We start from the raw sequence: 44861 nt of genomic DNA, 5'->3' as shown, positions 1-44861 counted from the left end.
CGAGACGCCGCCGAACGCACGATAGAGGCAACATGGCGCAGGATCGGTAAGCTGCTCGACCGCTTCACCCCGCAGGAATGTGCGAATTACCTTGTCAACTCAGGATACGCTTCAACCTGATCTCATCTTGCTCTAGCGGTGGCGCTGTCTTGAGCGAATGGCTAGGGCTGCGTTTCAAAAATGTCGGATGGTCAGAGGTCCCGGATCAAGTCCGGGACTGCGGATGGTTAGAACGATGCACCAAGTTCACAAATGTTTGTTTTGAAGACCTCGCCCGGTGGGCACCACCGGGCCGCGCCGACCCGCCCCCGTCACGCCGCAGGCGTGCTTCCAGCACGACGGCGGGCGCTTCACGCCCACCCGCGGACGGTCGCTGCCCTCAGCTTTTTGTGCTAAATAATATCGAAGCTCAGTTCCCGCTGCCCGTAAAACGCGCTGCATCTTCGGCGGCTTTGCGGATGGCCTGGGATTTGTCGACGGTTTCCTGCCACTCGGCTTCGGGGTCGCTGTCATAGACGATGCCGCCGCCTGCCTGGATGTAAAGCTTGTCGTCCTTGACCACAGCGGTGCGCAGGGCGATGCACATGTCCATGTCGCCATTGGCCGCGAAATAGCCGCAGCCGCCGCCGTAGACGCCTCGCTTTTCAGGCTCAAGCTCATCAATGATTTCCATCGCGCGGACCTTGGGCGCGCCGGAGACGGTTCCTGCGGGCAGACCGGCCAGCAGGGCTGACAGGGCATCGTGGTCGTCAGACAGTTCGCCCACCACATTCGACACGATGTGCATCACGTGGCTGTAGCGTTCGACGATGAATTCCTCGGTCGGGTGGACGGTGCCGATTTTCGACACGCGGCCGGTGTCATTGCGGCCCAGATCCAGCAGCATCAGGTGTTCGGCCAGCTCTTTTTGATCGGCCAGCAGATCGGCCTCGAGCATTTTGTCTTCTTCGGGCGTTTTGCCCCGGCGGCGGGTGCCCGCGATGGGGCGGATCGTGACCTGATTGCCAAAGACGCGCACCAGGATTTCGGGGCTGGCGCCGATGACCTGAAAGCCGCCGAAGTTGAAAAAGAACATGAAGGGCGACGGGTTGGTGCGCCGCAGGGACCGGTAGAGCGCGAAAGGCGGTTCGCGGTATTCCTGCGTCCAGCGTTGGGCGGGCACGACCTGAAAGATGTCGCCGGCGCGGATGTAATCCTTGGCCTTTTCGACCGCGGCCTTGTAGCCGTCTTTGGTGAAATTCGACACCGGTTCGGACGGGGCCTGTGTGTCGCGCATTTCCCGTGACACCGACGGCATCGCGCGTTCCAGATCGCGCAGGGCGTCCGAGACACGTTCGGCCGCCTGGGCATAGGCCGCTTTGGCGGACAGACCAGATGACACCCAGGCGGGGGACACCAATATGACCTCGCCCTTGACGCCATCCAGCACCGCAACAACGGAGGGGCGCATCAGCACGGCGTCGGGCAGGCCAAGGGGGTCGGGGTTGATATCGGGCAGGCGTTCGACCAGCCGGATCATGTCATAGCCCAGATACCCGAACAGCCCCGCGGCGGCGGCGGGCAGATCATCGGGCATGTCGATCTGTGTTTCCGCGATCAGGGCGCGCAGGGCGTCCAGGGGCGGGGCATCCTGCGGCTCAAACGCATCCGTGTCATAGCGGGCCTGACGGTTGATGTGCGAGGTCGTGCCGTGGCATTGCCAGATGACGTCGGGCTTCATGCCGACGATCGAGTAGCGACCGCGGACCTCGCCGCCCGTTACGCTTTCCAGGATAAAGCTGTCTTTGGCGGCACCGGCCAGTTTCAGCATCAACGACACGGGCGTGTCCAGATCGGCGGCCAGACGGGTGTAGACCAGCTGATTGCGACCGGCGTCGAACCCCGCCTGGAAATCACTGAAAGAGGGTGTCAGGGCCACTTTGCCGCCTTACTGGAAATTCGCGTGGATGCTGGTGATGGTGGTTGGGTTGATCGTGGGCTGCAGGTCGTCCTGAACCTGGCGGGTGAAGGCCAGAAACAGGTCCTGCTGCAGGCTTTGCAGGCCCGCGCTTTCGATCACGCCGCGCAGGGCTGCGATATCGGGGTTGTCTTCGTCGGGCACCAGGATTTCGTCCAGCTCGACCACGACGATCTGGCCGTCACTTTCGATCTTGCGGCGTTCGTCGCGGGTCATTTCAAAGACCTGCAGGACGGTGTCGACGGGCGCGTTAGGCAGGCTGAAATCACGGGTGATATCCTGTTCGACGTTCACGGGGAAGCCAAGGTCGCTGATGTTTTCGCCCGCCTCAAGCCGGGTCATCAGATCGTCGGCCAGCGCGTCAAGGCGTGACAGGGTTTCGGCCGACTGCCAGCTGCGGATCGCGTCGCCGCGCACATCGGCCAGGGGTTGGACGCGGGGGGCAATGATTTCTTCCAGGCGCATCGCAAAGATACCGCCGTCTTCCAGTTCGAGGATTTCAGGAAAGTCACCTTCGTCCAGTTGCAAAGCGGCCGCGCGGAAGGCGGTATAGGCGGCGATGTCATCGGTGATGCCGGGGTACCATTCGATGGTGCCCAGTTCCATGTCGCTTTCGCTGGCAAGCTCTTCCAGCGTGGCGCCGCTGGCCAGCAGTTCCTGCAGGGTCAGAAACTGATCGCTGATCTGGCGGCGGGCGGTGTCGGCGATGATTTCGGCGCCCAGATCATCGCGGACTTCCTCAAAACTGGTTTCCTGCGCCGACAGGATCGCGTTCATCCGGTAAAGCGCGGGCCCAAGGGGCGAGGGCAGGGGGTTTGTGACCTGTCCGGCCTCTTCCAGTGCGAAAATCGCCTCACCGGCGTCGCCCAGTTCGGCCTGTGTGCGGTCGCCCAGGTCGATGACGTCCAGTGTCAGGTCGCGTTCCTCGACCAGTTCGGGGAAGGTCAGTTCACCCGCATCCAGCCGGGCCTTGGCGGCCGCGGCTTCGTCTTCGGAACCAAAGACCAGACGTTCGACCAGGCGGCGTTCGGGCATGACAAATTCCGAGATACGGTCGTCATAAAGGCCGCGCAGCACCTCTTCATCCAGGTCGATGTCGTCCTGCAGCATGTCGGGGGTCAGCCAGGCGTAGGTGATCCGCTTGGTTTCGGGCAGGGTGAATTCATCGGGGTTGGCGTCGTAGTAGCTTTGCAGTGTGGCGTCGTCTGGCACACCGACAGGGGCGTCGAGGTTATCGGCCGTCAGGGCGATCCAGCTGAAATTCCGACGTTCGGCCAGGTAGTTGTAAAAGGTGTCGATGTAGCGGTCTGACACATCCAGGCCACCGACGACGGCCAGTTGCAGGATTTCGCGGGCAGCATCTTCGCGCAGGCTGGCTTCGAATTCGGCTTCGGTCTGACCACGGCGTTGCAGCAGAAGGCGATAGGTTTCGCGGTCGAAATTGCCGTTCTGGTCCAGAAAATCGCGGAAGGTCTGGACACGGTTTCGGACCTCATCATCGCCGATGGATAGGCCTAGGCGGTCAGTTTCATGGTCCAGCGCGCGGGTGGCAATCAGGCGTTGCAGGACGATCTGGTCGATCCCTTCGGCCAGCACGGTTTCAAAGGGCAGTGCCCGACCGGTCTGGCGGGCATAAGCGGTCATTTCATCCTGCAACGTGCGGGCATAGGTGTTGCCATCGACATCCTTGCTGCCGACGCTGGCCACACTGCCAAAGCGGTTGCCAAAGCCGCCGGTCGAAAACCCGGCCAAACCAAGGGCCAGCAGCCCGAACAGAATCCACACAAAAAGTTTCGAAATTTTACCTTTGCCCATGGTGTCCCCTTTTACGCTTGCGCTTTCTTATGCGAGCGTCTCGGGCGGGGCAAGATGCGCCAGACGATCAAACAACATCTTGATGCCTGCGCGGTCAATATTGGCGAAGGCGATGCGCAGTTCGCGGGCCGCGGTGGCGTCGCCCGCGGGTTTGAACATGGTGCCCGGCAACAGCAGGACCGAGGCCGCCTGCACCATATGCCGCGCCAGTTGATCAGAGGGCAGGTCAAAGGGGTGGCGGACATAGGCGAAATAGGCACCGCACCCCATCAGTTGCCAGCCGTGCTGGGCCAACTGGGGAAAGCTGTCGATGATGGCCTGACGCCGCGACAGAATTTCCGCGCGTTCGCCCGCCAGCCATTGCGACAGGTTCTGCATACCCCAAAGCGCGGCCCACTGGCCGATCTGATTGGGGCAGATGGTAACGGTGTCGAGGAACTTTTCGATCTGGGACAGTAGGGGGCGCGCGGTCAGAATGGCGCCAACGCGGTGACCGGTCAGGCGATAGGCCTTGGAAAAGCTGTAAAGCTGGATCAGGGTTTCGTGCCAGTCGGGGTCGGTCAGCAAATCATGCGGCGCGCCGGGGTGTTTATGAAAATCGCGATAGGTTTCATCGATGATCAGCTTGATGCGGTGGGACTGCGCCAGATCATAGAACGCCCGGATCAGGTCGGGCGGATATTCGACGCCGCCGGGATTGTTGGGCGACACCAGCACGATCGCACGGGTGCGGTCGGTGATCATCGCGGCGGCCTGATCGGGGTCCGGCAACAGGTTTGCGCCGGTGTCCAGCGGGCGGGTTTCGACGCCCGCCATATCCAGCCACATTTTATGGTTAAAGTACCATGGGGTCGGCAGGATGACCTGATCGCCTTCGGATGTCAGGGCCGCGATGGTTGCGGTGAACGCCTGATTACAGCCCGAGGTGATGGCGACCTGATCGGGCGTGACGGTGCCGCCATAGGCATCGGACCACTGCTGCGCGAGTTCGGCCCGTAATTCAGGCATACCCAGAACGGGTCCGTAAAGATGCACGGTCGGATCGCTGACCACCTTTTCGGCCATGGCCTGCAGCATCTGGGGCGGGGGCGGATCGATGGGCGCGGCCTGACTGACGTTCAGCAGGGGGCGATCTGCGGGAAACTCAATGCCGTTCAGCCAATTGCGCGCCTCCATCACCGGGGGGTCGAAGGTCGACGTGGTGCGCGACATGGTCAGTCCTTGCCGCGATAGGGTTCGACATATTGCAGGGCCATGTCCCAGGGGAAGAAAATCCATGTGTCCTGGCTGACGCCGGTGATAAAGGTATCGACCTGCGGCTCGCCTTGCGGTTTGGCGTAGACGGTGGCGAAATGGGCGTTGGGATAAAGGCTGCGCACCAGTTCCAACGTCTTGCCGCTGTCCACGAGATCATCGACGATCAGCACACCGGTACCGTCACCCATCATCTTGGCATTGGGGGATTTCAGCACCTCGGCCTCGCGTCGCTGGTCGGCCTTGCCGCCGCCCGAATGGTAGGACTTGACGCTGATCGTGTCGACGGTGCGGATATCGAGTTCGCGCGCGACGATCATTGCGGGCGCCATGCCGCCCCGGGTGATGGCAACCACGGCCCGCCACGCGCCATCGTCTGGTCCGCGCCCATCAAGCCGCCAGGCCAGCGCGCGGCTGTCACGATGCATCTGATCCCAACTGACGTGAAATCCTTTTTCGTGGGGCAGGCGATCAGACATGCTTTCTTTTCCTTTTAGCTTATCGCGATTTTCAGCCCGAACACGGCAATCAGCCCGCCGAACAGGCGGTCGATCCAGGTTTTGAACCGAACATAGGCCTGACGGGCGGTGTGGGTCGAAAACGCTTTGGCCACGACAATGTACCATATTGTCTCATTCGCAAAAATCATGCCCAGAAGGGCGGCCAGCATCCAGACCGAGCTGCCCTCGGGCACAAGGCCGATGAAGACGGCGCCGAAAAAGACGGCCGGTTTGGGGTTGGCCAGCTGTGTGATCACGCCAAGCCGGATGGCTGACAGGATGCCGCGCGGGGCGGCTGTGGCATCGGCAAAGGCGATGGGGTCTTTGGCGTGGCGCCACATCATGACGGCGATAAAGCATAAAAACAGCCCGCCGATGATTTTCAGCGCCGTCAGAAGGCCCGGCAGGATTTCGAACAGTATCGCAAGGCCCATCAGCGCGGTGGCGGCCCATATGGCAGCCCCCAGGCCAAAGCCCACCGCCAGGGCGGCGGCGACGCGAAATCCTTCGGCAGCGGCGGTTTTGACCGACACGACAAAGGATGGACCGGGGCTGATGGCCGCGGCCAGATGGATCAGCAGGATCGAGGCAAAGGCCGCCCAGGTCATGATTTGCTGATATCCGGGGCGTCGACGGCCTTCATGCCGACGACATGATAGCCTGCATCGACGTGCAGGACCTCGCCTGTCGTGCCAGAGCCCAGGTCAGACAGAAGATAAAGTGCTGAATTCCCAACGTCTTCGATATTCACTGTGCGGCGTAGCGGCGCGTTATATTCGTTCCATTTCATGATGTAACGGAAATCGCCGATGCCGCTGGCGGCCAGTGTTTTGATCGGCCCGGCGCTGATGGCGTTGACGCGGATGCCGTCTTTGCCCAGATCCTCGGCCAGATAACGCACGCTGGCCTCAAGGGCGGCTTTAGCCACACCCATGACGTTGTAATGCGGCATCACCTTTTCGGCGCCATAGTAGGTCAGTGTCAGGCAGCTGCCGCCGTCGGTCATCAGTTTTTCGGCGCGCTGAACGACGGCAGTGAAGGAATAGACCGAGATATCCATCGACATCTGGAAATTGCCACGGGTGGTGTCAACATAGCGGCCGCGCAGTTCGTTTTTGTCGGAAAAGCCGATGGCGTGGACGATGAAATCCAGTTTACCCCAACGCTTCTTCAATTCATCAAACAGCGCGTCGATCGATGCCTCGTCGCCCACATCGCAAGGGATGACAATGTCAGAGCCCAGTTGTTCGGCCAGCGGATTGACCCGTTTCAACAGCGCTTCGCCCTGATAAGAAAAGGCCAGTTCAGCCCCCGCATCGGCGCAGGCTTTTGCTATCCCCCACGCGATCGACTTATCATTGGCCAGCCCCATGATCAGGCCGCGTTTTCCCGCCATCAGTTCCGTTGACATTTCTTCGTCCCTGCCCATTTCGATATATGTGCGTTTGGTTTAGGCTATTGCTTCCTGCGCGGCAAGACAGCGCTAAGGGTCGGCAATACTTGAAAACATTTTTGGTGTGATATAGCGCCACCCGTAGGATTGAAGGAGTGACGGCATCCATGGACAGATCGGGTATATTTGCGGGTGATGATCCATTTCAGATCGTGCGTGCCTGGATGTCTGAGGCTGAAAAGACCGAACCCAACGATCCCAATGCGATTGCCTTGTCGACCGTTGACGAAACGGGCCTGCCCAATGCGCGGATGGTGCTGTTGAAAGATGTCGAGGATGACGCCTTTGTCTTTTACACGAACTATAACAGCCAGAAAGCGGCCGAGATCACACAGGCTGGCAAGGCGGCGTTTGTGATGCATTGGAAATCGCTTCGGCGACAGATTCGCGTGCGCGGCGTGGTCGAGCTTGAGGAGGGCAAAAAGGCGGACGACTATTTTACGTCACGTTCTTTGAAAAGTCGTCTGGGGGCCTGGGCATCGCAGCAGTCAAAGCCGCTGTCGTCGCGCGCCGCCCTCGTGGCCGAAGTCGCGAAAGTCACCGCACGTCACGGTACAAACCCGAAACGGCCGCCATTTTGGGGGGGATTCCGCATCAAACCGCTTGAAATCGAATTCTGGGCCGACGGAGATTATCGGCTGCATGACCGTTTTCAGTGGAAGCGTGAAAAACTTGATCACGAATGGGAAACAGTACGGCTTAACCCGTAATATTTGACTTTAGGTAAGTTCAATTGATGCCAAGCACTTGCAATTATTGTAAAGCACATAGACATAGGTAAGGACATAAGACTAATTAAGGGACGTCGCTCGGCCTCCTGCACGGACAATTAATAATGACAAAAGACGAAACAGAAATTCACGAAACCGTGACTGGGCACGTTAAATGGTTTGATCCGACAAAGGGATTTGGTTTTGTTGTTTCAGATGAAGGCGGGCCGGACATCCTGCTGCATGCAAATGTCCTACGGAATTTTGGACAAAGTTCTATTGCCGATTCTGCAAGCATAAAAGTCACAGTTCAAAAGACGACACGCGGTATGCAGGCTGTGGAAGTTTTGGAAATCGCTCCGCCCGAGGGCATTTTTGCCTCAAATCTGGCTGATTTGATCGGCATTGACAGCGAAACGATTGCGCTTACACCTTTGGAACCAGCTCGTGTGAAATGGTTTGACAAGGGCAAAGGGTTTGGGTTCGCAAATGTCTTCGGCCGGGATGAAGATGTATTCATTCATATTGAAGTTCTTCGTAGTTCCGGATTTGCCGATCTGCAACCAGGAGAAGCGGTTTGTTTGCGTGTGATCGACGGGCAACGCGGACGCATGGCGACATTTGTCGCGTCATGGGAAGCAGCTTTAAAAAGCTGAAGGTTTTTTCAGTCAGCGTGATCTGGCTTTGCGCATGGGCTTTTGTGGCCAATGCGGCGTGTTCGGCTGAGCATGCACAGATACGGGGTGCCTGGGGCGAAGCGCGTTTCAGTGTTGAAATCGCAGATGACCCGGCCGAGCGTGGCCGTGGATTGATGAATCGCGAAACGCTTCCGCAGTTTTCCGGCATGCTGTTTGTCTATGATCGTCCGCAGCCGCTGTCGTTCTGGATGGAAAATACGCTGATCCCGCTGGATATTCTATTTATTCGGGATGACGGTACAGTGCATCGCATACATTATAACGCGACCCCCATGGATCGGACCCCGTTGCCCAGTGATGGCCCGGTTCAGTTTGTTCTGGAAATCAACGGCGGGATGGCACAGCAGATGGGGATAGGCCTGGGATCGGAATTGCGCCATCCGGCGATTGATCAAACAATTGCAGTTTGGCCCTGTTAGGGGCTTTTCATTTTAATCGGGACGTATTAAACGACTGCTTCGTCGGGGCGTAGCGCAGCCTGGTAGCGCACCTGTTTTGGGTACAGGGGGTCGCAAGTTCGAATCTTGCCGTCCCGACCACTTTTCACTCTTTTTCAAGCGATGCCAATATCGGGCAGTCGGGTCTGTGATCGCCGGCGCAGGCGGTGATCAGGTCGGACAGGGTTGCGCGCATGGATTGCAGGTCTTGGATTTTATGATCGATATGCGCCAGATGGTCCTGGGCCAGGGCGCGGACATCGGCGCTGGCGCGCTGGTCGTCTTCCCACAGCGCCAGCAGGGTGCGGCAGTCGTCGATCGAAAACCCAAGCGCGCGCGCCCGGCTGAGGAAAATCAGCTTGTGCACATCCTTGTCACGGAAGGCACGGTATCCATTCCGGTCACGCAGGGGGCGGATCAGGTCGATATCTTCGTAATATCGGATCGTTTTGCGGGGCAGCCCGCTTTTTTCGGATGCTTCACCAATGTTCATCGGACCCTTCCCGGATGGATGCATTACAGCGCCAGCTTACGCAATCGCAGCGCATTGCCCACGACAAATACACTGGACAGCGCCATGGCCCCGGCCGCAAAGGCCGGCGACAGAAGCAGGCCAAACAGCGGAAACAGCAGCCCGGCTGCGACCGGGATCAGCAAGGTATTGTACCCAAAGGCCCAAAACAGGTTCTGATGAATGTTACGCAGGCTCGCACGGCTGATGTCGATCGCATGTTTCACAGTATTCAGGTTTTCTGACATCGTGACCAGATCGGCGGTTTCGATGGCGATATCGGTCCCGGTGCCTATGGCGATGCCGACGTCGGCGGCGGCCAGGGCAGGGGCGTCGTTTATGCCGTCGCCGACAAAGGCCACCGGGCCATCCTTTTGCAGGTCGCGAATGGCGGCAACCTTGCCTGCAGGTAGGACCCCGGCCACGACATGATCGATGCCCAACTGGTTTGCGACATGCTTTGCGGTGCTTTCGGCATCGCCCGTGACCATCGCGGTCATTAGGCCTTGTGCCTTGAGCAGCTCGATCAGATCGCGGGCCTCGGGGCGGATTGTGTCCGAAATCAGAAACACGGCCACATGCTGCCTGTCGACGGCCATGTGAATCTGTGTCGCGCCCGGCGTTTTCGATGTCAGGGGCTGCACCTCGATATTAAGCTCTTTCAAAAACCGAAGCGAGCCGATGGCGATGTCTTTGTCCTCGACAGTTGCGGTGATACCTTGGCCGATGACCGCGTGAAAATGATTGGCTTTGGATCGCGAAATATCTCTGGTGTCAGCGGCCTGTACGATCGCCTTGGCCAGGGGATGTTCGGATAGCATTTCAGCGGCGGCTGCAAGACGCAGGGCCTCTTCATCACTGATGTCACCAACGATTTCTATTCGGTCCAGCGCGGGCGTACCAACCGTCAGTGTGCCTGTTTTGTCAAAGACGATCGTTTTGACATCGCGCAGCTTTTGCAAGGCATCGCCGTTGCGAAACAGCACGCCTTTTTCCGCAGCCCGGCCCATACCCACCATGATCGAGGTCGGAACAGCCAGCCCCATGGCGCAGGGGCACGCGACGATCAGCACCGATATACCTGCCACCAGCGCATATGACAGAACCGGATCAGGGCCGAAGATCAGCCATGTGACGATGGTCAGCACCGCAACGGTTAGAACGGCGGGGACGAACCAGCCGGTAATGCGATTGACAAGATCCTGTACGGGCAATCGGGTGGCCTGGGCCTTTTGCACCATCTCGACGATCTGGCTAAGGCGTGTCTGCGCCCCCACGGCTGTGGCCCGGAACCTCAGCGCGCCCGCGGTGTTGATGGTGCCACTGGTCACGGTATCGCCACTGGATTTCGCAACGGGCACGGGTTCGCCTGTGATCATGCTTTCATCGACATAGCTTTCGCCGCCGGTCACGATGCCATCCACCGCCAGTCGCTCGCCCGGGCGGACGTGGATGATATCGTCCAGTTGCAGGTCGCCGACCGGGACATCCCGCAGGTCCCCGTTCGTTTCGACGCGGGCCGTTTTGGGGGACAGATCGATCAGCTTTCGGATGGCGTCACCTGTTCTGGCCTTGGCTTTGGCCTCAAGCCAGCGGCCCAGAAGGATCAGGGTTATGATCACGGCGGCGGCTTCGAAGTAGACGGCGCGCGTGCCGTCGGGGAGAAGGGTGGGTGCGAAAAGAGCGATGACCGAAAAGGCATAAGCCGCGCTGGTGCCAAGGGCGACCAGCGAATTCATATCGGGGGCCCCTTTGAATAGGGCGGGAAATCCGGTTGTGAAAAAGCCCCGCCCCGGCAGGATCAGGATAAGAGAGGTCAGCGCGAACTGGATGAACCAACTGACCTCAATCCCGATGGTTCGGGCGATCAGGTGGTGCAGGCCGGGTATCAGGTGGCTGCCCATCTCAAGCACGAAAACGGGTGCGGTCAGAGCGGCGGCCAGGATCAGGTTTTGTTTTAATTGCGTGCTATGATCCGGGGTGGTGGTGCCCGGACCATCGGCCAAACGCGCGGTCTTGCCGGTCTGGGCCACGGCGTCGATCAGTGCCCCCGTGTCGGTGCTTAGCATGTTGACCCGTGCGGTTTCAGCCATCAGATCGACCTTTACGTCGATGACAAATGGCAGGTTTTGCAGGGATTTTTCGATCTGGGCGACGCAAGACGCACAGGACATGCCGCTGATGTTCAGCGTTATCTGTTCGATCTGGGCGGGTTTTCCGATATCTGACAAGTGTCCGATGACATCACGTGCCGCAACGCTGCCGTCGGTCTGAACAGTCGCACGATGGTTGGCAAGGTTAACGGCGACATCGGTGATCCCACGCACGGTACGCAGCTTATCCTCGACGCGGGCGACGCAGGATGCGCAATGCATCTGGGTGATGTCAAAAGACAGTTGTTGTTTCATCTAACGCACCCATTCATCTTTATTAACATAAATGGGGCTTCCAGTGGTGGGAAGGTCAAGACCCCGCCCTTGATTTTTTCAGGCCATTTTTCGGTTCAGAAACTGTTCATGTTACTGACAGGTCGGGATCATCTTCCTGAAAAGAAACAAGGCATTGGCCGGGCTATCTTGACAGTCAAGAACAATAGCCAGGACGTATGACCATGTTTGATCTTTCGACACTGCAAACTGATTTGGCGCAAGCAAAATGGGCGTTTACGACGCGGCGCGTTGTGCGTTCCGATATCAGTGGTCTGACCAACGCCATTGATATGGCCCGGTCTGGCGATCTGCTGCTGGCTGAGACACAGCAGATCGGCCAGCACCGGCGCATTCAACTGACCACAGGGCGGTATACCGAAAACTACCCCGGTGCGCATGTGGTTTTGACGGTAGGAAGCCGTTATGCCCCCGATCAGTTTGAAGGTGTGGCCGAACTTGATCCCGATGGCAGTGATCTGATGGCCAGCGGCGGGGTTCTGGGCAGGGTGATTACGGCAAACCACCGGATGAAATCGCCCACAAAGCTGCGTCCGATTGGATTGCTGACCAATCGGCAGGGCGATGTGGTAAATCTGAAAGACTATGCATTGCCGCATCAGACTGTCCCTGACGATGTGACTATCATTGCGGTGTTCGGTACGTCGATGAATTCTGGCAAAACGACAACAGCTGTCAGTCTGGCGCAGGGCTTGAAGCGGGCAGGCTATAATGTGGCAGGCATCAAGGCCACGGGGACGGGCGCTTTTGGGGATTATAATGCCTTTGAAGACGTTGGTGTTCCTGTGTTGGATTTCGTGGATGCGGGGGCGAACTCGACTTATCTGATGTCGATGGATCAGGTCTATAAATCTTTCGAAACACTGGTGGGTGCGGCCGCAGCGAATGGTGCGCAGATCGTCGTCGTTGAATTCGCGGACGGTGTTTTCCAGCGTGAAACATCGGCTGTGCTCGCTCAGCCGCGCTTTTGCGACCGGTTCGACGGCGTTCTGTTCGCGGCCCCTGATGCGCTGTCGGCGGTCGGTGGTGTATCGGTCCTGCGCAATCACGGGATTGAGCCGCTGGCGGTCTCGGGTCCGATCACGGTATCGCCACTGGCTGTGGCTGAAGCCAAAGCAGTAATTGGTGTTTCAGCTGTTTCGCGTGATGAGTTACGGATGCCGCAAAACGCTGACGCTTTGGTTGCCCATTGTCTGCGGCCCAAGGCACGGTATCGTCATGCGGCATAATCGTATTACTTTCAAGCCAGTGGCCCCACTGGGCCATTGGTTTATCTGGAATGATCTGACCGATGTCTCAGTTCGCAACTAGGCAACGACGCAAGGATGTAAAATGCGTGTACTGACAAAATTGAGGCTGTTGGTCGCGCTGCTGGTGCTGGCTTTGATGGGCAGCACGGGCCTTGCCATCTGGGCAATTCATAATGCGAATTATAACACTCAGCGCATGGATCTGGCCCATAAGGTCTATCAAGATTATCTGTCGCTGAACGCCAATACTTATGAATTGTTCAAGCAGTATGGCGATGCTTTTCTGATCGAGGGTGAAAATCTTGCGATCGAGACGCAGATTGAGGTGATCCAAAATGACATCGCCAATATCCGGCAGGCGATCGGGCGTGAAATCGATATGGTCGGTTCGGAAGAAATCGAAGAGCTGACCGCGCTGAATGCGATCGAAGCCAAGCTGAACCGCCTGATCTATACCCTTGGCGAGATGTCCGAAGATGCTGCCGCCGAAGGGTGGTCGCAGCTTTCAAGCATCCTGAACACTGAGATTGACCGCAATTTCCAGGCAATGATCGACGATGCGCTTGAGGAAGAGCTGACTGAACTGGCCGAGATGCGATCAGAACTGGCCGATGAATTGGTCTTGTATCGTTTGATGGCGGCCTCCTTCACGGCCATAGCCATCATCAGCACAATTGCGACTGTGACGCTGCTGTCGCAATCCCTGTCGCGGCCTTTGAAAACCTTGATGGCAGGTGCCCGGCGGATCGGTGACGGCGACTATGCCCATCGGATTGAATTCAGTAAGCAGGACGAAATGACTGAACTTGCGGACAGTATCAATGGCTTGGCCGCGCGCGTGCAACAGACAACGTCAGATTTGTCACGTCAGAACGAAGAACTGGAAGGCGCGGTTCAGCAACGTACCGTGCAGCTTGAGCAACTGTTGAAAGAAGCGCAGCAAGCCGATGGCCGCCGCCGCCGGATGATCAGTGATGTCAGCCATGAACTTAGAACGCCCCTGACGATCATTCAGGGCGAGGCCGAAGTTGCATTGCGGGGCGGTGAAAAAACGCCCGAAGAATACCGCGAGGCACTGGAACGTGCGCGGGACGCGGCCGCACACACCGCGCGGATCGTAGACGATCTGCTCTTCATTGCTCGGACCGAGGCAGGGCAGCCGCGGCTAAAGATCAGCCAGTCCAATCTGAACGACACCATCATCGAAACGCTCTCGACCTTCGGCCCCAGGGTCAGTTTCGAGGCCACCGTTCAGGATGGTTTTATCGGGATGGACGCGCTTCGGATCAAGCAGTGTCTGATCGTTCTGATCCAGAATGCCATGAATTACGGTGGCGATCAGATCATCTGTCGGCTGGATTACGGCCCCAATGGCTATCTGCTGCTGACAATAGAAGATAACGGCCCTGGCATGAGTGACGCAGATAAAACTCAGGCCTTTGAGCGTTATTTCCGTGGCTCGAACGCCAGTCAAAGCTATTCCGAAGGCATGGGGCTGGGTCTGCCTTTGGCCAAATCCATCATCGAAGCTCACGGGGGGCGTATGGAATTGCTTGACCGGGATCAGGGTGGACTGATTGTTGCGATGACCTTGCCCGCCCGTCCGCAGCTTTCCGCCGTTTCTTGATTTGTTTTGCTGAAATTGTCGTTGCGTCAACCTATCTTTGGTCCAGTGATTTTGTCCGGTGTAGTGTTTCCCACAAATATTGCCGCATAGATGTCGGAGAATAGCATGAACGTATTACTTGTTGAGGATGAACGGGCAGTGGGTGACTTCATCCGCCGCGGATTGGGTGCCGAGGCATGGTCCGTGCAGCATGTTCTTGACGGTGAGTCAGCGATTGAGGTTCTAAAAAACGACAGCTTCGATGTGATGATCTTTGATGTGATGCTGCCGGGGATGTCCGGGGTCGATCTTTGTCGGGCCGTGCGCGGGCGGCGGATTGACACGCCGATCATGATGCTGACGGCCATGGATGATGTCGATGACTGTATCACCGGGCTGCGCGCGGGGGCTGATGACTACTTGACGAAACCCTTCGATTTTGGGGAACTGGTCGCCCGGCTTGAGGTCTTGTCACGCCGCCGCAATAAACTGTCTGACCCCCAGGACCACAGCTGTCTAAAGCAAGGCAAGATCGTCTTTGATAAGACATCGCATGTCGTTACTGTCGACAACCGCGAAGTCGAATTCACCGTGAAAGAACGGGAACTGCTGGTCTTCTTTCTGTCAAACCCTGATAAATTGGTGTCGCGCGAACGTATTCTGAACACGGTCTGGGGCAGTCAGGAAGACCCCTATACCAATATCGTGGATGTCTACGTTGCCCGCTTGCGTAAAAAAATTGGCGACGAAAGCAAACGACTTAAAACGGTTCGCGGCGTTGGATATCGCTTCAGTGTCGCGGATATCCATTAAGCGCCAGCCGTCAGGCCGCCGTACGATTTTCGCCCAGGAACGCGGCTATACGCTCATTTACTGCCAAAAGCTGATCGGCTGATCCGGTTTCGGCAAGGCCCCCTTGATCGACAAACCAAATCTCATCCGCCAGTATGGCGATTTTCGGGTTATGAGTGACCATCAGCGTGGTCGCGTCGACCTGAGCCAGCAGTTGCCCCACCAGTTTCGGGCCGTCGGTGTCCAGCGCGTCGTCAGGTTCGTCCAGCAACAACAGTTTGGGTTTGGACAGCGCGGCACGTGTCAGAAGCAATCGGCGCAATTCGCCTGCCGACATGTTCCGCCCGGCCTCGGCCACTTTGCCGTCCAGCCCGCCCAAACGCTCAACCATCTTGGTCAGGCCATAACGTTCGGCCATTTGCAACACTGTGTCGTCCGTTGGTCGATCCGCCGCCGCCATCACAAAGGCCCGCCTTAGTGATCCGGCTAAAACAGCCGAGCGTGTTCCGATCATGGTGATCAGGTTACGCCTTTCAAAGGCGGTCAGGCTTTGGGGTGGCCGTCCGTCAAGGGTAACCTGCCCCTTATGTGGTTGTTCCAGACCGGCCATCAGGCTTAGCAGTGTCGATTTCCCGACACCATTCGCGCCGACAATTGCTATGCTGCGCCCCGGTTCGACAGATGCGTTGATCTTTTTCAGCGGCCCGGCAGACAGATTTTTGATGTGTATGGCCGGTGGCGCATCCACCAGCCTTTTGTTGGTATTCGGCTTTGGGCGATCCAGTTTTGGCACATCCAGCAGCTTTTCGCATTTATCCCGTGCGACGACCCAGGCGCGGTGTCGGTCCCAGACACCAGCCAGATCGCGCATGGGCTGCAACATCAGACCAACGGCCGCCATAGCCGCCGCTGCATCAGCGCCACGTGCGCCGGTTTGCAAGGCCATCCAGAACACGGCTACGGCCGCCAGACCTGCAGTGGCATCTGGCACCGCGCGCAGAAAGGCTGCCCCGCGGGCGCGTTCCAGCGCCGAGTCGATCAGTTTTTCTGTTCTTTTATTCAGATGGTCCGTTTCCAGCTGAATACGCCCCAAAAGGCGCAATTCGGGGGCGTGGGGGATGCGTTCGCTCATGTCCGCGGCCAATTGTGCACGCCGCTGTCGCAGTTTTTTATGCGCAGGCCCCAAGCGGGGACCGGTTAGCAGCATAATGCAGACACCAATTGATAGTGGGACAATTGCTGCAGCACCCAGATCACGGTTTAGCCAGAACAGAACACCGGTAGCGATGGGCAGGACAATGATGGCCGATATCAATCGGGCCAGTCCCAGACTGACCCAACCCCGAACGGCTGCCAGATCACCCACAAAACGCATCGACATCGCACCGTTGCGTCGCTTGGCGATGTCGCGCGCAGACAACTGCGTCAGGTGGCGGAACAGCTTCAGCCGTAACGCCGCGGCATAGTCCTGCCCCACGCGTTCGGCCATGATCCGTTCGACGTAACGAAAGCCTGCGATCAATATGCCGGCCGCGCCCAGCGCGATCAAAGCGAGTTGGGGCATCGACAGGGTCGGTTGCCGAAATGCTAGGAACACCTCGCGCGTGGCGACAGCGGCGATTGCGGCGGCGGCGGCCTGACCCAAGGCCAGTATTGCCAAAAGCGCCAGTAACAAGAACCTGCCATCAGAGGTGATCCTGGGCAGCCGTTTCATACCGCCACGTCTGCCGATGTATAATGGTAGGGTGTCTCTGCATGCGTCGATGCAATGCGGCGCCCCAATCGTCCTTTATTGAAACACTCCTCGAAGTCATGCCCGCAGCCTGACAGGGCTGAAAACCGGACATCCGCCTTTATGCCATATAACTTTGCTGCATTGCGTCGCAGAGCTTGGGCCCAACGGACCGCCCGTTCTGCGCGGTTTATACCTTGTTGGGCATTCACCTGCGGCGTGTTTCGGGTATTTTTGTCGACGACAGTATCATCGGCGCCCACATAGATATCGATCGGGATCTGCAGAAAACGCTTCAGGTTTTCCTCAGACACAAAGTTTTCGATACCATATGGAAACCGTGTCTGATCGGGAAAGGTGTACCAACCGGCTGAACTGACCATCAGCCTTTGCACCCGCTCAGGATGCATCATTGCGAACCGATGGGCGAACTGGGCGCCGCCGGAAAAACCGAACAACTCGAACGACGGACCAGACAGTAAACCATCGGATTGCAAGCTGTCGATCAATCGGATCAAAGCTTTGTCCGCGCGCCCTTTCTTTACTGCCAACTGATATCTGGGCCAGATTTCCGGGCTGAAACAAGGGGCGATTACGGTGCGGTCCGTCCCAATCGCAGTCTTGAAAAGCGAGGCCTGGGTCATCGCTTCGCGATTGATCCCGTGAACAGCAACCAGGGGCGGCGCCTTGGATGTGCCAGCGACCGGTGCTGCGATCCAACAGGGCAGATCACGCCGACCCTTGGCCGGACGGAACAGCAGATTATGCTGCTCCGCTGGTCTTATGATGGGGGCAAGCGCGTTCATTATGCCGCCTTGCCGAATACTTCTTCGGCGCGTTCAGCGGGCAGCATGTCGAAGATCATGTGAATGCGATCTTCGTCACCATCATTGTGCGCCTCGTGCATCTGGTCGTTGTCAAACCACCACAGCTCACCCTCTTTCATGCGGACCTCTTCATCACCGGCTTTCAGCCACGATCCCAGACTGGAACGTAGGACAAAGTGATAGCGGTTGCGGACGCGATAATAGTCGCCGCGATCGATATGGGGGTAAACGCGCTTGCCTGCGGGCAGACAAACGATCTTGGCCCGGCCCAGGATCGAGTTCTGGTCGGTTGCGAAATCTTCCAGAAACTTGCTGGCCAGCGGATATGCCGTGCTGCCTGTCGTCCAGCGGCTTTCATGCACGTCGCGGCGCTTGCGGTCGCCGATCGCCGATTTGCGCAGACCCCGCAATGGAATGGCCAAGGCTTCGCGCTGAACCTTGATTTTGTCCTGACGCCCTGTGGCCGTGGCCCATGCGTCATCTTTTGAAGCGATTTCGGTCAGAAAAGGTGTGACGTCCAGGTCTTTCTTGAGGCATTTGAAGTATTTCACGGCAGGCTCCTTTTTGCGATTGTGGTGTCAGTTCCAAAAGCGGGTTGAGGCCATGTCGTTTGCGCTGCAACCTTGGTCCAAAGGTATTGATGACGCAGCAAAAGAAAAGTAAGCTTTTGTTTTTTAACACTTAAATCATTGCGAGTTCACCGCGAACTTAGCGAGTTTTAATATCCGGTTCAGCAACTGTTCATAATTCACGCGACGCTGACGGAGTATGCGATATTTTCTTAACTGACCTCGGCCAGCAGGCTGGCATTTCCGCCAGCGGCGGTCGTGTCGATGCAGATGTGCCGTTCCAGCCGACAACGCTCGGCAAGATCAACCTCGGTCAGCAACGGAATGACCGGACCATCGCGTGATGCCAGGGCCAGCCTGATCTGCTGCAGATCATGTTCGGGGGCCTGGCTGATCACGGCATCAAACCCATGCAGGTCCTGCAGACGCTGGGGGTTTAGCCCGCCATAAATGCAAACCGGCTGACACCCGTTTTCCGCGGCAATCTGCGCCTGTTCAACGGCCGCGTCCTTGCCGGGGCCCAGACACAGAACCACACCGCGGCCATATTCGGAAAGCCGATTTGATTCACCGGTCGGACCGGGCAGGGTGAGCGTCCGCAAACAGGTCTGCCCGCTTTTCTGCTGATCGATCAGGGTTTGGATCGCCTTTGGGTCCACCGCATCGGACTGGTTTTCGATCACGGGCAGTGCAGGGGGCTTTGTGAAGCGCGGCACATAATTCGGGCCCCCTGCCTTGGGACCTGTTCCCGACAGGCCTTCACCGCCAAAAGGTTGCGACCCGACAATCGCACCGATCTGGTTGCGGTTGATATAGATATTGCCGACGTTCAGGGCTTGGGTCACCTGATCAATGCGGTCGTCAATTCGGGAATGCATCCCGAATGTCAGTCCAAATCCACTGGCGTTTATCGCGTCGACGACCTGCCCAAGGGCATCGGCCTGAAACGTGGCGATATGTAGTACGGGTCCGAAAACCTCACGCTCAAGTGCTTCGATGCCGTCAACGCGGATCACGGTTGGGGGCACAAAGAAGCCAGTTTGCGGCGCATCGATCTGTTTGATCACACGGCCCTGGGCGCGGGCGTCTGCGATGTAATCCTCAATCTGTTGCTTGGCGTCGCCGTTTATGATTGGGCCGACATCGGTGTTGAACTGCCAGGGGTCGCCCACCACAAGTTCATCCATGGCCCCGAACAGCATCTTCAGAAAGCTGTCGGCGATATCCTGTTGCAGGTAAAGGATGCGCAGGGCCGAGCATCTTTGCCCCGCCGATTGAAAGGCCGAAGCAATGATGTCTTTGACCGCCTGTTCAGGCAAGGCGGTGCTGTCAACGATCATGGCGTTCAGGCCCCCGGTTTCGGCAATCAGTGGGGCGTGCGGTGATAGATTTGCAGCCATCGCGCGGTTAATGGTCTGGGCGGTGGCGGTCGATCCTGTGAAACACACCCCGTCAATGCGCGTATTAGATGTCAGTCGGGCGCCCACGATGGACCCCCGTCCGGGCAATAGCTGCAAAACGTCTTCTGGCACGCCCGCCTGATGCAACAGTCTGGTGGCCAGTGCCGCCGTCAGCATCGTCGGTTCGGCCGGTTTGGCCAGCACACCGTTGCCCGCTGCCAAGGCTGCAGCAATCTGGCCCGTAAAAATCGCCAGCGGGAAGTTCCAGGGCGATATGCAGGCGAAGAGCCCGCGGGGCTGATGGTTCAGTGTCTTGGCCCGGGTCGCGTAATAGCGCAAGAAATCAACCGCTTCGCGTAGTTCGGCAATGGCGTCTTTGGGGGTTTTGCCCGCCTCTCGCGTCAAAAGGGCGAAGAATTCACCGAAATGCGCTTCGTAAAGCTCAGATGCCTGCGTCAAAATCCGCACGCGGTCTGTTGCGCTTGCCGTCCACGGGGTCGCCCTGCTGATGGCCGCATCGACGTCAGCTTCGGTGCATTCCGCAATCTGCCCGACCTGATCGGTGGGGTTTGCGGGGTTCATGACACGCTGAACATCGCCCGTGCCCAGGCCATCCGGCTGCCAGACATGGGATGCAAAGGGCGCGCGGGCCGCATCAATCTGATGCTCATCCACCGGATCATGCAGGTCCCAGCCACGGGAATTCACGCGCTCAGGCGCATAAATATCTGCAGGTTTGCGCACCCTTTGATGATCCAGTGGCCGTTTCGCAAAGGGATCAGCGGCCACAACATCAACCGGCACCGTTTCATCGACGATCTGATTGACGAAAGAGCTGTTGGCCCCATTTTCCAACAGCCGCCGTACCAGATAGGCCAGCAAGTCGCGATGCGCACCGACCGGCGCATATATCCGACACCGTGCCTGGTTCGAGGATAAAATGATATCATAAAGCGCCTCGCCCATGCCATGCAGGCGCTGAAATTCGAAGGTTTGCGGATCATCGGCCATCTCAAGGATCATCGCCGCGCTATGGGCATTATGCGTGGCAAACTGGGGGTAAATCCGGTCTGTCATCTGCAGCAATTTTTGCGCACAGCAAAGATAGGCCATATCGGTCGCGGCTTTGTGGGTGAAAACGGGGAACCCGCTGATGCCTTCGACCTGGGCGCGTTTGATTTCGGTATCCCAATAGGCGCCTTTGACCAGCCGTACCATGATGTTGCGGTCCAGTTCTGTCGCCAGTGCATAAAGCCAATCCAGAACATCTGGCGCGCGTTTGCCGTACGCCTGAACCACCACGCCAAACCCATCCCAACCGGCCAGATCCGGATGGCGCAGCACCGTTTCGATCACGTCCAGCGACAGATCAAGGCGATCGGCTTCCTCGGCATCGATGTTCAATCCCATCCCGGCTGCCTTGGCCCGCCGCGCAAGGTCTAGCGTGCGGTCGACCAACTCATCCATCACGCGGGTTTTCTGGCTGTATTCATAGCGTGGATGCAGGGCAGATAGTTTGATCGAGATGCCGGGGTTATTGCGGATATCATCGGCGGTGCACTCGGCCGTCAGGTGATCAATCGCATCCGAATAGGCCTTAAAATACGTCCCCGCGTCCCTTGCGGTCAGTGCGGCTTCGCCCAGCATGTCATAGGAATAGCTGTATCCGCGGGCCTGCTTCTGGCGGCCCCTCTCGACCGCCTCTTTGATGGTCTGGCCCAGCACAAATTGCGCGCCCAGTTCCTTCATCGCGCGGCTGACGGCGACGCGAATGACAGGTTCGCCTAAACGCTTGACGGCGTTTTTCAGAACAGCCGCCACGCCTTGACCATCTTGCAGGACCTTCCCCGTCAGCATCAGCGCCCAGGTTGAGGCATTGACCAACGGCGAACTGGACCGCCCCAGATGTTCACCCCAGGCCGATGGCGCGATCTTGTCTTCGATCAGGGCATCCATGGTTTCGGTGTCAGGCACCCGTAGCAGCGCCTCGGCCAGGCACATCAGCGCGACGCCCTCTTCGGTCGACAGACCGTATTCGGCCAGAAACACCTCCATCAGACCGGGTGAGTTGCTGTTGCGGATCGTCTCGATCAGGGATGTTGCCCGTGTGACGGCGCGGTGGCGCAGGTCTTCGTCGATCGCAGCTTGTTGGATCAGGTTGTCCAGAACCTGATCTTCGTCACTCAGATGACGTGATCTGATCCGTTCCCGCAACTCTGTCAAAGAGGTCATGGCGCACTCCTATAGATCCTATCCAAAGTTTAGCAAATTATGAAAAGTTATTTGGCCTGTAATGAGATAATTTTTGATGATAATCACTAATTTATCTCGACTTTATAGTTTAGAAGGCTGCTATAATGCTAGAAAGTGATGAATTAGACCGTTTTGATAAGGCGATCCTTGCGATCCTCAGGCAAGATGGCCGCCTATCGGTCACTGATTTGTCCAAACGCGTTGGTCTGTCAAAAACGCCTTGCCAGATCAGGCTGAAGCGTCTTCAGGCCAACGGCTTTATCACAGGATTTCGCGCTGTTGTGGACCCCGCGAAACTGGGCCAGGACCATGTCGCCTTTGTCGAGGTCAAGCTGACCGATACCACGGAAAAGGCATTAAGCGCCTTCAATGCCGCCGTGCGTCAGGTGCCTGAGATTGAGCAATGCCATATGATCGCCGGTGCCTTCGATTATCTGCTGAAAGTGCGGACCAAGGATATCAAAAGCTATCGTCAGGTGCTGGGCGAAACGATTTCTGCCCTGCCGAATGTCGGCAATACCTCGACCCACGTCTCGATGCAGGCCGTGAAAGACGAATTGACCTAGCCGCGGTCTTTCCAGCGCACCATCTGCCGCAAGACGCCGTGCAGCATCTGAACATCGGCGCGGGTCAGGGGCATCCGGCTCCATAAATTGCGCAGGTTCAGCTTCATGCCTTCGGCCTTTTCATCAGGGAAAAAGAAACCGGCCTGACCCAGGCGATCCTCATAGTGGTCCGCCAGTTTTTCGATCTCGATCTGCTCGGCCCATTCGGTGCGGGCCAGATCAGTGGTTTCGTGGGTGATATCAGCGGTTTGCCTGCGCCATTCATACGCGGTCAGCAAAACGCACTGGGCCAGGTTCAGCGATGGAAAATCCGGGTTCACGGGGACCGAGATGATGGCATTCGCACGGGCAATATCGTCGTTTTCCAGACCGGATCGTTCGGGGCCGAAAAGAACCGCAACCTTTTGACCAGCTTGTATTTTTTCAACCGCGTGCCGCATCGCGGCCTCGGGGCTGAACACCGGTTTTGTCAGCCCCCGTTGCCGCGCCGTTGTTGCAAAGACATAAGTACAATCTGACAAAGCCTCGGCCGTATCCCCGCACAACCGCGCCTCATCCAACAGACGACCGGCGCCGCTGGCCATGGCGACGGCTTTCTGATTGGGCCAGCCGTCGCGCGGCGCGACGATCCGCATCCGGTCCAGGCCAAAATTCCACATCGCTCGCGCCGCAGCGCCGATGTTTTCGCCCATCTGAGGGCGGACCAGAACGAAAAAGGGTTGTGGATCAGGTGTCATGGCGCCCCGTCTAGGCCCCCCTTGGCTTGGACGCAAGCCCGCGATATGACAGCAAAAAAGAAAGGTTGCCCCCATGTCCGAGGCCGATCAGCATCCGCAGGTCTATTTGATCACCCCGCCCGAGTTCGAACTGTCGGTTTTTCCAAATCAACTGGCGCAGGTGCTAGACCGCAATCAGGTCGCCTGTGTCCGGCTAACCATGGCGACAACCGATGAAGACAAGATCAGCCGCGCCGCCGATGCCTGCCGCGAAGTTTGCCATGCCCGCGATATTGCCCTGGTGCTGGACACGCACATCATGATGGTCGAACGGCTTGGGCTGGATGGCGTTCATCTGAACGACGGCGCGCGGTCGGTGCGAAAAGTGCGCAAGGATCTGGGCGACGACGCGATCGTCGGGGCCTATTGCAAGGCCTCGCGGCATGACGGGATGACCGCGGCCGAGGCGGGCGCGGACTATGTGTCCTTCGGCCCGGTTGGGGAAACACCCCTGGGCGACGGCACACGGGCCGAGGCCGATCTTTTCCAATGGTGGTCCGAAATGATCGAAACGCCCGTGGTTGCCGAAGGCGCCCTAAGCCTTGATGTCATTCGGCAAATGGCGCCCATCACCGATTTTTTTGCAATTGGGCAAGAGGTTTGGCAAACCGACGAACCAGCCGACATCTTGGCCCAGATGCAGGCCGCGATGCAGGTATGAGCTTTCTGAAAGGGCACTGGCAGCTTTTGTTGACGACCGCTGTCGTGTTTTTGTTGTGGAACACTCTGCTGGCTTTTCCGCTGAAGATGTTGGTGGTGTTTTTCCATGAAATCTCTCATGGGCTGGCGGCAATTCTGACTGGCGGGCAGATCATCGAAATCACACTATCCCCGCAGCAGGGCGGAGTTGCTACAACGGCGGGCGGCAGCCGTTTTGCCATCCTGTTTGCGGGCTATATCGGGTCGCTTCTGTGCGGGGTTGCCTTGTTCATGGCGGCTCTGCGCACGCAGGCGGATACCTGGTGGATGGCGAGTGTGGGTGTGGTTTTGATCATCATCACGATCCTATACATCCGTACGCCCTTCGCGCTGGCTTTCGGTCTGATCACCGGGGCCGCGATGCTGGCCATGGCGCGCTATCTTAGCCACCAGATCAATGATCTTGTGCTGCGGATCATCGGGCTGACCAGTATGATCTATGTGCCCTATGATATTTTCAGCGATACATTGGCGCGTCCCATCTGTCATCGGACGCTTTTATGATGGCGCAGACTTTTGGTGGTACGACGATGATGTGGGGGGTATTGTGGTTGATCATCAGCCTGATCGTGATCGGGCTTTGCCTGCGCAACAGCCTGCGCAGCCCCAGCAATATTTTCTAAGCCGTCCTGAAGTTAGGCAAAGCCCGCGAATTCATCCTGTGACAAGCCCGATAATCGACAGTTTTCCGAAGCTTATTTTCAGCTTTTCAAAAATGGTAAATGCTTGTCTCGCAACGATATTTAACACGGCGCCGTTTTTTTGGATTTTTCTGCCTGAAAAATCCGCAGCTTAGGGATAACCGCCCATAAGACGCTTGTTTTTCAACAATGTTTATTGTGTAAATTCTGGGCAGAAATAAGTTCTGGTTTGGCCCAGAGCCTTTCTAAGGTCAACGGCATAGCGGTCTGATGCGGTTGATCAAAAACAAAAAAGGCCGGAAACAGGGAAAAGGATTTCAGTTTATGAAAAACCCAAAACTGCGTACTCTTCTAACATCGGCGGCAGTCTGTGTGGGAATGACGGGTATGGCCCAGGCAGCTGATCTTGTGCTGGGTGTCCCGAACTGGCCAGCAGCCAATGCGACATCGAACATCCTGAAAATCGTGATCGAAGAAAACTTTGGTCTTGAGGTTGAACTGCAAAACGGCACCAACCCGATCATTTTTGAGGCGATGGATGCCGGGTCGATGCATCTGCACCCCGAAGTCTGGTTGCCCAATCAGGTTAATCTGCACAACAAATATGTGAACGAAGAACAGTCGGTCGTGATGAACGAAAACCCTGTTCAGGCGACGCAAGGCATGTGCGTGACGACTGCAACGGCAGAAAAATACGACATCCGTTCGATCGAAGATCTGACCGATCCCGAAAAGATGGCGATCTTTGACAAAGACGGTAACGGCACGCCCGAGGTCTGGATCGGTGCCCCCGGCTGGGCGTCAACGGCGATCGAGAAAATTCGCGCCAAGTCTTATGGCTATGACCAGACGGTCGAGCTTAAGGAATATGATGGCACCGTCGCCTGGGGTGAACTGGGCAGCGCAGTGACCGCGGATGAACCTTGGATAGGCTTCTGCTACGAGCCGCATTTCATCTTCGTGGCCTATGACCTGACCTATCTGGAAGAACCCGCCCATGATCCGGCGACCTGGACCATCATCCAGCCCACGGACGACCCGGCGTGGCTGGAAAAATCCCAGGCCTCGACCGCTTGGAAAGGCGCCACATTGCACTTGCATTACGCCGCCAGCATTCGCGAAAACTTTCCCGAAGTGGCCGCCATGCTGGACAACTACAGCATGCCGCCCGAGGTACTGAGCCAAGCGGGTTATGCGCTGTCGGTTGAAGATCAGGATGTCGAGGAGTTCGCCCGCGAATGGGTCGAGGCAAATGAAGAGATCGTTCTGAGCTGGCTGACCAACTGATCTGTCTCATCCTTTAAAAACAGGTCGCCGGGCTATAGGCGCGGCGGCCAATAATCAAGAAGAATAACAGGGTAGGGCGATCATGTCTGAATGCGTTGTTGAATTGTCCAACGTCTGGAAGGTTTTCGGGGCCCGCGCCGAAGAAACCATTGCTGCGGCACAGTCGTCCAACCTGACTAAGGCAGAGGCCCTGAACGAATATGGCACCGTCATCGGCGTGCGCGACGCTAGTTTTTCCGTCAACCGGGGCGAGATTTTCTGCATCATGGGTCTTTCTGGGTCGGGTAAATCGACCCTGGTGCGGCACGTCAACCGGTTGATTGAACCATCCGCCGGCACGATCCGGGTGCTGGGGCAGGATGTGGGCGCTTTGAGTCCGCAGGCCTTGCGCGAAATGCGCACGCGCCACATCGGAATGGTCTTTCAGCACATGGCGCTGATGCCACACCGATCCGTGCGGGAAAACGTGGCCTATCCACTTGAAATTCAAAAGATACCCAAATCACGCCGCTGGGCGATTTCGGATCATACCCTGGGTCTCGTCGACCTGACGGGATACGAAGATCGCCTGCCCAAAGAGTTGTCAGGCGGCATGCAACAGCGTGTTGGCATCGCCCGCGCGCTGGCCTCGGACCCTGAAATACTGCTGATGGATGAACCCTTTTCCGCGCTTGACCCGCTGATCCGGCTGCAATTGCAGGATCAGTTCAAGTCGCTGGTCGAAAATCTGAACAAATCGACATTGTTCATAACTCATGATCTGGATGAAGCGATCCGCATCGGGCATCGCATTGCGATCATGAAAGACGGCGTTATTGTACAGATCGGCACGCCCGAACAGATCGTGACGGAACCCGCCGATGACTATGTGCGTGAATTCGTTCAGGGTATTTCGCGGTTGAAACTGGTGCGCGCCCACACGATCATGGAGCCTTTGACCAACGGCCACGCCAACCCGCCAGACGCAGCGCATCGTATTGATGGGCAAAGCGACCTGGACGCGCTGATCGATTTGTCCGTTGAGTCCGATCATCCGATCGTGGTGACGGAAAACGGTCGGGATGTCGGTGTGATCTCGAAAAAAACGCTGCTGCGCGGCATTCAAGGGGGGCGCGAATGACTGCTTCAACAACTGACATTCCGATGCAACCCGATCCGGAAAACCCGATGACGACTGCGTCAGTTTCGGATGTCAAGATCGACCGAGAGGCATTGGATCGCTCGATTTCAGAATTTGCTGGCCCAAATGCTGATTACTATGCGCGGTCATTTCATAAGATACATGATTCAACCGGGATCATCCCGCGCGTCTTCAATTGGGCGGCTGCTGTGTTTGGGCCGTTCTGGGCCGCGGCGCGGGGCATATGGGGCGTGTTCTGGGCCTTTATCATCCTTGAAATCATTGCCTTTGTTCAAATCGGCCGCGGCAGTTGGGGACAGTTGGGCGCCGATCAGATGGCCCGCGCCCAGGCGCAAGAGGCCCGCGCGCAGGAATTCCTGAACCGCGCCACTGAGGCCACCGCCGCGGGTGAAGACGGATCGCGGTTTGAGACATTGGGCAATAACCTGATGCGCGCTGCCGAACGCAGCCGTGAAACAGCCGAAGCCGCCGCAGCCGATGCCACGATGATCCTGATTTCCGGTATAGTCATGCTGGTGTTCCTGCGGGTCGTACAAGGCCTGTGGGCCAATGTCGTCTACGAAAAACAATACAGTCGCTGGCGCGTTGATCCGGCCAGCGTGCCGTCGGGGATGAAACTGCAGAACATCTTGTTGGGTGCGGCGTTGGGCTTGGTGATCATTCCACTGACGGTCTATCGTTTTACCGTCGAAGGTGTCAGCGAATGGATCACGGATTTTCCCGCGAACCCGGATCACTATTCTGATACGGCGCGCTGGCTTGAGGCAGTGATTGATAACGCCGCGACCAGTGGGTCGGGCATGTTTGATGGTATCGTCCTGATGGTGCGTCAGGTGCTGGACGCAATTTCGGTCGCGCTGATCGGCACGCCCTGGCCCGTTGTTATGGCGGTCATTGTGGTGATTGCATGGCGGTCGGCCGGGCCACGTGTCGCGATCTTTACCGCGGCAGCTTTGGCCTATATCGCGTTTCTGGGGTACTGGGAAATCGCGATGGAAACCGTTGCATTGGTTGGTGCGGCGGTGGTCCTGTGCATTGTCATGGGCATCCCGCTGGGCATCTGGTTCGGCAAATCCAGGCGCGCCTACAGCTTTGCGGAACCGGTGCTGGACCTGATGCAGACCCTGCCGGCATTTGTTTATCTGATCCCGATCATTGCGTTTTTCGGCACGGGCAATCCGCCGGGCATTCTGGCCACGATCATCTTTGGTATGCCCCCTGTGATCCGGCTGACGGCGCTGGGTATGCGGGGCGTGCCCGAGAATATTAAGGAGGCCGCAACAGCCTTTGGTGCCACGCGCTGGCAGTTGTTGAAGGACGTGGAACTGCCCCTGGCCTTGCCGTCGATCATGGCGGGGGTGAACCAGACTATCCTGATGTGCCTGTCGATGGTCGTCATCATCTCGCTGATCGGTGGCGGGGGCCTGGGTCAGGTGATCCTGGAGGCGCTGCAGTTTGCGGCCAAAGGGCCGGGCCTGTTGGGCGGTTTTGCCATTCTGTTCGTCGCGATGGTCATCGACCGGATCGTACAGGGCGCCTTCCGCCGCGCTGATCAAAAATAGTGTCAGTCATAGGTCCCGGATCACGTCCGGGACCGCGCCGACCTAAAGCAAACCATCCGGCATCTTCTGTTCCGCGGCCAGATTGGCCCGCCGGAAATAAAATGTGACAAGGGTCGAGATAATCACGATGAATAGCGAATACAGCACCGGGATCGCCATGATCGCCTGTTCCTCGGTCCCCGAAAAGGTAAAGGCCACGATAGCAACGGCCAGCGGGCCGTTCTGGATACCTGTCTCAAGCCCCACCGTGCGCGCGTTCCGGGGATGCAGACGCAGGGCGCGGGCGAACTGATATCCGATGGTGATACCGATGATACCAATCGCGATCGACGCGAAATAGACCGCCCAACTGGTGTTCATCAGAAACGTCCAGTTCCGCGGGACCCAGGAAATCATCAGAAACGCGATAAAGATCACCGCCAGAAGCGACCCCAGAAATTCAGTCACCGCGCCGACATTCGCGTTCAGCTTGCGCATCACCATGCCAATCGCCACGGGCACCAGCAGCAGAACCAGCGTGGCAATGATGTTTTCGCGGGGGATGTCGACGTTCAGCGCGCCCGCGTAGATGATCAGAACCAATGGGATCAGCAGCACTCCAAAAACCGTCGATGTCACCGTCATCAGAACCGACAGCGCCAGATTGCCCTTTGAGAAATAGGTGAAAATGTTCGATGTCGTGCCGCCCGGCATACAGGCCATGATCAGGATGCCGATTTTTATGGGCTCGGGCACCGGCAGTGTCAGAGCCAGGACAAATCCGATCAGCGGCATGAAGCCGTACTGCGACACAACACCGATCATCAGCCCATAGGGCCGTTTCAGCGCCAGAACGAAATCGCGCGGTGTCAGTGACGCCCCCATCCCCAGCATGATCACGAAAATCATCAGCGCCAGAACGGCTTGTTCAAGTGGTCCGACCATATCGATCCTTGTCCCGCATTAGGCGCCCGTTTAGGCGGCGCCTTTGATTTCTGTTTCTTCCGCACGCAGATCCTTGCGCAGGATCTTCCCGACGTTGGATTTCGGCAGATCATCGCGGAATTCCACGGTTTTCGGCACCTTGTAATTTGTCAGATGTTCCTTGCAATAGGCGCGGATGTCATCCTGGGTCAGGGCCGTATCATGGGGTACGATGAAGGCCTTGATCGCCTCGCCCGAGGCACCGTCGGGCACGCCGATCACAGCCGCTTCACTGATACCGGGGTGGGCAGCCAGGCAATCTTCGATCTCGTTCGGATAGACGTTGAAGCCTGACACAAGGATCATGTCCTTCTTGCGGTCGACAATCCGGAAATAGCCGTCCTTGTCCATCGTGGCGATATCACCGGTCAGCAGCCAGCCGTCCTGCAGGGTCTTCGCGGTTTCTTCGGGCTTTTTCCAATAGCCCTTCATGATCTGCGGCCCCATAGCGGCCAATTCGCCCGGCTCGCCCAAGGGCACCGGGTTGCCGTTTTCATCGACACAGCGCACGACGGTTGAGGGCACGGGGATACCGATGGAATTGGGCCGCGTCTTGCCCAGGGGATTGAACGTCAGCACGGGCGAGGATTCGGTCAGCCCATATCCCTCAAGCACCGGTTTTCCGGTCACCTCTTCCCACCGTTCGGCCACCGAACTTTGCAGCGCCATCCCCCCGGCCGAGGCGAATTTCAGATGTTTTGGCGGGCTGTCCTGAAACCAGATTTCGTTGGTCAAACCATTAAACAGCGTATTCACACCACTGAGCCATGTGATCTTATAATTCTCAAACGCGCGTTTCAGGTTCGACAAAGGCCGGGGATTGGGGATCAGGATGTTGCGCGCGCCCAGCCAATAAAAGCCCAGCAAATTCACCGTGAAGGCAAAGATATGATACATCGGCAGGGCGGTCAGCGCGACCTCTTTGCCTTTTTCAACACCGCTGATCAGTTCCATGGTCTGTTCCATGTTCACGATCAGGTTTTCGTGGCTGAGCATCGCGCCTTTGGACACACCCGTCGTGCCGCCGGTATATTGCAGGCAGGCGATATCACTTGGGTCAATCTCGGTGCTGTATTCTTCGACCTCAATGCTTTGGCTTGTGCGTTTCGTGCGCCCCGCCGCAATCGCATCAGGCAGACGGATATGCGGCAAATCGATGGGCGGCAGCGTCTTATCCCAGTATTTCTGGACCAGCCGAACGATGCCACGTGGCATGGCGGGCAGAAATTCGGCCACTTGTGTCACGATAATATTCGGGATCGGATGACCCTTGATCGCGCCAGGCAGCTTGTCGGCAAACATATCGACGATGATCAGCGCGTTGGGTTCCGCATCGGCGAACTGCTTTTCCATCTCTTCAGCGGTATAAAGCGGATTGACGTTGACCAGAATGCAGCCGGCTTTCAACACGGCGAAAGCCGCCACCGGAAAAGACAGCCCATTGGGCACCTGCAACGCAACCCGGTCACCTTTGGCCAGTCCTGCGATTTCGCGCAGGTAAACGGCCAGTGCGTCTGACATTTCGTCAACCTGTTCGAATGTCAGCGTGCCGTTCATTCCGTTCGGCAAACAGGTCGTGAACGCTGGTTTTCGCCCGTGTAAATGGGCCGCGGCACTGACCAGATCGCCGATGGTTCTGTAATGCGGTGTCGTGATTTCCTTGCGCACGGACGGGCCATAAAAGGCCGTCCACGGACGGTCTTCTGCTGTCATGTTTCCTCCCAATCAGCTTATCGAATTAGCTGCGATTTTTGGGATTGCAAAGCAAAAACGGCCCCGTCCCGGCAATTCCGTTGCGCCGATGCAGTTCTACATCGCGCAGATTGGAATGATCCTGAGATTTTTTGGAGCGGGCGATGAGGTCAAAAAATCCTAATTTATTTAATAATATCAATAGCTTTGTGTCCCACAAGCGCACTATAATCGCTCTAATGAAATCAATAGGTTACGATGGAGCTGCCCCACGATAATCAGCTACATTTAGACACTTGAACCATCCGACAACCAAGCTCTAGGCCGACCCATGCCACATAATTTTCAATCATTGTGTCTTTATAACTGACACACTTTTTGCAGGTATAATTCAGGCGGAAATTCAGCTCATAGCTGACAAGCTCTTGGCAAGACTGATCTTATCAGAATATATTAACTGAGTTGGTTATTTGCAGAGGACTTATTTGATGAACACGCCTGAGGCTCTGACATAACCTTATCAGTTTAAGTTCCAAAAAAATTTCTGAGATATTTAACCAGTCCATGATCGACCACGATGGCATAAACTTCAACCAGTGGGATATGGCAACCGAGCCACAGACGACACCCGGCAGCCCCAGCCTGATCATCGAAACAATCTATGGCGTTGAACCGCTGGATGATCAGTTGGGGTTGATCCGAAGAAGACCGTATCTGACGCGCTCTTTAATTCCCTCTTCGGCCAGGGGACGCGTCCTTGGGCGCAAGCGGTGCCGACACCATCAATTGCCGGTGTTATGCACAGGTCAAGATCGACTATCTAGCCGAGGTTGGAGTGGAGGTTAAGAGACCAGATCATCAATCTGCAAATCAAGGGCATCGGCCAACTTTTTCAATGTGGCCACGGAACCGGTTTTGCCCCGGTCCTCGATATCGCCGATCTGAATGCGGTTGACGCCAGAGAGTTTGGCCAACTCATTCTGACTTAGCCCGCGATGTTCGCGCCAGAGTTTCAGGAGGCTTTCGCCATCCAACATCCGGTTCACAAATTCAGCGGGAACGAATTCTTCTTCACCGCGTGCCAGTTTGGTTTTGAATTCTTCAATCGCAACAATGTCTGCCGCATCTTCTGCGATTTCTACCAACCGATCATATTCGGCACGTGGCATCGTGATCATGTCGTTCATCTGGACATCCTTAGTATACGCTGCCAAGTGGGGCGATCTTGGAGATTTCTATGATCTCACCACGGTCATTCATAATCACACGCCAATCGCCGACACGCAGCCGGATTTCGTCTTGCCCTTTCAGAGCTTTCACATTGTTAGCCTGTGACGCTGGATCAGCAGCATAGGCTTCGGTCTTGGTACGGATCAAATGAGCCATATTTGCCGGCATTTTCGCCAAGGCTTTCACTGCAGCTTTAGAGTACGCGATCCGTTTCACATCAATTATGTAGCATATAGCTACATGGTAGTAAGGGGCTACAATGTCAAAAACCGTCACCGCGTAGTTGGATGACTTCGTGAGCGGGAAATCTACTTACGAAACGGCTTCAAACTCTTCAGACAAATCAAGCCACTTCTAAGACACGCGCTATGAAGACGCAAATCGCACGCGAACAAAACAAAAACAAAACATAAATGAGTAGAGCGTTGGTAGAGATTGTAGTTGACGAAAATCTAGCGTTTAATTAGACGCTAGATTTCACACCACAAAGGCGAGTTGGCGGAGTGGTGACGCAGCGGATTGCAAATCCGTGTACACCGGTTCGATTCCGGTACTCGCCTCCAATGATTTCAATGGGTTACAGTTTTTGTTGATCATAGGGTATCACCTTGGGTATCAGTTTCTTGTTCTGTGCTTGTTCTGTTCTAAAGCTTTTCCCATAACCTCCTTTTCTCTGCCGCGGATGTCGCACGCATGATTTGTCGTGCCAGATCGGCGTATTGAATGACCATTTCTTTTGTTGTGTGGCCGCTGTAACTCATGATCTCGTCATCGGTGCATCCAGCCCATGCTAACTCCATGACGCCACGATAACGCATTGCGTGTTGATCGTACGCCATCAGACCGAGGCGCTTGCGTTCACGCGTCATCACGCGCGCCATAGCGAAATAGTCCATAGGTGATCCATCAGACCGCGTTAGAATGTGCCGTGATGGATGCGGTTCAAACCCAAGACTGGCCCTATGACGATCAAGGGCAGCTTTGAGTTTTGGTGTGCACGGCAGTTTAAGATCAATCTTCGTTTTATTCTGGCGAAGTTGTAGGTTGTATCCGTCATAATCGCCCCATTGAAACTCTACCCAGTCACCGGGGCGTTGAACGCTGCCAACGCCGATCTCAAAAATCAGCAATGGCTCTTCTTCTCCTTCACTCCGAATTTTTGTCACGGCCCAATCGGTCCACGGAATATGCGGTTTCTTACGCTCTTCAGGAACTTTGAGAGGCTCAAGGCCAATGAACGGGTTGTCGTTGCGCCAACGCTTACGGATGGCCCGTTTCGACAACATGCTCAGCGCGGTTGGAATGTAGTTGGCAAATCGAACACGATGGCTATTGGCTTCCATTGCGTCATAGGCATCAGCGACCGTCAGATGACGAACATCTTTTTTTTCCGATCTTTGCTTCAAGATATTCGAAGACTGGCTCAAGATCGCGCCGATAGCGTGGTGATTTTCTTTCCCAGAATTCGGTTGCGCGCAGATCTTTGATCAGTTCGGACCATGAATGCTTTGCCTGGGCTTTCTTGCCGCTCACGATCTCCCAGTACTGGGTATCAAAGTCTTCCGTGCCTTCCTCGGCCGTGATTCTGCCAAGGTAGCTCATCTTTCCGTCGATCTGCTTGCGCACATACCAACGCCCTGACGAGTGCTGCCAGAGGAATTTCTTACGATGCTTTACCATTCGATAATCCCCGGTTCATTTGCCATGTTTCCACTTGCGATGGCACGCAATTGCTCCACATCCCAGCGATCCAAACCACCAATATTCACAGGTTTGGGGAGCACGCCCTCGTCAACCAAGGCAAGAAACTGCGAAGGCTTCATATCAAGAAGCTTTGCAGCGCTGCGCTCACTGGCCAGGATGATGGGGACGACGACAGGCATGTGTTAGTCTTCTTCACCCAGGACTTGGGCTTCTTCGGCCATGCCTTGGCGAACAACTTTTAGTATGTGTTCGAGATCGAAAGACATCGTTGCTGCGAGCGCCCGATTTCTTTCATTTCCAAAGTAAGGTGGCTCATCTTTGTTGCACGGCACACCGTCGTCATTGAACCCATTGATCGGAAAATCAACGCGCGAGCGATCTGTGGTCGTGGGAGCGCGTAGCGCTTGGATGATACCACCTGCATACATAGCAGCTGTTTTTTTCGTGAAGCCGCGATCGCCAAAAATATCCATTAAGTGACGATAAATCAAAAGCCCAGCAATATCGGCTTCATCAAAGACGCGAGAGACCCCAGAACGTGTTTTCGGTGCGTGTGGATAGTCACCCGAGGCAACATCTTCATTAAAGCGTTGCGGATCAATTCGCGCAATCCGGCACGCTGCTTTGGTACGAAACTTCATATTGAAAGATTCCTCGCTATTGGTAATTGCAATAATACAATTACAGGCCGGCAGTTGGAACTGTCAATAGGTTCTGTTTGTTCTTAAAGCGAAACAGTAAGGCGAAATTCTATACAGGTCTTACATTCGGAGGTTTTGTGAAGATTGAAACACTCAAACAGCAGGCCGTAATTTCAATTTGCCTGTCCGCCCCTTGACCAGATGATGCTCGGAGACTTCTTCAAATATGTCGGCTCAATAGGCGCATATCTTATGAAAATGGTAGGTTTCTCAGACCGGTCACTAGGGCAAAGCGCAGCCGACTCAACGAGAGAGCCTACGGCAGAAACTGAACAAGGCAGGTGTCTAGGAAACTAAGGGCACCTCAGTTGCTATATGTGTACTCAGCGTTGTGAACGCCGCACCTTCCAAAGCATCACGTGCCGTCGTTCAGAGTAAGATCCGGCCATTCGTTCAGGGTGTTTGTCAAAAGACGGATCAGCAGATTTGGGCGGTAATTTAACACCGCCTTTGACGAACGACAAATTTCGATATTCAGAACGTGTTTGATGTAGAGGTTAGTACGTATTCAGTCGAAGTTGACCCCCAATTGCGTCTCAAGCGTTTCCAAAATCCTGGTCGGATCGCTTTTCCACTCCCGCATCGTAACGGTCACAGCGCGCCACCCAAAAGCCTCAAGCAGAATGGCGCGTTCGGTCAGAACTTCTAAAGTGGCATGGCTGGCATAGGTCTCTTTGCTATCAATCAGGATCGCCAGTTTAAAGTCTGGGTCATCCGCGCGGCGCGCAGCTACGTCGATACAAAAGCGCGACATGCCGTGATTGACTACGGCAACAAATCCGCGCTGTTGCAAGGCGGCGGCAATCTGTTTTGCAGCTGCGTTCGCCAGCGTTTCGCTTTGATCTGCACCGCCCGATACTGCCTTACCTCAACGAAAATTTGTTCGGCAACCTCGCGGAGGCACGCCGGATCATCGAAACATGGAGGATCTACTACAACATCAACAGACCACACACGTCTTTGGCGGGACAGACACCAACCGAGTTCGCCCAAAGGCTACGTTCCACTCGACCGGCTTCGCTTGAGCTCCGCAATGGCTCCACTCAGCCGGTCTTGACCGCAACCCAATCAACAGAAAGAAACGGCAACAGTTCCTACACCTGAGCGGCCCTGATCAGGGGGCTGGGTCAAGTGGAAGTTCGTCAGCGTGTGTCTGAGACGGCGATTGCGGCTAAGTAGGCCCCCGCCACCTGGCAAGGGCCGAACAAGGGCTGCGCCTCTGTTTATTGTGGGCTGCGCGCCCTCCAACCCAAGACAGGCAATGCATAGTAGCTATGTAAACACAAATTGCTCCAAGTCTTCTGACAGCATGTCCGTTGCTAACCGATATGCACCAGAATTCAGGTCATGCTCATCTACTAGATCATTTTGATCCAGGATGGCGGATGGTGATATGAATTCAAGTTCAAATTCATCCCCATCTGGCCCAGCAACTGGAGTGTCAAAAATGAACTCATCAACTTGCAAAGCCAACGGCAAGTCATTCGGTACTGATCTGTTTTGTTGTGGTGCAGCACCGCCTGTTAAAGATATTCCCAGATACTCTGGCGCACTCATGTCAAAGTCCCAAATTGAGATTGTATTCAACCCTCCATCAGGGGTTTCGATTGCAACGATGCAGAGCGTTGTAGACCGCGTCATTCCAAAGGGGTCAATGTAGCTGGTTTCTGCGACGCAATAAAACTCAGAGTTTGGCCCTTGGAAGTACATGAAATCATCTGGGCTCAAACCAGCTCCAGGGAGAGACAGACGCGGCGCGTTGGCTGGTGAAATTGCTGTACCGCCTGTTAATGTGATGCCCTCAAAGATGACTTCGCCGTCGCCAAATGATTGGCCTTCAGGTGCGAATTCGACGTCATAAATCTGATCTCCCCGAACGGCATGATATGTATCGAAGCCGGCACCACCATAAAGGATATCGACGGTATCAGCGGCATAGTCCGCTTCTGTCGGTGTCATCTCACGGAAATCGATACCACCAATCATAACATCGTCACCCTCATCGCCGGACAAAAGATCGAACCCATCCAAGCCGATGATCGTGTCGTTTCCGCCAAAACCTTCGATCGTGTTTTGATCAGCTGACCCCTGTATCGTATCGGTCCCATTTGTGGCTCGAAGATTTGCAAACCCACTGATATCGACGCGTTGTCCGTTGATCTCAAAAAAACCAGTGTTTGGGTTTTCAGCCGTTTCATCTTCCAGGATAAAGGTGCCACCAAGTCCTGCAGGTTGGGCTGAGACATCGATGTCATTGGTATATAGATAGTCACCCATACCAAGACCATCGATTGTAAGACCCGGCGTTGTCGGCATTTGTGACAGACTGACAAAATCAAGACCATCAGACAACGAGATCAGCTCTGTGTTGCTGACGATGTATCCGAACCCGTCACTGACAAACGCATCCTGAATAACAAAAAGGTCTGTACCGCCATTATCCAGACCCAGCATGAACAAGCCCTGCGTCGGTATCTCGAAGGATATACTATCGATGTCTTCGCCATTTGTATCAGTACTGCCATCAAATATAATAATCCCAGCTTGCTGCACGGTGACAATATCACTACCGCCCAACCCCAGGATCTCACTGCGCTGGCCGCCAACAAGAAACGTGTCGTCATTGTTTGTGCCAATCGCGTTTTCAATATTAACTATTGTCAGAATTTCCCTTTGAGATGCACCAGCCCTGATACTGCCTCCCGAAACAGTATTTGGTATTAAGTCCACAGTGACTTGATTTGCAGCCAATCCCGAGAGGTCAATCGTGTCACCCACAATTGCATTTGCATCAGTGGGTTGCTCACCGCCAATTGCGACAAATGAGCCATCCAAATGCTGCGGCAGCTCACCACTAGCGTTTAGATCACCACCAAGAACAAACGTGTCATCAAAACTACTGCCAACGACAATTGGAGTATCCATAATTGTATCTACGGAACCGAGGCCATCATCTACAAGATAAGCCTGTCGCCCCCAAATCTCTTGAAGTTGTTCAGTGTTAGTATCAGTCCAGATCACCGTGATACCCTGCTGTCGTCCAATATTTCCTTCTGCTGTTAGACTGTAGCTGGCTTCGTCGCGTCCGCTGCAGCCATTCAAAACATCGGCGCCTCGACCACCAACCAGCACGTCAATTCCGATGTCTCCATAGATGCGGTCATTGCCGTTTCCGCCGATCAGAGCATCATTTCCACTAAAGCCCATGATCACGTCACTGCCACTAGTCCCGGTAATCTCATCATTTGATGCGTCTCCTGCAATCATCTGACCTGCACCTTGTATCGAAACATCGTAAGGGCTGGGTGGGCCACTAGGTCCTGGCAAGGCAGCGCCAAATCCGGCGAATTGTAGCTCTGTCAGATACTCTCCGTAACCTTTGACATAGTCGACAAAATTAGCATCTAATCCAGCGTCAATCAAAAACTGCCGCGGTTCATCTATGACTATCAAAGGATCCGTAAATGGCGGATTTTCAAGACCATCAAGATATTCCTGAATGAATTCAATTCGGCGTGCAGCGATTTCTAAATATGTTTCCCCAGGACCGGCGCCCACGAGCGCGTCCCATGCAGATTGGCGTTCACTAGCTGTTGAAAAGCTCTGGAGATAATAATTCGGCGTCCAAGCGTTTGCTGATACACCAGATACACTTCCAAAAACCAGTTCGTGATAGCGCTGGATATCATCTATGCTTGCATTACCATTATTTGACTGCCTAACTGCATTGTCAGCTTGCATTAGCTGAAGTCCAATCAGTGCCAACTGATTATTAGATATGCTTCCAACTTCATCTTCCGCAGTATTTTCAAGAAAGTTATTAGCCGCTTGACCCGCCAGTGTATTGTTTAGAACAACCCCCAAGGCAAGCTCGCCGTAAGCATCCCCAAACCTTTCTAAGGCTTCATAGTAGGCGATACGATCACCCGCTTGCGCGTGGAAGTTAAGAATAGCCAGTTGGTCTTGTGTCAAGGTCGCCATATCAAGTCTCCTCTATCTCAAGTACGGCGCAGGTTAGAAACTCCTCGACGCGCGCCTTGTGAGCGTGCCAATTCGGTAGTTCAGAAAGGCGATAGTCGAGTTGGACTGTCATGGTTTTGAACTCGAAAGTCTGGCTGCACATCGGGTTTAACGCGCGACCATTCATAGTGCAGCTGAACGCATTCAGTATGGCGCCGTTTGAATCCAGATCAACGAATGTATTTTTGTTGTTGAAGGTATTTGGATGATCGATTTGCTTCAGTCTGTGGGGGCCATCAATCAGGTCGTAATCTACAAGTTCGACACGTTTAGTATCTTGTGGACGACCTAGCCTAATCAGTTTACCGAAATTTTCCGGCATCAACACTTCAAGACCATTTCCAACAGCTGCTTCTACTTGCAAACGAGCAATTTCGTCTAACGAAACCAAATCGTTGATCACAAAAGTGATCCAATTCCAGTTACCTTGTTTGTTTCGATGCGACGTCTCCGGACGCGTGACAGGAGTGAAATCTCTTATATCCACTCGGAAGAGCTGGGCTGTGTGTTCAGTCTCATGAACCCAATCCCAACGATCTTCCAAGTAAACTTTCGGGACACGCATCTGAATACGCTTGTCTTCCATATTCAGAACTAAGTTGAATACTACGAACTCCTGCTCTGTTTCAAAAAGAGCACAAGCGTCCACATCTTCATCAATGGCAGTCGGTGGGTCGTGCCGCTCTGGAAAAGTATAGAGTCCGTCAGCTGCAACATCTTCTGCCACTGCATTTGATGGTACATAGCTTAAAGCCATTGCGATTAGGCAAAAGACACCGAAGCTGTGCCGAAACTGTTCATTTCTCATAAGGGCATCACTTAAGTTATTTTGAACTTTGGGATATTTTGATAGTATTAGTAATCCTTAGGTTGATTTGGCTGTCAATCAACAAAATGCCAAACCGGCAAAGCACCGCTTAATAGAAAGCATTCTAATCGCCTTGGATATGATGGTCACCGTGTAGCCTAGCTTTATCTCGTTTGGTGCCGCTCCAGGTGTTCGTTTAGTCCGCGTTCTCAGCGATGCACTCCAGGTTGTGATCTGGCCTGATATAACCCAATGGCCTTTGTGAACGTCCGGATCGGTCATTCAGTGTAGCGTGTAAGCTCTATTGAATGCATAACGGCCGCACATTGAGTGGGTAAGCTCTCCACTCCTACACTCTCACGGAAGCGACCGTGACGGTTCTTGGAAAAGCTTGAATGGTCCGGGATGCGGTCCGAAAGATCAAGGCGGCAAAACCAGCGATAGGCGAGGTCCCGATGCACCTCCTCGCAAAGCCGCCGCTCAGACCGGATGCCAAAGCAATACCCCACCAGCAGCATCCGGATCAGCAGTTCGGGATCGATAGATGGGCGACCGGTGTGGCTATAGAAATCCGCCATGTACGCGCGGACGCTGGTCAGATCAACAAACCGATCAATCGACCGCACCAGATGGTCATGGGGAACGTGATCCTCTAGCGAGAACTCGTAGAACAAAGCCGCCTGCGCCTCTTGCCTTGGTCCCATCATCGCCAATCCTCCCGCTCGATAAGAGAATTGAATCAGCCTATAAGTCGTCGATCAAGCCAGAGTTTTTCAACAAAATCAGCCCAAAGACGGATTGTAGATGTTCTATTTTGAGCTGACCCACCGTTACATAGTCTCGTTTTAATATGATAATACCAAACAGTAGTTTTTTTAGATTGCTTTGATGGCGGTTTGAAATGCCAATCTCCGTTGCCAGCTTCGACTGCCTTAAACCGCATCTTGAAACAGTGTTTATAAGTCATACCCCCCTCCTAAAACGGCGCGCGCAAAAATCTGATTATCCCCGCTGGTCGCCGACGACAGGCAACTGAACATTTTATACCCCCCCGGGCTTTTCTCAATGCGTGCTGGCCATTTGGAACACTCCTACGCGCGGTTGCTGCCATGCAACTAGAATTCCGACCCCACCGCTGGTAGCTCTAAAATACAATGAATTATTGCACCATTTTTGAGCTTTGCCATGCCGACTGAATTGACGTTGTGGCGCGACCTCGAGCCATAGCAGACCGCAGTTTGATGTTTGGTGAGACGTTGGGCCAAGAATATAATGCGGCTGCAGAAGGCATTTAGCAAGGGTAGGGGCGTTGGACAAATCCCAGTGCATTGTAAGTTTCCCTTTGCGCAGAAAAATCTCTGACTGCGATAGCACGTGGGTCTAGCGCCCAGAACTTCGAAGTTTTCAACCCGCCCCCGGTGATGAGATGTGTGGCGACATCGGCAAGACTCTGATCTGTGCGCATTTGGTCTCTCAGGCAAACAAGAACACAAGCACTCGTCACTCCCAATGTTTGCCTTTTAGCGGCACATGCAACTTGCATCTTGGTTTTGCATTCACCACTCCCTTTGTCATGCGACAGCGCCTTTTCTCTCGGCCTGCCGATCAACTGCCCAGGTCAAGAACTTCTGAGTCTTTCTCAATGCTATGTCGTGCTCATCACTTGGGTTCGGGGGCATGGGGGAGGGCATGCCCCATCCATCGCTCGTTCTCACTCCAAGCTCGCGGACCGTCGGCCATCCGTGCTTGCTAAGCCATTTGTCCCATTCTTCTTCGCGAATGGAGCCAGTGGGGATGACTGTAACGTGATCTACGGGGCAAGAGGGCGGATGGTTTGCGCGCGCGTTTTGGTTCTTTACTTGGTTCCTTCCTTTATATGGGGGAGCACAGATTTGACCCGCGTACTGCCCCGTATCACGGGTCGTTTTTGACCCGCGTCCCGCCGTTTGTTTGTGTTGAAGCCGACGACTGTCCCTGGGCTGAGAAAGCTATATTGAACCGTGCGATTGCGACCTGTTGCTTCAGTTCTGGCCAGCCAACCTGCCTTGACCAAATCAGATATCGCACGCTTTATGGTGCCTTCTGAGACACCCAAATGCCGCGCTAAAGTCTCACGTGAGGGATTGCATTGACCGGTCTGACCGTTGGCATAGTCCAGCGCCAAGACCTGCCCCAACATCCGCGCCGTCATGCTCAACTCGGTCGCAGCACGAATGGCCTGCGCCCATTCCTGACGCCAGGACGCGCTCATAGTTCTGCTCCACAATGCCGTGCCATACGCGCATACGTGGCTGAAATTTTCGTAAGGGTCAGATTTACCCTGGTATCAGTTTCACCATCTGTTCTGGCTTTGTCGTGATACTTTTTAGGGCTTAATACTTTGAATTCGTTGAGAAAGCGATTGGATTGCAAATCCGTGTACACCGGTTCGATTCCGGTACTCGCCTCCATTTAATTTCAAGCACTTAGCTCATCTCCGCGATTGCGCGAACAGCGCGGTTTACAAGAGCGTTTACAGTTTTGTTCACTGTACATACCCTTTTGCTTCTGCGAGTTTGATCAGTACAGCATCGGTTTCACTTGGCGAAACATGCGCATAGTGCTCGATTACGTTTGCTGCGTAGCGCGCAGACCAACCCATGTGGTTGGCGATTTCCGCAAGAGAAAGGCCGGCATTTAACAATCGCGTTGCTGCTGTACTACGCGCATCATAAAGTCGTAACTCATCGGATAGCTTGGCTTTGTCACGCCACTGCCGAACACCCTCGGAAGCTCGATGGGGCGTCAAGGGATTGCCACTGGCGTTTGTCAGGATCAGCAACCTTCCAGGCGGAGTTGTGTCTATTGCCTGAGCTAATGCGGGTGTGATCGGTATATAAGCCAGTCGCTTGCGCTTGTTTGTCCTGACACGCAAGCGACGACCACGCGGCGTGTTTTCAACATGTGCAGGTGTAAGCTTGATCAGGTCAGCGGGGCGTAAGCCGGTTTCGCAGGCGGCGCAGAGAAGGCGTTGCACCCATTCAGGTGCAATCAGGTTAAAGGCTTCGCGATCAGCCGACGTCCAGACTATTTCTGAGCGATCCATCTCATAGAGCCGGTGGAGCTTGTGGCAATGGTGTTCGGCCAATTTGCCTTCCTCCACCGCCCAATTGAGGATGCGAACAGCATGTGTCCCGGCCATATCATGCTGCTTGGGCGAATGCTTCCAGAGTGACCGCCATTCGTTTACCTCGCCCCGCGCACCACGATCTTCAAAAATTATGGCAGGCGCATCCTTAAAGTGGTCTGCAAACCTCAGTCCCCACTTTCGAATGTCTGCCTGCGATCGTTCACTTTTTAGCATAGCAGTGCTGGACAGAAAGTCATTGACCATTTGTGGTGTCATGTAGTCGGCTGGTTTCGGACGTGCCACAGCGTCTGCGAAGGCAACAAAGAATTCCGGATCGCTCGGCCTGCGCTGTTCATCCTCCCAGAACTTTGGTCCTCCACGCCATGCGTAGAAATGGAAACGGCTCTTACCGTTCGATAGCTTACGTCGGACACGATGCACACCTCTGGGTAGATCAGATTTTGGCACGGCCTGCCCTCCACTTTTCGAGCACCGTCATATCCGGCTTTGGGATATTGCCGCTCACTGCAGCTGTAATCAGAAAACGCTTGCCATCTTCTGTTTCCACGACAATTGACACGTGATCATAGCCCGCCGCTTTTGCAGCCTCAAACGCAGGCGTCAGATCAGATTTGCGAATTGCGGCAGGGCGGCGCTCCATTGTCATGCCTCCCCCAGATCACGGTCGAACCACAGACCTTTTTCTGGCGTAGAGTCACCGTCGGGAGGCTGCAGAATGCTCCCTTCCTTGGCCTCTTTCTGCATGGTCTCCCACGAAACCTTGTCCTGCCATTCGAGGTAGAACGGCAGGGCGCATTTAGTGAGGGCAATTGGAGCGACACCACGGGATATAAAAATGCCGCCGTGCGCGCGGCGGTCTTCAAGCGCCATGTCTTTGGGGCGGTCGCGGGTGGCAAAGTACAGACCCGCACGCTCGCGCTCGTCATGGATATACTTCCCATCCACCAGAGGCGAGTGCTCGATGGTGGCGATCCGTTGGTTCTCTTGCAACTCAAGGTACGGTGCGCATTCGAACGGCCCGCCGCCCTCAACTCCCTCGGGGAACATGTTCGTGGTAAACATGTGTAGCAGGACAGATTCCAGAGTTGCACCGTCATGGACACCAAGTGAAGCAGGATGGGGACCTTTAGAGCTATCAGGCTGATATTTCATTCCAGAAAAACGCTTATATAGTCTAACTGAATGTGCTGCCGTACCAGTCGCTAACAAAGCAATTGTAAGGCGTACTGCATCTCTCGGATGCATGTGCGGCGCGTTCACCCCCCGTGCTCCAGAGGTGATCAGTCCAGCTTCCTTCATAAACCGAGCATAAAGCTTTACGGTCTTTTCCTCGAGCTTGTATGCATCTGCTACAATTTGTATAAAAGCATTGGATTTCATGCTTAATGAATAATCTACAATAAGGCAGTAGGTCAAGCCTTAGTGTGGAAAGTTCAGTTAGAGAGATGCGGAGGGGCGCAGCGGCAGCGTTACTTTGCTGTTGGCCATGTCGCACTCAACCAGATCGTGCGCCGGTAGTCCTCAAGGACCGGCCATGATAATCGAAGTGTATCACGATTGCGGATCGTGAAGAACTGGTTGACATGTCTGACTTCAGCACCTACCGGTTAGATTTAGGGGTTTGCGCAAGGGAGGATTTCTGGTTCATCGAAGCCATTATGGAGCGAAGATGAACAAGAAGTCCGGGACATCGAAGGATGCCGCTGACAAGTTGGTCAGGGGGATCAAGC

The 44861-nt window shown here is 55.3% G+C and carries 42 protein-coding genes, 3 tRNA genes and 1 pseudogene; 17 read left to right on the top strand and 29 right to left on the bottom strand.

Annotation, left to right across the window (positions count from 1 at the left end; genetic code table 11):
* Positions 1–409 precede the first annotated feature (409 nt).
* From trpE to fabI, 6 genes are read right to left on the bottom strand one after another with little or no spacing between them, the layout of a single operon-like run.
* The gene (trpE, locus tag H7848_RS15345) at positions 410–1918 is read right to left on the bottom strand and encodes an anthranilate synthase component I (RefSeq protein WP_208353186.1); all 1509 of its coding nucleotides are present in this window, start codon (positions 1916–1918) and stop codon (positions 410–412) included.
* Positions 1919–1927: 9 nt separating this feature from the next.
* The gene (locus tag H7848_RS15340; RefSeq protein ID WP_208353184.1) at positions 1928–3772 is read right to left on the bottom strand and encodes a SurA N-terminal domain-containing protein; all 1845 of its coding nucleotides are present in this window, start codon (positions 3770–3772) and stop codon (positions 1928–1930) included.
* 27 nt (positions 3773–3799) lie between these two features.
* Positions 3800–4990, bottom strand: a complete 1191-nt coding sequence (locus H7848_RS15335) for an aminotransferase (RefSeq protein ID WP_237072783.1) — start codon at positions 4988–4990, stop codon at positions 3800–3802.
* A complete protein-coding gene (gene gpt, locus H7848_RS15330) occupies positions 4987–5505 on the bottom strand; it encodes a xanthine phosphoribosyltransferase (RefSeq protein ID WP_208353180.1) in 519 nt (172 codons plus the stop codon). Before gpt ends, H7848_RS15335 begins: the two co-directional genes overlap by 4 nt.
* Positions 5506–5519: 14 nt before the next feature.
* Positions 5520–6134 carry a LysE family translocator gene (locus tag H7848_RS15325; protein WP_208353178.1) on the bottom strand — a complete coding sequence of 205 codons (615 nt, stop codon included), beginning with the start codon at positions 6132–6134 and terminating at the stop codon, positions 5520–5522.
* The gene (gene fabI, locus H7848_RS15320) at positions 6131–6937 is read right to left on the bottom strand and encodes an enoyl-ACP reductase FabI (RefSeq protein WP_208353176.1); all 807 of its coding nucleotides are present in this window, start codon (positions 6935–6937) and stop codon (positions 6131–6133) included. The genes H7848_RS15325 and fabI overlap by 4 nt, the downstream gene beginning before the upstream one ends.
* Before the next feature lie 149 nt (positions 6938–7086).
* On the opposite strand from fabI, the gene pdxH reads away from it, so the two are divergent.
* The 4 genes from pdxH to H7848_RS15300 all read left to right on the top strand — a co-directional run bounded on the left by pdxH (position 7087) and on the right by H7848_RS15300 (position 8926).
* Positions 7087–7689 carry a pyridoxamine 5'-phosphate oxidase gene (gene pdxH / locus H7848_RS15315; RefSeq protein WP_208353173.1) on the top strand — a complete coding sequence of 201 codons (603 nt, stop codon included), beginning with the start codon at positions 7087–7089 and terminating at the stop codon, positions 7687–7689.
* 125 nt (positions 7690–7814) lie between these two features.
* Entirely contained in the window at positions 7815–8345 is a 531-nt protein-coding gene (locus tag H7848_RS15310) for a cold-shock protein (RefSeq protein ID WP_208353170.1), read from the top strand.
* Positions 8321–8806, top strand: a complete 486-nt coding sequence (locus H7848_RS15305) for a DUF192 domain-containing protein (RefSeq protein WP_208353168.1) — start codon at positions 8321–8323, stop codon at positions 8804–8806. Before H7848_RS15310 ends, H7848_RS15305 begins: the two co-directional genes overlap by 25 nt.
* A gap of 43 nt (positions 8807–8849) precedes the next feature.
* Positions 8850–8926, top strand: a tRNA-Pro gene (locus H7848_RS15300).
* Between the two features lie 4 nt (positions 8927–8930).
* On the opposite strand, the gene cueR is transcribed toward H7848_RS15300, so the two are convergent.
* Both cueR and H7848_RS15290 read right to left on the bottom strand, forming a co-directional pair.
* Positions 8931–9317 (bottom strand): Cu(I)-responsive transcriptional regulator, encoded by a 387-nt coding sequence (gene cueR, locus H7848_RS15295; RefSeq protein ID WP_208353164.1) that lies wholly within the window; start codon positions 9315–9317, stop codon positions 8931–8933.
* Positions 9318–9340: 23 nt separating this feature from the next.
* Positions 9341–11743: a heavy metal translocating P-type ATPase gene (locus H7848_RS15290; protein ID WP_208353161.1), complete on the bottom strand. Its 2403-nt coding sequence runs from the start codon at positions 11741–11743 to the stop codon at positions 9341–9343.
* 203 nt (positions 11744–11946) lie between these two features.
* Here H7848_RS15290 and H7848_RS15285 point away from each other — a divergent pair, with 203 nt between their 5' ends.
* The 3 genes from H7848_RS15285 (at position 11947) to H7848_RS15275 (ending at position 15451) form a co-directional block, all read left to right on the top strand.
* A complete protein-coding gene (locus H7848_RS15285; RefSeq protein WP_208353158.1) occupies positions 11947–13011 on the top strand; it encodes a nucleotide-binding protein in 1065 nt (354 codons plus the stop codon).
* 103 nt (positions 13012–13114) lie between these two features.
* A complete protein-coding gene (locus tag H7848_RS15280; protein ID WP_208353155.1) occupies positions 13115–14659 on the top strand; it encodes a sensor histidine kinase in 1545 nt (514 codons plus the stop codon).
* Between the two features lie 105 nt (positions 14660–14764).
* Entirely contained in the window at positions 14765–15451 is a 687-nt protein-coding gene (locus tag H7848_RS15275; RefSeq protein WP_208353152.1) for a response regulator transcription factor, read from the top strand.
* A gap of 10 nt (positions 15452–15461) precedes the next feature.
* On the opposite strand, the gene H7848_RS15270 is transcribed toward H7848_RS15275, so the two are convergent.
* The 4 genes from H7848_RS15270 to putA form a co-directional block, all read right to left on the bottom strand.
* On the bottom strand, positions 15462–17144 hold the full coding sequence (locus tag H7848_RS15270) for an ATP-binding cassette domain-containing protein (RefSeq protein ID WP_208353150.1): 1683 nt from the start codon (positions 17142–17144) through the stop codon (positions 15462–15464).
* Positions 17141–17968 carry an alpha/beta fold hydrolase gene (locus H7848_RS15265; protein WP_208353148.1) on the bottom strand — a complete coding sequence of 276 codons (828 nt, stop codon included), beginning with the start codon at positions 17966–17968 and terminating at the stop codon, positions 17141–17143. The genes H7848_RS15270 and H7848_RS15265 overlap by 4 nt, the downstream gene beginning before the upstream one ends.
* Complete coding sequence (locus H7848_RS15260) at positions 17968–18540, bottom strand: aspartyl/asparaginyl beta-hydroxylase domain-containing protein (RefSeq protein ID WP_208353145.1); 573 nt, start codon at positions 18538–18540, stop codon at positions 17968–17970. The genes H7848_RS15265 and H7848_RS15260 overlap by 1 nt, the downstream gene beginning before the upstream one ends.
* Positions 18541–18770: 230 nt before the next feature.
* On the bottom strand, positions 18771–22190 hold the full coding sequence (gene putA, locus H7848_RS15255; protein WP_208353142.1) for a bifunctional proline dehydrogenase/L-glutamate gamma-semialdehyde dehydrogenase PutA: 3420 nt from the start codon (positions 22188–22190) through the stop codon (positions 18771–18773).
* Between the two features lie 125 nt (positions 22191–22315).
* Here putA and H7848_RS15250 point away from each other — a divergent pair, with 125 nt between their 5' ends.
* Positions 22316–22777, top strand: coding sequence for an Lrp/AsnC family transcriptional regulator (locus H7848_RS15250; protein ID WP_208353141.1), 462 nt, complete (start codon positions 22316–22318; stop codon positions 22775–22777).
* Here the strand turns inward: H7848_RS15250 and H7848_RS15245 are convergent.
* Entirely contained in the window at positions 22774–23514 is a 741-nt protein-coding gene (locus H7848_RS15245) for an RNA methyltransferase (RefSeq protein WP_208353139.1), read from the bottom strand. The genes H7848_RS15250 and H7848_RS15245 overlap by 4 nt on opposite strands.
* A gap of 73 nt (positions 23515–23587) precedes the next feature.
* On the opposite strand from H7848_RS15245, the gene H7848_RS15240 reads away from it, so the two are divergent.
* The 6 genes from H7848_RS15240 (at position 23588) to H7848_RS15220 (ending at position 28883) form a co-directional block, all read left to right on the top strand.
* A complete protein-coding gene (locus tag H7848_RS15240; RefSeq protein ID WP_208353136.1) occupies positions 23588–24214 on the top strand; it encodes a thiamine phosphate synthase in 627 nt (208 codons plus the stop codon).
* Positions 24211–24756, top strand: a complete 546-nt coding sequence (locus tag H7848_RS15235) for a M50 family metallopeptidase (RefSeq protein WP_237072779.1) — start codon at positions 24211–24213, stop codon at positions 24754–24756. Before H7848_RS15240 ends, H7848_RS15235 begins: the two co-directional genes overlap by 4 nt.
* Positions 24753–24875, top strand: a complete 123-nt coding sequence (locus H7848_RS20220) for a hypothetical protein (RefSeq protein ID WP_272874415.1) — start codon at positions 24753–24755, stop codon at positions 24873–24875. Before H7848_RS15235 ends, H7848_RS20220 begins: the two co-directional genes overlap by 4 nt.
* A gap of 342 nt (positions 24876–25217) precedes the next feature.
* A complete protein-coding gene (locus H7848_RS15230; RefSeq protein WP_208353133.1) occupies positions 25218–26180 on the top strand; it encodes an ABC transporter substrate-binding protein in 963 nt (320 codons plus the stop codon).
* Positions 26181–26262: 82 nt separating this feature from the next.
* Entirely contained in the window at positions 26263–27300 is a 1038-nt protein-coding gene (locus H7848_RS15225) for a quaternary amine ABC transporter ATP-binding protein (protein ID WP_208353131.1), read from the top strand.
* Complete coding sequence (locus H7848_RS15220; protein ID WP_237072778.1) at positions 27297–28883, top strand: ABC transporter permease; 1587 nt, start codon at positions 27297–27299, stop codon at positions 28881–28883. The genes H7848_RS15225 and H7848_RS15220 overlap by 4 nt, the downstream gene beginning before the upstream one ends.
* A gap of 42 nt (positions 28884–28925) precedes the next feature.
* On the opposite strand, the gene H7848_RS15215 is transcribed toward H7848_RS15220, so the two are convergent.
* The 4 genes from H7848_RS15215 to H7848_RS15200 all read right to left on the bottom strand — a co-directional run bounded on the left by H7848_RS15215 (position 28926) and on the right by H7848_RS15200 (position 32984).
* Positions 28926–29807, bottom strand: coding sequence for a bile acid:sodium symporter family protein (locus H7848_RS15215; RefSeq protein ID WP_208353129.1), 882 nt, complete (start codon positions 29805–29807; stop codon positions 28926–28928).
* Between the two features lie 30 nt (positions 29808–29837).
* The gene (locus H7848_RS15210; protein ID WP_208353127.1) at positions 29838–31559 is read right to left on the bottom strand and encodes an AMP-binding protein; all 1722 of its coding nucleotides are present in this window, start codon (positions 31557–31559) and stop codon (positions 29838–29840) included.
* A gap of 821 nt (positions 31560–32380) precedes the next feature.
* On the bottom strand, positions 32381–32725 hold the full coding sequence (locus H7848_RS15205; RefSeq protein WP_208353126.1) for a helix-turn-helix domain-containing protein: 345 nt from the start codon (positions 32723–32725) through the stop codon (positions 32381–32383).
* Between the two features lie 10 nt (positions 32726–32735).
* Complete coding sequence (locus H7848_RS15200; protein WP_208353123.1) at positions 32736–32984, bottom strand: type II toxin-antitoxin system RelE family toxin; 249 nt, start codon at positions 32982–32984, stop codon at positions 32736–32738.
* Between the two features lie 273 nt (positions 32985–33257).
* Here H7848_RS15200 and H7848_RS15195 point away from each other — a divergent pair.
* Positions 33258–33331: transfer RNA gene (locus H7848_RS15195), tRNA-Cys, on the top strand.
* Between the two features lie 81 nt (positions 33332–33412).
* Here H7848_RS15195 and H7848_RS15190 read toward each other — a convergent pair.
* The 5 genes from H7848_RS15190 to H7848_RS15175 form a co-directional block, all read right to left on the bottom strand.
* Positions 33413–34195, bottom strand: a complete 783-nt coding sequence (locus H7848_RS15190) for a tyrosine-type recombinase/integrase (RefSeq protein WP_237072777.1) — start codon at positions 34193–34195, stop codon at positions 33413–33415.
* The gene (locus H7848_RS19925) at positions 34125–34448 is read right to left on the bottom strand and encodes a hypothetical protein (RefSeq protein WP_237072776.1); all 324 of its coding nucleotides are present in this window, start codon (positions 34446–34448) and stop codon (positions 34125–34127) included. Before H7848_RS19925 ends, H7848_RS15190 begins: the two co-directional genes overlap by 71 nt.
* Positions 34442–34651 (bottom strand): hypothetical protein, encoded by a 210-nt coding sequence (locus H7848_RS15185; RefSeq protein WP_208353120.1) that lies wholly within the window; start codon positions 34649–34651, stop codon positions 34442–34444. The genes H7848_RS19925 and H7848_RS15185 overlap by 7 nt, the downstream gene beginning before the upstream one ends.
* A 3-nt stretch (positions 34652–34654) precedes the next feature.
* Complete coding sequence (locus tag H7848_RS15180; protein WP_208353116.1) at positions 34655–35113, bottom strand: hypothetical protein; 459 nt, start codon at positions 35111–35113, stop codon at positions 34655–34657.
* 568 nt (positions 35114–35681) lie between these two features.
* Complete coding sequence (locus tag H7848_RS15175) at positions 35682–35978, bottom strand: hypothetical protein (protein WP_336512121.1); 297 nt, start codon at positions 35976–35978, stop codon at positions 35682–35684.
* Between the two features lie 5 nt (positions 35979–35983).
* Between H7848_RS15175 and H7848_RS20345 the strand changes: the two genes are divergently transcribed.
* Positions 35984–36277: an integrase core domain-containing protein gene (locus H7848_RS20345; RefSeq protein WP_208353111.1), complete on the top strand. Its 294-nt coding sequence runs from the start codon at positions 35984–35986 to the stop codon at positions 36275–36277.
* A 168-nt stretch (positions 36278–36445) separates the two neighbouring features.
* Here H7848_RS20345 and H7848_RS15165 read toward each other — a convergent pair whose 3' ends face one another.
* The 4 genes and pseudogenes from H7848_RS15165 to H7848_RS15150 all read right to left on the bottom strand — a co-directional run bounded on the left by H7848_RS15165 (position 36446) and on the right by H7848_RS15150 (position 42252).
* On the bottom strand, positions 36446–39154 hold the full coding sequence (locus tag H7848_RS15165) for a calcium-binding protein (protein WP_208353108.1): 2709 nt from the start codon (positions 39152–39154) through the stop codon (positions 36446–36448).
* A gap of 1 nt (position 39155) precedes the next feature.
* Complete coding sequence (locus tag H7848_RS15160; RefSeq protein WP_208353105.1) at positions 39156–40001, bottom strand: hypothetical protein; 846 nt, start codon at positions 39999–40001, stop codon at positions 39156–39158.
* Between the two features lie 353 nt (positions 40002–40354).
* Positions 40355–40708 (bottom strand): annotated as a pseudogene (locus tag H7848_RS15155) (transposase); the annotation flags it as partial.
* A 1148-nt stretch (positions 40709–41856) separates the two neighbouring features.
* The gene (locus tag H7848_RS15150; protein ID WP_208353101.1) at positions 41857–42252 is read right to left on the bottom strand and encodes a helix-turn-helix domain-containing protein; all 396 of its coding nucleotides are present in this window, start codon (positions 42250–42252) and stop codon (positions 41857–41859) included.
* Between the two features lie 118 nt (positions 42253–42370).
* Here H7848_RS15150 and H7848_RS15145 point away from each other — a divergent pair.
* Positions 42371–42451, top strand: a tRNA-Cys gene (locus tag H7848_RS15145).
* A gap of 74 nt (positions 42452–42525) precedes the next feature.
* Here H7848_RS15145 and H7848_RS20270 read toward each other — a convergent pair.
* From H7848_RS20270 to H7848_RS15130, 3 genes are read right to left on the bottom strand one after another with little or no spacing between them, the layout of a single operon-like run.
* Positions 42526–43578, bottom strand: coding sequence for a tyrosine-type recombinase/integrase (locus H7848_RS20270; protein ID WP_336512119.1), 1053 nt, complete (start codon positions 43576–43578; stop codon positions 42526–42528).
* Positions 43565–43771 carry a CHAP domain-containing protein gene (locus H7848_RS15135; RefSeq protein ID WP_208353098.1) on the bottom strand — a complete coding sequence of 69 codons (207 nt, stop codon included), beginning with the start codon at positions 43769–43771 and terminating at the stop codon, positions 43565–43567. The genes H7848_RS20270 and H7848_RS15135 overlap by 14 nt, the downstream gene beginning before the upstream one ends.
* 2 nt (positions 43772–43773) lie before the next feature.
* On the bottom strand, positions 43774–44511 hold the full coding sequence (locus tag H7848_RS15130) for a hypothetical protein (protein ID WP_208353096.1): 738 nt from the start codon (positions 44509–44511) through the stop codon (positions 43774–43776).
* Positions 44512–44861: the final 350 nt, after the last annotated feature.

Origin of the sequence: Pseudaestuariivita rosea (genome assembly GCF_017592335.1) — a bacterium.
In the GTDB taxonomy this organism is placed as follows: Bacteria; Pseudomonadota; Alphaproteobacteria; order Rhodobacterales; family Rhodobacteraceae; genus Parasulfitobacter; species Parasulfitobacter rosea.
The sequence above is the reverse complement of the archived record's forward strand: the minus strand, read 5'-3'. Positions and strand labels throughout refer to the sequence as shown.

Excerpts from the sequence above, each read along its gene's own strand:
- H7848_RS15340 (WP_208353184.1), bottom strand. The coding sequence starts at position 3,772 with ATGGGCAAAGGTAAAATTTCGAAACTTTTTGTGTGGATTCTGTTCGGG.
- gpt (WP_208353180.1), bottom strand. The coding sequence starts at position 5,505 with ATGTCTGATCGCCTGCCCCACGAAAAAGGATTTCACGTCAGTTGGGAT.
- H7848_RS15325 (WP_208353178.1), bottom strand. The coding sequence starts at position 6,134 with ATGACCTGGGCGGCCTTTGCCTCGATCCTGCTGATCCATCTGGCCGCG.
- fabI (WP_208353176.1), bottom strand. The coding sequence starts at position 6,937 with ATGTCAACGGAACTGATGGCGGGAAAACGCGGCCTGATCATGGGGCTG.
- pdxH (WP_208353173.1), top strand. The coding sequence starts at position 7,087 with ATGGACAGATCGGGTATATTTGCGGGTGATGATCCATTTCAGATCGTG.
- H7848_RS15310 (WP_208353170.1), top strand. The coding sequence starts at position 7,815 with ATGACAAAAGACGAAACAGAAATTCACGAAACCGTGACTGGGCACGTT.
- H7848_RS15305 (WP_208353168.1), top strand. The coding sequence starts at position 8,321 with ATGGGAAGCAGCTTTAAAAAGCTGAAGGTTTTTTCAGTCAGCGTGATC.
- cueR (WP_208353164.1), bottom strand. The coding sequence starts at position 9,317 with ATGAACATTGGTGAAGCATCCGAAAAAAGCGGGCTGCCCCGCAAAACG.
- H7848_RS15290 (WP_208353161.1), bottom strand. The coding sequence starts at position 11,743 with ATGAAACAACAACTGTCTTTTGACATCACCCAGATGCATTGCGCATCC.
- H7848_RS15285 (WP_208353158.1), top strand. The coding sequence starts at position 11,947 with ATGTTTGATCTTTCGACACTGCAAACTGATTTGGCGCAAGCAAAATGG.
- H7848_RS15280 (WP_208353155.1), top strand. The coding sequence starts at position 13,115 with ATGCGTGTACTGACAAAATTGAGGCTGTTGGTCGCGCTGCTGGTGCTG.
- H7848_RS15275 (WP_208353152.1), top strand. The coding sequence starts at position 14,765 with ATGAACGTATTACTTGTTGAGGATGAACGGGCAGTGGGTGACTTCATC.
- H7848_RS15270 (WP_208353150.1), bottom strand. The coding sequence starts at position 17,144 with ATGAAACGGCTGCCCAGGATCACCTCTGATGGCAGGTTCTTGTTACTG.
- H7848_RS15265 (WP_208353148.1), bottom strand. The coding sequence starts at position 17,968 with ATGAACGCGCTTGCCCCCATCATAAGACCAGCGGAGCAGCATAATCTG.
- putA (WP_208353142.1), bottom strand. The coding sequence starts at position 22,190 with ATGACCTCTTTGACAGAGTTGCGGGAACGGATCAGATCACGTCATCTG.
- H7848_RS15250 (WP_208353141.1), top strand. The coding sequence starts at position 22,316 with ATGCTAGAAAGTGATGAATTAGACCGTTTTGATAAGGCGATCCTTGCG.
- H7848_RS15245 (WP_208353139.1), bottom strand. The coding sequence starts at position 23,514 with ATGACACCTGATCCACAACCCTTTTTCGTTCTGGTCCGCCCTCAGATG.
- H7848_RS15240 (WP_208353136.1), top strand. The coding sequence starts at position 23,588 with ATGTCCGAGGCCGATCAGCATCCGCAGGTCTATTTGATCACCCCGCCC.
- H7848_RS15235 (WP_237072779.1), top strand. The coding sequence starts at position 24,211 with ATGAGCTTTCTGAAAGGGCACTGGCAGCTTTTGTTGACGACCGCTGTC.
- H7848_RS20220 (WP_272874415.1), top strand. The coding sequence starts at position 24,753 with ATGATGGCGCAGACTTTTGGTGGTACGACGATGATGTGGGGGGTATTG.
- H7848_RS15230 (WP_208353133.1), top strand. The coding sequence starts at position 25,218 with ATGAAAAACCCAAAACTGCGTACTCTTCTAACATCGGCGGCAGTCTGT.
- H7848_RS15225 (WP_208353131.1), top strand. The coding sequence starts at position 26,263 with ATGTCTGAATGCGTTGTTGAATTGTCCAACGTCTGGAAGGTTTTCGGG.
- H7848_RS15220 (WP_237072778.1), top strand. The coding sequence starts at position 27,297 with ATGACTGCTTCAACAACTGACATTCCGATGCAACCCGATCCGGAAAAC.
- H7848_RS15215 (WP_208353129.1), bottom strand. The coding sequence starts at position 29,807 with ATGGTCGGACCACTTGAACAAGCCGTTCTGGCGCTGATGATTTTCGTG.
- H7848_RS15210 (WP_208353127.1), bottom strand. The coding sequence starts at position 31,559 with ATGACAGCAGAAGACCGTCCGTGGACGGCCTTTTATGGCCCGTCCGTG.
- H7848_RS15205 (WP_208353126.1), bottom strand. The coding sequence starts at position 32,725 with ATGAACGACATGATCACGATGCCACGTGCCGAATATGATCGGTTGGTA.
- H7848_RS19925 (WP_237072776.1), bottom strand. The coding sequence starts at position 34,448 with ATGGTAAAGCATCGTAAGAAATTCCTCTGGCAGCACTCGTCAGGGCGT.
- H7848_RS15185 (WP_208353120.1), bottom strand. The coding sequence starts at position 34,651 with ATGCCTGTCGTCGTCCCCATCATCCTGGCCAGTGAGCGCAGCGCTGCA.
- H7848_RS15180 (WP_208353116.1), bottom strand. The coding sequence starts at position 35,113 with ATGAAGTTTCGTACCAAAGCAGCGTGCCGGATTGCGCGAATTGATCCG.
- H7848_RS15165 (WP_208353108.1), bottom strand. The coding sequence starts at position 39,154 with ATGGCGACCTTGACACAAGACCAACTGGCTATTCTTAACTTCCACGCG.
- H7848_RS15160 (WP_208353105.1), bottom strand. The coding sequence starts at position 40,001 with ATGAGAAATGAACAGTTTCGGCACAGCTTCGGTGTCTTTTGCCTAATC.
- H7848_RS15150 (WP_208353101.1), bottom strand. The coding sequence starts at position 42,252 with ATGAGCGCGTCCTGGCGTCAGGAATGGGCGCAGGCCATTCGTGCTGCG.
- H7848_RS15135 (WP_208353098.1), bottom strand. The coding sequence starts at position 43,771 with ATGGAGCGCCGCCCTGCCGCAATTCGCAAATCTGATCTGACGCCTGCG.
- H7848_RS15130 (WP_208353096.1), bottom strand. The coding sequence starts at position 44,511 with ATGAAATCCAATGCTTTTATACAAATTGTAGCAGATGCATACAAGCTC.